51 protein-coding genes and 1 other annotated feature (2 of these 52 cut by a window edge) are annotated in these 57,671 nt (G+C 37.5%); of the genes, 5 read left to right on the top strand and 46 right to left on the bottom strand.

The window, feature by feature from the left end:
* Both ADH02_RS05170 and gndA read right to left on the bottom strand, forming a co-directional pair.
* On the bottom strand, positions 1–72 hold the beginning of the coding sequence (locus ADH02_RS05170; protein ID WP_048709748.1) for a response regulator transcription factor. 624 nt of this gene lie to the left of the window's left edge; 72 of the gene's 696 nt are visible here — the first part of the coding sequence; the start codon lies at positions 70–72; its stop codon lies beyond the left edge, outside the window.
* Positions 73–272: 200 nt separating this feature from the next.
* Positions 273–1,706, bottom strand: a complete 1,434-nt coding sequence (gndA, locus tag ADH02_RS05165; protein ID WP_048783103.1) for an NADP-dependent phosphogluconate dehydrogenase — start codon at positions 1,704–1,706, stop codon at positions 273–275.
* 208 nt (positions 1,707–1,914) lie between these two features.
* On the opposite strand from gndA, the gene ADH02_RS09525 reads away from it, so the two are divergent.
* Positions 1,915–2,043 carry a DUF4044 domain-containing protein gene (locus ADH02_RS09525; RefSeq protein ID WP_160312863.1) on the top strand — a complete coding sequence of 43 codons (129 nt, stop codon included), beginning with the start codon at positions 1,915–1,917 and terminating at the stop codon, positions 2,041–2,043.
* A 38-nt stretch (positions 2,044–2,081) separates the two neighbouring features.
* Here ADH02_RS09525 and ADH02_RS05155 read toward each other — a convergent pair whose 3' ends face one another.
* From ADH02_RS05155 to ADH02_RS05040, 24 genes are all read right to left on the bottom strand, one after another.
* Positions 2,082–3,509 carry a cytosine permease gene (locus ADH02_RS05155; protein ID WP_048783100.1) on the bottom strand — a complete coding sequence of 476 codons (1,428 nt, stop codon included), beginning with the start codon at positions 3,507–3,509 and terminating at the stop codon, positions 2,082–2,084.
* Positions 3,509–3,694 carry a hypothetical protein gene (locus tag ADH02_RS05150; RefSeq protein ID WP_048783098.1) on the bottom strand — a complete coding sequence of 62 codons (186 nt, stop codon included), beginning with the start codon at positions 3,692–3,694 and terminating at the stop codon, positions 3,509–3,511. Before ADH02_RS05150 ends, ADH02_RS05155 begins: the two co-directional genes overlap by 1 nt.
* Complete coding sequence (locus ADH02_RS05145) at positions 3,691–5,472, bottom strand: phosphotransferase (RefSeq protein WP_048783096.1); 1,782 nt, start codon at positions 5,470–5,472, stop codon at positions 3,691–3,693. The genes ADH02_RS05150 and ADH02_RS05145 overlap by 4 nt, the downstream gene beginning before the upstream one ends.
* Before the next feature lie 409 nt (positions 5,473–5,881).
* Positions 5,882–7,309: a cytosine permease gene (locus ADH02_RS05140; RefSeq protein WP_048783095.1), complete on the bottom strand. Its 1,428-nt coding sequence runs from the start codon at positions 7,307–7,309 to the stop codon at positions 5,882–5,884.
* Positions 7,309–7,494: a hypothetical protein gene (locus ADH02_RS05135; RefSeq protein ID WP_048783093.1), complete on the bottom strand. Its 186-nt coding sequence runs from the start codon at positions 7,492–7,494 to the stop codon at positions 7,309–7,311. Before ADH02_RS05135 ends, ADH02_RS05140 begins: the two co-directional genes overlap by 1 nt.
* Positions 7,495–9,270 carry a phosphotransferase gene (locus tag ADH02_RS05130; RefSeq protein ID WP_048783091.1) on the bottom strand — a complete coding sequence of 592 codons (1,776 nt, stop codon included), beginning with the start codon at positions 9,268–9,270 and terminating at the stop codon, positions 7,495–7,497.
* A 165-nt stretch (positions 9,271–9,435) separates the two neighbouring features.
* Positions 9,436–10,254: a LicD family protein gene (locus ADH02_RS05125; protein ID WP_048783089.1), complete on the bottom strand. Its 819-nt coding sequence runs from the start codon at positions 10,252–10,254 to the stop codon at positions 9,436–9,438.
* Entirely contained in the window at positions 10,251–11,735 is a 1,485-nt protein-coding gene (locus tag ADH02_RS05120) for an oligosaccharide flippase family protein (protein WP_048783087.1), read from the bottom strand. Before ADH02_RS05120 ends, ADH02_RS05125 begins: the two co-directional genes overlap by 4 nt.
* Positions 11,736–11,749: 14 nt before the next feature.
* A complete protein-coding gene (locus ADH02_RS05115; RefSeq protein ID WP_048783085.1) occupies positions 11,750–13,906 on the bottom strand; it encodes a LicD family protein in 2,157 nt (718 codons plus the stop codon).
* An 18-nt stretch (positions 13,907–13,924) separates the two neighbouring features.
* On the bottom strand, positions 13,925–14,896 hold the full coding sequence (locus ADH02_RS05110; RefSeq protein WP_048783145.1) for a glycosyltransferase family 2 protein: 972 nt from the start codon (positions 14,894–14,896) through the stop codon (positions 13,925–13,927).
* Positions 14,877–15,716, bottom strand: coding sequence for a LicD family protein (locus tag ADH02_RS05105; protein ID WP_414717660.1), 840 nt, complete (start codon positions 15,714–15,716; stop codon positions 14,877–14,879). Before ADH02_RS05105 ends, ADH02_RS05110 begins: the two co-directional genes overlap by 20 nt.
* A gap of 14 nt (positions 15,717–15,730) precedes the next feature.
* Positions 15,731–16,759, bottom strand: coding sequence for an alcohol dehydrogenase catalytic domain-containing protein (locus ADH02_RS05100; protein WP_048714027.1), 1,029 nt, complete (start codon positions 16,757–16,759; stop codon positions 15,731–15,733).
* Position 16,760: 1 nt separating this feature from the next.
* A complete protein-coding gene (locus ADH02_RS05095) occupies positions 16,761–17,468 on the bottom strand; it encodes an IspD/TarI family cytidylyltransferase (RefSeq protein WP_048783081.1) in 708 nt (235 codons plus the stop codon).
* Between the two features lie 23 nt (positions 17,469–17,491).
* Entirely contained in the window at positions 17,492–18,532 is a 1,041-nt protein-coding gene (locus ADH02_RS05090; RefSeq protein WP_048783079.1) for an LCP family protein, read from the bottom strand.
* A gap of 18 nt (positions 18,533–18,550) precedes the next feature.
* Entirely contained in the window at positions 18,551–19,891 is a 1,341-nt protein-coding gene (locus ADH02_RS05085) for an LCP family protein (RefSeq protein ID WP_048783078.1), read from the bottom strand.
* A 77-nt stretch (positions 19,892–19,968) separates the two neighbouring features.
* A complete protein-coding gene (locus ADH02_RS05080; protein WP_048783077.1) occupies positions 19,969–20,979 on the bottom strand; it encodes a glycosyltransferase family 2 protein in 1,011 nt (336 codons plus the stop codon).
* Between the two features lie 103 nt (positions 20,980–21,082).
* The gene (locus ADH02_RS05075; RefSeq protein ID WP_048783076.1) at positions 21,083–22,888 is read right to left on the bottom strand and encodes a polysaccharide biosynthesis protein; all 1,806 of its coding nucleotides are present in this window, start codon (positions 22,886–22,888) and stop codon (positions 21,083–21,085) included.
* Between the two features lie 18 nt (positions 22,889–22,906).
* Entirely contained in the window at positions 22,907–24,124 is a 1,218-nt protein-coding gene (locus tag ADH02_RS05070) for a DegT/DnrJ/EryC1/StrS family aminotransferase (protein ID WP_048783075.1), read from the bottom strand.
* Positions 24,125–24,139: 15 nt separating this feature from the next.
* Complete coding sequence (locus ADH02_RS05065; protein ID WP_048783074.1) at positions 24,140–24,832, bottom strand: sugar transferase; 693 nt, start codon at positions 24,830–24,832, stop codon at positions 24,140–24,142.
* A gap of 165 nt (positions 24,833–24,997) precedes the next feature.
* A complete protein-coding gene (gene coaBC / locus ADH02_RS05060) occupies positions 24,998–26,215 on the bottom strand; it encodes a bifunctional phosphopantothenoylcysteine decarboxylase/phosphopantothenate--cysteine ligase CoaBC (RefSeq protein WP_048783072.1) in 1,218 nt (405 codons plus the stop codon).
* Between the two features lie 3 nt (positions 26,216–26,218).
* On the bottom strand, positions 26,219–26,806 hold the full coding sequence (locus ADH02_RS05055) for an ECF transporter S component (RefSeq protein WP_048783069.1): 588 nt from the start codon (positions 26,804–26,806) through the stop codon (positions 26,219–26,221).
* Positions 26,807–27,028: 222 nt separating this feature from the next.
* A complete protein-coding gene (gene dltD, locus ADH02_RS05050; protein ID WP_048783066.1) occupies positions 27,029–28,201 on the bottom strand; it encodes a D-alanyl-lipoteichoic acid biosynthesis protein DltD in 1,173 nt (390 codons plus the stop codon).
* Positions 28,202–28,361: 160 nt separating this feature from the next.
* Complete coding sequence (gene ptsP, locus ADH02_RS05045) at positions 28,362–30,089, bottom strand: phosphoenolpyruvate--protein phosphotransferase (RefSeq protein WP_048783065.1); 1,728 nt, start codon at positions 30,087–30,089, stop codon at positions 28,362–28,364.
* Between the two features lies 1 nt (position 30,090).
* Positions 30,091–30,357: a phosphocarrier protein HPr gene (locus ADH02_RS05040; protein ID WP_039849104.1), complete on the bottom strand. Its 267-nt coding sequence runs from the start codon at positions 30,355–30,357 to the stop codon at positions 30,091–30,093.
* A gap of 296 nt (positions 30,358–30,653) precedes the next feature.
* Here ADH02_RS05040 and ADH02_RS05035 point away from each other — a divergent pair, with 296 nt between their 5' ends.
* The gene (locus ADH02_RS05035; RefSeq protein ID WP_048783063.1) at positions 30,654–30,953 is read left to right on the top strand and encodes a DUF1827 family protein; all 300 of its coding nucleotides are present in this window, start codon (positions 30,654–30,656) and stop codon (positions 30,951–30,953) included.
* 98 nt (positions 30,954–31,051) lie between these two features.
* Here ADH02_RS05035 and dgt read toward each other — a convergent pair whose 3' ends face one another.
* The 10 genes from dgt to ADH02_RS04975 all read right to left on the bottom strand — a co-directional run bounded on the left by dgt (position 31,052) and on the right by ADH02_RS04975 (position 42,765).
* Positions 31,052–32,434 carry a dGTP triphosphohydrolase gene (gene dgt / locus ADH02_RS05030; protein WP_048783061.1) on the bottom strand — a complete coding sequence of 461 codons (1,383 nt, stop codon included), beginning with the start codon at positions 32,432–32,434 and terminating at the stop codon, positions 31,052–31,054.
* A gap of 30 nt (positions 32,435–32,464) precedes the next feature.
* On the bottom strand, positions 32,465–33,844 hold the full coding sequence (locus ADH02_RS05025) for an MATE family efflux transporter (RefSeq protein ID WP_048783059.1): 1,380 nt from the start codon (positions 33,842–33,844) through the stop codon (positions 32,465–32,467).
* A 627-nt stretch (positions 33,845–34,471) separates the two neighbouring features.
* On the bottom strand, positions 34,472–36,415 hold the full coding sequence (thrS, locus tag ADH02_RS05010) for a threonine--tRNA ligase (protein ID WP_048783143.1): 1,944 nt from the start codon (positions 36,413–36,415) through the stop codon (positions 34,472–34,474).
* 72 nt (positions 36,416–36,487) lie between these two features.
* Positions 36,488–36,699 (bottom strand) — a binding site (T-box leader).
* Positions 36,700–36,756: 57 nt separating this feature from the next.
* Positions 36,757–37,680 carry a primosomal protein DnaI gene (gene dnaI, locus ADH02_RS05005; protein WP_048783053.1) on the bottom strand — a complete coding sequence of 308 codons (924 nt, stop codon included), beginning with the start codon at positions 37,678–37,680 and terminating at the stop codon, positions 36,757–36,759.
* A gap of 14 nt (positions 37,681–37,694) precedes the next feature.
* Positions 37,695–39,134 carry a replication initiation and membrane attachment family protein gene (locus ADH02_RS05000; protein ID WP_048783050.1) on the bottom strand — a complete coding sequence of 480 codons (1,440 nt, stop codon included), beginning with the start codon at positions 39,132–39,134 and terminating at the stop codon, positions 37,695–37,697.
* Between the two features lie 15 nt (positions 39,135–39,149).
* A complete protein-coding gene (gene nrdR / locus ADH02_RS04995) occupies positions 39,150–39,620 on the bottom strand; it encodes a transcriptional regulator NrdR (RefSeq protein ID WP_048711213.1) in 471 nt (156 codons plus the stop codon).
* 42 nt (positions 39,621–39,662) lie between these two features.
* Positions 39,663–40,262: a dephospho-CoA kinase gene (gene coaE, locus ADH02_RS04990; RefSeq protein ID WP_048783049.1), complete on the bottom strand. Its 600-nt coding sequence runs from the start codon at positions 40,260–40,262 to the stop codon at positions 39,663–39,665.
* 131 nt (positions 40,263–40,393) lie between these two features.
* Positions 40,394–41,740, bottom strand: a complete 1,347-nt coding sequence (locus tag ADH02_RS04985) for a glucose-6-phosphate isomerase (RefSeq protein ID WP_048783047.1) — start codon at positions 41,738–41,740, stop codon at positions 40,394–40,396.
* A gap of 36 nt (positions 41,741–41,776) precedes the next feature.
* Complete coding sequence (locus ADH02_RS04980) at positions 41,777–42,166, bottom strand: CvfD/Ygs/GSP13 family RNA-binding post-transcriptional regulator (protein WP_048711210.1); 390 nt, start codon at positions 42,164–42,166, stop codon at positions 41,777–41,779.
* An 8-nt stretch (positions 42,167–42,174) separates the two neighbouring features.
* Entirely contained in the window at positions 42,175–42,765 is a 591-nt protein-coding gene (locus ADH02_RS04975) for a peptidylprolyl isomerase (protein WP_048711209.1), read from the bottom strand.
* A gap of 199 nt (positions 42,766–42,964) precedes the next feature.
* Here ADH02_RS04975 and ADH02_RS04970 point away from each other — a divergent pair, with 199 nt between their 5' ends.
* The 3 genes from ADH02_RS04970 to ADH02_RS04960 all read left to right on the top strand — a co-directional run bounded on the left by ADH02_RS04970 (position 42,965) and on the right by ADH02_RS04960 (position 45,098).
* Positions 42,965–43,474 carry a divergent PAP2 family protein gene (locus ADH02_RS04970; RefSeq protein ID WP_048711208.1) on the top strand — a complete coding sequence of 170 codons (510 nt, stop codon included), beginning with the start codon at positions 42,965–42,967 and terminating at the stop codon, positions 43,472–43,474.
* A gap of 14 nt (positions 43,475–43,488) precedes the next feature.
* Positions 43,489–44,475, top strand: a complete 987-nt coding sequence (locus ADH02_RS04965; protein WP_048783040.1) for an NAD(P)/FAD-dependent oxidoreductase — start codon at positions 43,489–43,491, stop codon at positions 44,473–44,475.
* Between the two features lie 122 nt (positions 44,476–44,597).
* On the top strand, positions 44,598–45,098 hold the full coding sequence (locus tag ADH02_RS04960; RefSeq protein ID WP_048783038.1) for a phosphatidylglycerophosphatase A family protein: 501 nt from the start codon (positions 44,598–44,600) through the stop codon (positions 45,096–45,098).
* An 87-nt stretch (positions 45,099–45,185) separates the two neighbouring features.
* On the opposite strand, the gene ADH02_RS04955 is transcribed toward ADH02_RS04960, so the two are convergent.
* The 10 genes from ADH02_RS04955 to ADH02_RS04910 all read right to left on the bottom strand — a co-directional run.
* Positions 45,186–47,765, bottom strand: coding sequence for a YfhO family protein (locus tag ADH02_RS04955; protein WP_275043194.1), 2,580 nt, complete (start codon positions 47,763–47,765; stop codon positions 45,186–45,188).
* A 35-nt stretch (positions 47,766–47,800) separates the two neighbouring features.
* Positions 47,801–50,428: a YfhO family protein gene (locus ADH02_RS04950; protein ID WP_048783034.1), complete on the bottom strand. Its 2,628-nt coding sequence runs from the start codon at positions 50,426–50,428 to the stop codon at positions 47,801–47,803.
* Positions 50,418–51,368 (bottom strand): glycosyltransferase PgfS, encoded by a 951-nt coding sequence (pgfS, locus tag ADH02_RS04945; RefSeq protein WP_048783031.1) that lies wholly within the window; start codon positions 51,366–51,368, stop codon positions 50,418–50,420. Before pgfS ends, ADH02_RS04950 begins: the two co-directional genes overlap by 11 nt.
* Positions 51,369–51,510: 142 nt before the next feature.
* Positions 51,511–52,155, bottom strand: coding sequence for a TIGR01906 family membrane protein (locus ADH02_RS04940; RefSeq protein WP_048783029.1), 645 nt, complete (start codon positions 52,153–52,155; stop codon positions 51,511–51,513).
* Positions 52,143–52,925 carry a TIGR01457 family HAD-type hydrolase gene (locus ADH02_RS04935; RefSeq protein ID WP_048783027.1) on the bottom strand — a complete coding sequence of 261 codons (783 nt, stop codon included), beginning with the start codon at positions 52,923–52,925 and terminating at the stop codon, positions 52,143–52,145. Before ADH02_RS04935 ends, ADH02_RS04940 begins: the two co-directional genes overlap by 13 nt.
* Complete coding sequence (locus tag ADH02_RS04930) at positions 52,926–53,750, bottom strand: YutD family protein (protein ID WP_048783025.1); 825 nt, start codon at positions 53,748–53,750, stop codon at positions 52,926–52,928.
* Entirely contained in the window at positions 53,743–55,101 is a 1,359-nt protein-coding gene (locus ADH02_RS04925) for a bifunctional metallophosphatase/5'-nucleotidase (protein ID WP_048783024.1), read from the bottom strand. Before ADH02_RS04925 ends, ADH02_RS04930 begins: the two co-directional genes overlap by 8 nt.
* Positions 55,098–55,598: a Cys-tRNA(Pro) deacylase gene (gene ybaK, locus ADH02_RS04920; protein ID WP_048783022.1), complete on the bottom strand. Its 501-nt coding sequence runs from the start codon at positions 55,596–55,598 to the stop codon at positions 55,098–55,100. The genes ADH02_RS04925 and ybaK overlap by 4 nt, the downstream gene beginning before the upstream one ends.
* 122 nt (positions 55,599–55,720) lie before the next feature.
* Positions 55,721–56,989 (bottom strand): transcription termination factor Rho, encoded by a 1,269-nt coding sequence (rho, locus tag ADH02_RS04915; RefSeq protein ID WP_048783020.1) that lies wholly within the window; start codon positions 56,987–56,989, stop codon positions 55,721–55,723.
* Between the two features lie 11 nt (positions 56,990–57,000).
* On the bottom strand, positions 57,001–57,671 hold the 3' portion of the coding sequence (locus ADH02_RS04910) for a UDP-N-acetylglucosamine 1-carboxyvinyltransferase (RefSeq protein WP_048783018.1). The gene runs 589 nt beyond the window's last position; the window shows 671 of its 1,260 coding nt (coding positions 590–1,260); the start codon falls outside the window, past its right edge — the gene reads right to left on this strand; its stop codon occupies positions 57,001–57,003.

Genomic DNA, 57,671 nt, shown 5'->3' with positions numbered 1-57,671 from the left:
TAATTCTAATTCAACAAAGCGACTTAAATTCTTTTCATCTTCAATAATTAAAATACGTTGATTCGCTGGCATTTGGAAACTCCCTTCTCTATTCTTCCCTAACAGATTTATCATACCATATTCATAAGATTCTTAACAGAATTTAATGAAATTTTCTGTCAATTTCATTAAATTAGACAATCAAAATTAACATATATGTTAATTTTTGATTTGCTTCAATAGGAACAAACAAAAAAGTCCTAGCTAAATAGCTAGGACTTCATCATTTATCATTATTGTTCAATCTCTTTTTCTTGAGCCCATTCGAAGTGGAATGTTCCTGGTTTGTCTACACGGTTGTAAGTATGCGCCCCGAAGTAGTCACGTTGAGCTTGAATTAAGTTTGCAGGTAATGTTTCTGAACGGTATGAATCATAGTATGCTAATGCACTCGAGAATGTTGGTACTGGAATACCAGCACGAACAGCCGTTACAACAACATCACGAACTGCATCTTGGTAAGATTCTGTTACATATAAGAAGTACTTATCTAATAATAAGTTTTTCAATTGAGGATCACGTTCGAACGCATCTGTAATCTTCTGTAAGAATTGCGCACGGATGATACATCCAGCACGGAAGATTTTAGCGATTTCGCCGTAGTTTAAGTCCCAATTGAACTCTTCACTTGCTACACGCATTTGAGCAAACCCTTGCGCATAACTCATGATTTTAGAGAAGTATAATCCTTTACGAACTTGTTCGATTAAGGCTTGACGTTCTGAATTTGTTAATTCAGGAATTTTTGTTGCTGCTAATTCTTTACTTGCTGCAACACGTTCCTCTTTCAATGTTGAAACGAAACGAGCAAATACAGATTCAGTAATTAATGGAAGTGGCACACCTAAGTCTAATGCGCTTTGTGAAGCCCATTTACCAGTACCTTTGTTTCCAGCAGTATCCATGATTACGTCTACCATTGGACGACCTGTTTCAGGATCTTTCTTCGTTAAAATGTCCGCTGTGATTTCGATTAAGTAGCTATCTAATTCGCCTTGGTTCCATTCTTTGAACACTTCAGCGCATTCTTCTACAGATAATCCACCAACACGACGTAGGATATCGTAACTTTCAGCGATTAATTGCATGTCACCATATTCGATTCCGTTATGAACCATTTTTACGTAGTGACCTGCTCCGTTTGGTCCAATGTAAGTCACACATGGAGCTCCATCGTCTGCTTTAGCAGAGATTTCTTCTAAAATAGGTGCTACTAAATCGTATGCATCTTTTTGTCCACCCGGCATGATTGAAGGTCCTTTTAAGGCTCCTTCTTCCCCACCAGATACACCCGTACCGATGAAGTTGATTCCTGAGTTTGCAAGTTCTTCATTACGACGCATTGTATCACGGAAGAATGTATTTCCTCCATCGATTAAAATATCGCCTTTATCTAAATGTGGAAGTAAACTTTGAATTGTCTTATCTGTTGCTTCCCCAGCTTTAACCATTAATAAAATTCTTCTTGGTTTTTCTAGAGACTCTACAAATTCTTCAACAGAATATGTTGGAACTAATTTTTTATCTGGATGTAGAGCAATCACTTCGTCTGTTTTTGAAGTTGTACGGTTGTAAATTGAAACGCTATAGCCACGGCTTTCAATATTTAATGCCAAGTTGCGTCCCATAACAGCCATACCCACGACACCAATTTGTTGTTTTGACATGAAACTTCCTCCAATTTGTTTTATTTAACACATCTATGTTATCAAAAATTACACCTTTTTGAAAGGCATTTGAATGCTTTTCTTTTACTTATTCTATTTTTCATTTCAACCATTTTCACTCTTAGAAAACCTTTTAACATTTAACTCTAGTAATTCACACCGATTTACGGTAAACTATTACCGAGCAAAGAAAAAAGGAGCGATTTTGTTGGCAAAGAAAAAACGTAATCTTTCAACAGTTGAAAAAATTACACGTGTTGTAGCCGTACTAATGTTAATCGGTACACTAGGCGCTATCATCTTACAAGTAGCCTTAACTGCAATGAATTATAAATAAAAAGAATCCGACAGGAATTTCCTGTCGGATTTTATTTTTTAAATCGTAATTTCTTCTCGATCTCGAACCATATAGGCTTTTAATGGAGTAAGACTAGCAAGCCAGTATAATCCCCCACCTAGTAAGGCTGTAAACCCACTACCTGTTGTAATAAGGAACAATGGGCTTTGAATTTGCTTCGTCACTGGGTTATATACAAAGAGGACTGCAACAATTAATGAGATGAACACACAGCTCATTCCCACTATATTAAATCCTTTTGTATACTCGTACGCCTTATGTCCTTCTAAGAAATACGCTGAACGAAGAGACAATTTTTGCTTTCTGAGTAGGAAGAAGTCAACGACAATCATCCCAATAATTGGCCCTTGAAGATAAGCTGCTAGAGAAATAAATGAACCAAAATATTCATCTACACCTCCCCAAATAGTCAAAGCACTCACATATACAAAGGCTATCCAGACCATTAGCTTATAACTAAGTTTTGGCATTCCACTCTTTACAATCATACAGTTTACATATGAACCGGTTCCTTGAGTCCCAATATTAGCAAAAGCAACTAGCAATAGGCTTAAAAGTGAAAATGTAGGCGTACTTAAAGTAGCTAACATCGTTGTTGGGTCGCTTTCGTATACACCAGTTTTCACAAACATAGCAAGTGCCATAACGCCACCTGTGGCCGCAAAAAATGGTGCTATAACGCCATACGATAAAGAAGTTGCCCAATAGCCACTTCGCTCTGATTTTGCCAAACGCGGTAAAATGAATGCTTGAGTTGACCAAGAAAAGGCTACAGCAACATTACCTTCACCTGAAATCATGAATCGTTCCAATGGTGTTAAATCGTTTTGAACGGCAGGCTGTACATTCATAATTTCTGTAATCGGAACTGCAAAAAAACAAATTCCAGCTATAATCAAACCAACAAATAACAAAGCAACAACCATGTATCTATTAATTCCTTTTATAGTTTCAGGTCCACTAAGAGCAATTAAAGTTCCTAAAAAGACGCACATAGTACCGAGTATCGGAGCCCATATCGCCTTGTCTAGCACAAGCCCAAAGTTACTTGCTAAATGTATCATGGAATTCGCAAAAAGATTCGCAGTAACTGCATACCAACCAAAGTTTGCTAAACTTATTACTGTTGACAAAAGTGCAACTCCTTTTTGCCCAAGAACCGACCGAAGCCAAATCCACAAATCAATTCCGTAACGAACTGCAAAAAGTACTGGTAAACATTCTATAAAGACCCAAATAATATTAAAACTAAAAATATTAATGAGCATTTGATTAAAAGAAAGATACTGTGCAACATAAGCTCCTTGCGTATAACACCAAGTTGCAATGGCAAAGCCACTAGTAGAAAGGAATAAATCCCAAAACGAATACTGACGATCCCCATTCGTCATTGGAACAACACCCGTAATCGTTTCTTGTTGAATATAATCATTCATAGAAACCATTATTGAATCACCCCACACATTGCCAAAATAATGAGGATTAGGTTAACTCCTACACAAATTCCCGCCCAAAGGTAATCCATTTTTGAAAAACGTTCTGGAAAAATGTAATCTTTATCTTCCATTAAATCAAGCCTACGTTTTGTTTCTTCGGCAATTAGCTTTTCGATTGAAATTTCATTTTTCATCTAGTTTTTTCTCCCTGATACATTCTTAGAGCTTCAGTACAATACATTTTCGTATGGCGATACCATTTATAAAGATATTCGCCAATTCGTTTTCCATTGCTTTCTTGGAAAAGTGCCCACAAGAACCAATAGTACGAAACTAATCCTACCATTCCTAAGAAATGCTGTTGAGTACCTACGCTAGGATTCTTTTCAAAGTACTTATTAATAAACTCCTTGGCTTCATCTAAACTGTAGTCTGTACAACATAGGAAACAACCAATGTCGCTCGCAGCATCTCCCATTCCAGAATACTCCCAGTCAATCAAACTCATATTCCCTTCTTCATCTACCAAGAAGTTAGGACTATAACAGTCACCATGACAAAGAACAAATTCCACAGGATCCTTATGTAAATATTGAATGACTTGACGAACAAGCTCTTCTAATATTTCCTTATCTTCAAACTCAAAACGGTTGCGTTTTTGTAATTTCTCCTTAAATTCTTCTAAATCTTTTTCGAATCTCAGTTCATAAGGTGTTGTCTTACCAGAACGATGAAGTCGGCTAATGAAGTCAATCGCTTTGTCAACATCTTCCTCATTTTCATAATCTAATAGTCTTGCATTTTCTATAAATTTTGAAATTTTCCAGCCTTCATTTTCGTCCATTGCTACGAAAGTTGGATCTATCCCTAGTTCAGCAGCAACGCGCATTGAAGCTGCCTCACTGAGTCGGTTAATATATTCCTCAGTTCCTTTTCCAGGATGACGATAAACATAAGACTCACCCTTACACTCGAAACGGAAGGAAGTGTTTGTTAATCCGTCTTTTATCGGTTTAATATGAGTAATTTCCGCAGGTGTTACTGACAATATCTTACAAATGTTTAGTAATATTTTTGAATTTGTATGCATCAAATATTGTTCATCAAATTCACGAAGATCTGCTAAAGAATCAAATTCTTTAATTACATCCGCTGAATAATGACGCGCTTCTAATTTTAATTCATCTAAATGGCGATAATAATACTCTTCCCATAGCTGTTCCTTAAATGCTGCATGTTGGAATTCATTTTCTAAAATACGAACGAATTTTTTACTGAATTCACGGTCAAAATATACATGACCAAGCATGCACCATGTATTTTTTCCTCCGACAGTCACCTCTGAAATGAAACCATTTGTCTCTTTTTCTACACAATATTCATCAGTTTCTCCATTAGCGAAAACTGTAGCATAATAACCTCGATATACGTATTCTTCAAAAGGATTTTCAGTAAAATAATTATCTGAGGAACAAATATAAGTGTTTCCTAATTGTTCACGAACAAGCATAAGCGACGAACAATTATTATAACGATAATAATCTTCATTCACGACGATATCTACACCAAATTTATCTGCAAGATAAAACATCATTTCCTTCATGTAGCCAACAATAACTGTAATTTTATCAATTCCAGCTTCTCTTAATTGACATATCTGACGTTCAATCAAACGCTCTCCTTTAACAACAAGTAGACCTTTTGGTGATTCATACGAAAGCGGGGCAAAACGTGTACTCATTCCTGCCGCCATAATAATGGCATTTTGAACACGATATGGTTCTAATTCAGCGATTCCTTTTTCCGTAAGAGAATAGTTCGAATTAATCCAACCAAGTCGTTCCGCTTCTGTTACTAAATGATTCACTTTTCCAAGAGACAGATCAAGTCCCTTTGCGATTTCTCGCTGTGTCACTTTTGCTTCTTGATTTTTTAAAAATACTAATAAGTTAAATTGATGATTTGAAATCATTCTAATTCGCCTCCCTATGTTCAATATTATACATCTTTTTACGAAAAAGTGAACAAAATTCTCTATATTTTTTTAGTTAATGAAAATTTATCGTGAATCCTATTTTATGTATATAAAAAGCCAACAATCATTATGTTAAAAATTCCTAATCCTAATTAAAACGTATACTAAAGTTAAACAAAAAATATTACAATTGAGCTGCTTTTTTTATGAAATCACCTTATGAGGATTATACTGTTCACAACTTTTGAAGAAGGTCGGTATGCATTCGAAGAATCTTAGTTACGTGATTAAATTAATTAATGAGTTAAAGTAAAATTAAAAGGGTTAGTTCGGTATATTACAGAACTAACCCCTTTTATTATCTACTCTTTTTAGGATAGTACAAATTCCTGACGAGATTTGCCTTTTAAATTGTAATTTCTTCTCGATCTCGAACCATATAGGCTTTTAATGGAGTAAGACTAGCAAGCCAGTATAATCCCCCACCTAGTAAGGCTGTAAATCCACTACCTGTTGTAATAAGGAACAATGGGCTTTGAATTTGTTGCGTTACAGGATTATAAACAAACAATACTGCCACAATCAATGAGATGAACACACAACTCATCCCCACAATATTAAAGCCTTTAGTATATTGGTATGCATCATGTCCCTTTAAGAAATAAGCGGAACGAAGCGCCAACTTTTGTTTTCTGAGTAGGAAGAAGTCCACGACAATCATTCCAATAATCGGACCTTGGATATAAGCTGCTAGCGAAATAAATGAACCGAAATATTCCTCAACGCCACCCCAAATCGTTAGTGCACTAACGTAGAAGAAAGCAATCCATACCATCAGCTTGTAGCTGAGTTTTGGCATCCCACTTTTTACAATCATACAGTTTACATATGAACCAGTTCCTTGTGTACCGATGTTTGCAAAGGCTACAAGTAATAAACTCAATAGAGCAAATGCTGGTGTACTTAACGTTGCTAACATTGTTGTTGGGTCACTTTCATATGCCCCTGTTTTTACGAACATCGCAAGCGCCATAACCCCACCTGTTGCTACGAAGAATGGTGCGACAACTCCATAAGAAAGTGTTGTTGCCCAGTAGCCACTACGTTCTGTTTTCGCTAAACGTGGAAGAACTAATGCTTGTGTTGACCATGAGAATGCGAAGGCTACATTTCCTTCTGCTGACATCATAAAGCGTTCAATTGGAGTTAAGTCTCCTTCAACAGCTGGTTGAACATTCATAATATCGCTTAAAGGCACTGCTGCAAAACAAATTCCAACAATGATGACCCCTACCGCAAGTAACGCAATAACTAGGAAACGGTTCGTCCATTTAATGACTTCCGGTCCCCCTACTGCAATTAACGTACCTAATAAAACGCAAAGAGTTCCAAGGATTGGTCCCCAGATACCTTTATCGAGGACGAGGCCAAAGTTGCCAGCTAAGTGAATCATGGAGCTTGCGAACAAGTTCGCCGCTACAGCATACCATCCAAAGTTTGCTAAACTGATGACCGTTGATAGTAAAGCGACACCCTTTTGACCAAGAACCGCACGTAACCAAATCCATAAATCGATTCCGTAACGAACCGCAAAAATAATTGGTAAACATTCAATAAATACCCAAATGATATTAAAGCTAAAAATATTAATGAGCATTTGATTAAACGATAAATATTGTGCCACATATGCCCCTTGAGTATAACACCATGTTGCAATCGCAAATCCACTTGTTGATAGGAATAAATCCCAGAACGAATACTGACGGTCGCCATTCGTCATTGGAACAACACCAGTAATTGTTTCTTGTTGAATATAATCATTCATAGACGCCATTATTGAATCACCCCACTCATCGCTAAGATTACGAGGAGTAAATTCACTCCAACGCCAATGACTACCCATGTGTAGTCTGCTTTTGAAAATCTTTCAGGAAAAGGATAATCTTCTTTTTCCATCATGTTTAATCGATTTTCTGTTTCATCCGCAATTAATTGCTCAATTGAAATTTCTTCTTTCACTTATTTTTCCTCCTCATAAAGTCGAAGGGCTTCCGTACAATATTGTTTTGTGTAACGATACCACTTGTACAAGAACTCTCCTACTGGTTTCCCATTGCTTTCTTGGAATAAGGCCCATAAGAACCAATAATAAGATACAAGCCCAATAATTCCTAAGAAATGACGTTCGCTAGCAACACCAGGATTATGCTCTAAATAGATTCGAATAAATTCTTTTGCTTGTTCTAATGTATAGTCCGAGCAAGCCACAAAAGTTCCGATGTCACTGGTTGGATCTCCCATACCAGAATATTCCCAGTCAATCAGACTCATATTCCCTTCTTCATCTACTAAGAAGTTAGGACTATAACAGTCACCATGACAAATGGTATGTTTTACCTGATCTTGTTCAAGATAGCCGACTATTTTGCCGACCATCGCTTCTAATTCTTCTTTATCGTCGAATTCAAAACGATTTCTCTTGATTAATTTTTCTTTGAAATCTACTAATCCTTTTTCAAATTCAATCGCATATGGTGTCGATTTTCCAGAGCGATGTAATTTCGTCATTAATTGAACGGCTTTTTCGATATCCTCTTTATCATCATAATCTAACAAGCGAGCATTCTTGATGAATTTAGAGATTTTCCATCCTTCTTCTTCGTTCATCACCACGAAAGTTTTGTCAATCTCTAGTTCAGCTGCAATTCTCATCGATGCGGCTTCACTGAGTCGGTTAATATACTCTTGAGTACCTTTACCTGGATGACGATATACATACGTTTCTCCTTTACAATCGAAACAGAAAGAAGTATTCGTTAATCCATCCTTGATTGGCTTAATATTAATAATTTCTGCTGGAGTCACATTTAAAGTGTTGCAAATATTTAATAAGATTGTCGAATTCGTATGCATTAAATAGTGTTCATCAAAGGCACGCAATTCATCTAATGAATCGAACTCTTTAATGATTTCATCAGAGTAATGTCTAGCTTCTAATACCAACGTATCCACATGACGCGCATAATAGTCTTCCCACAACTGTAATTTATAAGCTTCATGTTTAAATTCTTTTTCTAAAATCGGTGCAAACTGTTCACTAAATGCACGGTCAAAATATACATGACCAAGCATATACCATTTATTCTCTCCGCCAATTGTGACTTCGCGGATCGTGCCGTCTGGTGACTCAACAACACAATATTCGTCTGTTTCCCCTTGGGCAAACACGGTTGAATAGTATCCACGATAAACATACTCTTCGAATGGATTTTCTACAAAATAATTATCCGATGAACAAATATACGTATTTCCTAGTTGCTCCCTAACAACCATTAAGGAAGAGCAATTATTGAAACGATAATAATCTTCGTTTACAACAATCTCTACTCCGAACTTGTCAGCTAAATAAAACATTTTTTCTTTCATATACCCAACAACGACGGTAATCTTTTTAATACCTGCTTCACTTAGTTGTTTAATTTCTCTTTCAATGAGACGTTCTCCCTTTACAACTAAAAGTCCCTTTGGTGCTTCATACGATAATGGTGCAAACCTTGTACTCATTCCTGCCGCCATAATGATCGCATTTTCTACATGATAAGGTTCTAACGCCTGAAGCCCCTGCTCAGTCAATTCATATTCAGAAGTAATCCATTTTTGCTGTTCAGCTTCTTGAATTAGTTTATTGACAGTTCCAAGTGAAAATCCGAGTTCTTCAGCAATTGCTCTTTGGTTCGTCTTTTCCGTTTTGTTTTTTAAATTCAATAACAATTGAAATTGATGCTTACTTAACATATAACTCCTCCTCTGTTCAAATTATACACTATTTTTCATAAATGTGAACAGATAGCAAAGAAAAAATATTAAATTTTTCTTTAAAAAAAGATGATCCAACATAAAATAGGAGCATCTTTCAAGAGTTATTATATTTCCGATAAACTCGGATTGGTTTTCTGTTTGTTATTCACTTATCCAATAGTTTTTAGCTTCTCCAGGTACTTGCTGTTCTACTGGAGGAGGTGTCATATAATCTTCCCCAAATTCGTATACAAGAATTTCATGATACATTCTTGGAACTTTTAGAACCGTATCTTCATAATCCATATCAATCGTATCATACAACCATTCTTTTTTGATTCCTTTTGGATAATAAGGATCAAATATTGAACAAGTAAAGTCTGTAGAATTTTCTTTATTATATTTTTTAGCTACAGCTTCTAATTTCAAATTCCACATTTGTGGTGATGTGAATCTAAAGATAGAAGAAGCAATATATCGTGGAATATTTTTTAATCCACCATTCGTAATTTCAATTCCCTTAAAATTTAAAGATGAGAGTCGTAAGAAATTTTTGTACTGTTTCATTTTTTTACGATCAGCTTCTTCTGTCACAACTCCATCATATGGGAAAATGTCCACACAAGTTCCTAACACTACACTTTTATCGATTAATTCAGCGTCACGACGAGTACGAATATCATAAACTCTCATATAGCTAAATGGATATCCTGTCGTTTCTCTAAATGAAATCAAACGATAATAAGGATGTTGCTCTTTTACAAGGACTTCATATAAACGTTCAAATTCATCACGTGCTAATGAAATATCTGTATCATCGTCCCATGGAATAAATCCACCATGACGAACAGCTCCTAATAGTGAACCAAAATCTATAAAATATTTAATATCATGTTTTTCGCAAAGTTCATGTAAATATTTTAGGATATTGAGTTCTACCTCTTTAATTTCATCTAAACTCATTACTCTTTCTTTTGTCATGATTTAGCTCCTATTTTTAATTTTGATAATACACCTTTTAAAATTGATTTAAATAAATCATCTTTTGCAATCGCTAATGCAATTAGATAATAAATCACTGAACTGATGACCGTCAATCCAATATTTAGTAATAATTGTTTATCCACGACTTGCCCATACGGCACAAAATGATTTACAACAAATGCAATTGGGACAAAACCTAATGATAAAACAATATATCTCTTAAGCATATGCAGTATTGGTTTTACATGTACCAATTCCATATTTCGAATAAATACATATTCTAACAGTAATAAAACAATCTCTGCTGCCATTGTTGTAATAATGTAATACTCTGGTGCAGTAACTCCCATAAAGAATAAAATGCTGTTTAACAACAAGTTAATTCCGCCGCCGACAAAGTATAGAACTGTTAATCTCTCTTCATAACCACTCACAAGAATCACTTGTGTTCCGAAAATAATTTCTAATGCCCATCCAATGGTACGTATCGCAAAAAGCACTGTACACATTCCAGCAAAGAAGTATTTTTCTCCACCATATAATAAGGTTACTGGTATTCCAACGGTCGCTAAACCAACACAGATAGGAACAAGGAAGAAGAAAAAGGCTTGACTTCCTTTATTTACCAGGTCTTGATAAGCTTTTCGGTCTCCTATTCCAAGATAGTAGCCAAGCCTTGGAACACTCACACTTACGGCTCCACTAACTACTCTAGCCAAAAGGGTTGCAATATTATATCCCGTAACATAGTAAGTAACATTTTCTACAATACCGATTTTAGATAAGAAAATTTGATCCAAATACGTATACAACATATTCGCATTTGCAATTAATAATACTGCAAATAATGGACTCATCATTTTCATCATATCTTTTACATGAACCCTAACAAATTTGACTTCTCGTTTGATCCATACAAAACTTGCAAGGAAATTTATTAATGTAATTACAGACATGACAATCGTATACGGAATGATGTCCTCTGCTTTCTTAACGAACATGAAGACCGCCACCAGCATTAGGATACGAATCACTAATGTCTTGTAGAAAATAAACTTATAGTTTTCAAAAGCTTCATTTAACCACTCAATATAAAATAATTGAGAGAATAATTGAACACCTAAAATGTAGTATAAATATCTCAAATCTGGCGTTTCAATCGTGAAACTAACATAAATATAATAAACGATTGTAGTCGCAATCGTACAGATTAGTGAAATATAAAAGAGCTGACTGAATACTTTATTAATCTTGTCTCGATCATTCTTAACTTTACTAATCTCACGCATTCCATAATTGTAAATCCCAAGTGTAGCGAACGGAATAAATAAATTTAATATTGTATTAGCAACGTTAAAGTTCCCAAAATCTTCCTTACTCAACACCCGCGAAATATACGGCCCTGTGATTAAAGGAAAGACAATATTCAGTATTCGCACAAGCATATTTGTGAATGCGTTCAGCTTAATATTTTTCATATAAACCTCTTTTGTTATTTTTCTTCCACTATTTTCCACAACCTAAAATCATGATGAGAAGCTTGCTGTTCAACTGGAGGTAATTGCATATAATTACCGTAGTCCGAAGTTAGAAGTTCATGGAAGTTTACAGGAATTAGAAAATCTCTTCCTTCAAAATTACCAACTGTCACATCTTTCAACCATTCGCGTTTCCAAACTGGCTTATTCATATCTTTGTAAATCAGATAATCAACTAGCTCATAATCTTCAACTTTTCTTGATTTAGCCAATTCGTCAATTTGCTTCACATATTTATTTGTATCAGTGAAATAAAATGCTATTACAGAAGCATATCGAATAAGGGAATTGATAAAGCTTTTCTTATTCGTAATTCCTTTGAATGTATAACAACTTAATTGACGCTTTTTAATAATCATTGTCATTTTATCTTTAAACGCTTGATCATCTTCATATCCATCCACTGGGAAGATATCAACATAAATCCCCATATTTGAATCAATACGTACATCTTCCTCAATTAAATAGGTTTGATTGTCCATCACTTTCATAAATGGATAAACATAATTACGATTGTTCTTATATGACATCACTTGATAACGTTCAGAAGGATTTGCAATTAAATAATCTTGGAGTTTTTCATAGTCATCTCTTAACATACAAATATCCATGTCATCATCCCATGGAATAAATCCTTGATGGCGAACTGCACCAATCAAACTTCCGTATGCTAAGAAGTACTTCACTCCGATTTTATCGCAAACTTCATGGATGTATTCCATAATGCCTAGTTCCATTTGTTGAATCTCACGAACATCTGTCACTTCTTTATAGCGAATTTTCTCATCTCGGTTACAAATCATCAATCCATAACCTGCAACAAACCAAAACATAATGTTAATGAAGTTTGTTGAATACATAATTTGGCTTTCGAACAATTGCCCTAACAACATTCCGAAGAATAGAATCATCACTAATTTATCTGAATTTTTCTTCGAAATAAATAGGTATCGTACGAAACGTTGAACGACATATCCTAATAGCATCATAAATGCAATTAATCCCACAATACCAGAACTTACGAATACGGTAATAAAGATATTATGAAAATTCCCACCGATTAAAGAATTTTGGATTTCGTATTTACTAAAGTACTCCGAATAGTAATCTGGAAAATTACGGACCCCATAACCAAAAATTGGTTTTTGGCTAGCCATTTTTAATGCATTTTGCCAAATATGAGTTCTTCCACTTGGCGTAGTTTCAATTAAGTGTAACTCTGCAGCTTTTTCATTTTCATTTCCGTCATCGACAGAATAATTTTTTGATTTTTCTAAATCATAAACTGTTACTTTTTGTCGAGCTATATATTTTGACCCGACATAACTAATTGCAACATTTGTCCCAAATACTAAGATTGCCACTGAAAGAAATGTTAATACTCTCTTAGAAATTTTACCTCTTGCAACAAAAGCAAAATACAAGCCAATCATCAAGAGCAACGATAATAATGCTCCTCGACTTTGCATCATAGCAAAATAGAGTACTTGAATAATATTATTAATTTTAAATAATACTGAATATTTATGTCCTTGATGGATTAAATAGAGTGCCAAAACGATGCTAATATATGTAAATATTGCACTCGCATTTGGATTCACAATTCCCCATAATCTCCCATTCATTACTCCATAAGAATAGGAACGATTCCCCACTTTAAACAGTATTAAAACTTTTGCAAGTAATAAACTTAGTGCAAACAGAGCTGATAAAAAGGATACTATTTGAACGGTTACAGCTGTTAAGTTAAAAACTTTTTTCAACTGAGATAAATTTAGCATTATGAACAATAGAACATATGTTACCATAAAAATTATTTCGGTAGTATTCCCAATAAGGTGACTTGAATGATTTACCAAAGCTGACAATAAATGACTTCCCGAAACAAATCCAAATAATATTAAAAATTTAACATCCATTTTGATTTTCTTAAAGCCACCTAATAGTGATACTACAATGAATACAAAAACTACAGCTGATAACCCTTTATAAATTGGATTTGCCACTTTATAAAAAAGTGAACTCATACTTAAAATAGAAACGAGGATAAATGAATAGGCTACCCCCACTTTATACTTTTCCAAGTAATCATTAATTTTTGAAAAACTCATTTTTAACTCCTTTATTTACTACTTTTTCAACTCAACAATTTTCTTATAAAGAATTGGCGAAATACTTAAGGATACAATAGCAATTTTTCTAAATTTCGTAAAATATTGATCTTTCATTATTTCTTTTTTATGCTTTAGAATCCATCTTCTGTATTCTTTTTCTTTCTCAGTAAACTGCTTATTATTCGCGAAAATCAACTTATCGTATACAGTAATATAAGACCAATATTCACGATTATTCAATTCCGGTTGCAATCTTGGAAATTCTTTCTTAACCATACGAATAATTTCCTGGTACACAGTAACTGTATCAAAAACATACTGATTGACTGATGTCGTTGCACTTCCCTCTCGATGATCATAAAAGTAAATAGGTTTATCAACAAAAACTGTGTTACATTTTGATTGAATTAATAATTCTGTTAAGAATAATGCATCTTCTGCAAGATGATATTTCGTATTAAATTGATGGTCTTGAATTAGACTCTTACGAAATAGTTTTGCGACAGGGAAAAATGATGTTTTTTCTGTCGTTAATAGCTCTTTAAGTGTCTGTTCTGTATTCCAAACATTTAATTCACTACTTGTTTCAGGTAATGCAGTCACAACTCCATTTTGGATATGATGTAATTTCCCAATAGAAAAACCGATTGTTTCATCTGTTTCAACGGGTTGTAGTAGAGTTTCTAAATAATCTTCCGTAACAAAATCATCACTATCGATAAACGAAATCCACTCACCTCTCGATGACTGGATTCCTAAATTTCTTGCATTAGAGACTCCTCCATTTGGAATATGAAGCACTCGAATACGAGTATCTTTACGTGATAACTCATCACATACTTGTCCACTGTTATCACTAGAACCATCATTAATAAGAATCAATTCAAAATTAGTCATTGTCTGTTTTAAAATTGATTCCACACAGCGTTCTAGATATTTTTCAACGTTGTATACCGGAACAATGATACTAATTTTTGGTTCCATAATACTCCCCTTTATACTTCTCGTATCCATTTTCAAGATCGACAAATAATGCATCATGATGTGCAACTTGTTTATCTGCTGGAGGTGGTGTCATATAATCACCAAATGCTGTTTTTAAGTAAGCATCATATCCAACTGGAATTGGCATTTCCGTTTGTTCAAATGGTACAAATAGCGCTGATTCAAAGCTTTCGATTGGATATTTATTCTTCATATATCCAGGACCTGCACAAAGTTCAGTGATTCCATCACTTTCTTCACGCGTATACTTTGTCATCTCACGTTGTGCTTTACTCCAAATCTTATAGCGTAATGAACGTGTTGGGACTAATCCTAATAAGAATAAGCTTCCCCATTTCATCAATCCACCATGTTTTTCAGGGATTGTTTGTGCACGGAACAATGAGTAAATCAATGCCCAGCGAACTTGTTTCTTACGTGCTGATTCTGATTTTGGATAATAATCTAGCGGAAGGATATCAATTGCTAAGCCATGCGGTACGTCTAAGTCCGCTTGATAAGGTTTCACGCAAGTCGTTTCTTTATCACGAATCGTCACAAACAAATTACGGTCTAAGTAATGTTCGTCACTGTTAGACATCACGTAACGCTCATCTGCTTCTTTTGGCCATAATTCGATGAGTTTTTCATAATCTTTTCGTGGCATAAAGAAATCTAAATCATCATCCCAAGGGATAAAGCCTTTATGGCGAAGTGCTCCAATGGCCCCACCACCGCATAAATAACATAATAATTCATGTTGCTTACAAAATGACACGAAGTATTCCGCCATCTCTAAGCATTTTTCTTGTAATGGTTCCATGTTTTCCCCACTTTCTAAATATCCCATTTAGCCACTGTTTTAAATGGCGTTAATTTATCTTCCTCGAAGAAATGATAAATATCTTTCATCTCTTGGATTGGATTAGATTCAAAAATAATTAAATTCAAACGTGCATGCACTTTTGGATCTGCCATGAATTGAACAGCCTCTTCAAAATCCTTGCGACCTGAACGAGAACTTCCGACCCATGTTAATCCTTTTTCAAGAATGTCACGTGTGTTTAACGGTACTTCAAACTCGCTTACTCCCATCATGACAACCGTTCCTTGTGGTTGAATATGACGGATAATTTCACGATAAGCATCTTGAGTGCCGCTGCCGCCAACACATTCAATAGCATGGTCGAATGTAAAGTCTTCTGGAAGATTGCTCACATCGTACACTTCATCTACAAATGAGAATAGACGTAACTTCTCAGGGTCTTTACCCACAATGATAATCGTTGAGTCTGGGAATTTTGCTTTCGCAATTGTTGCTACAACATAAGCTAAGCTTCCTGAACCCCATACGACGATACGATTACGACGGCTATGCGCTACTTTGTCAAAACGACGAAGCCCATGAACTCCAACTGATACGAATTCTGAAATCGCTGCGACTTTGTCTGGCACATCTTCGTATTTCACTACACGGTCGATTGGAATTGTCACAAATTCGCGCATGAATCCATCATGACCACTTGAACGGAAGTATGTTCCATTCACGTAGTTTTCGTAAAATTCAGTGTTATGGTCAAAGTCTCGTGGTGGTTGGTTTGGAATCATCACCACATGATCTCCTGGTTTATACGTTCCTGTTGGGTCCGCAACAACGATTCCACAACATTCATGAATCAATGCCATTGGTAATTTCTTCTGCAAAATTTTAGCAGGACGTGTTCCTTGGAAGTAACGTTGGTCAGCGTGACACAAAGCTAAGTAGTTTGGTCGAACTACCACAGTATCTTCTTCATAGAAAGACACATCTTCATATTTAATTGAGAAAAACGATGGACGAATGAGTTGATACACTCGATTAATCATTTTAAATCTCTCCTAACATCGCTTGCGCAATTTTCAAATCTGTTACAGTCGTAATTTTAATGTTTGAGTATTCACCTTCGACAAGAGCTACTTTCACATCGTTAACCACAAATACTTTACATGCATCTGTCAAGATTTCTTTGACATCATCTGTAAGACTATCATATAAGTCTGTAAATGCTTGAATCTTAAATGTTTGAGGTGTTTGCCCTTGATACATATGCGTTCTATTTGGAATCGAAGAAATCACTTTCCCATCCACTGACTCCACAATTGTATCGTTTGCCATTACAACAGTATCCGCAACATCATAATGTTTCATCGCTTCAATATTGTCGACAATCATACGATAAGAAACGAACGGGCGAACCGCATCATGCGTAATCAATACATCTTCAGGTGAAAATGAATCGTTATTTTTGATATCCGCAATAATACTTAAGATGCTATCATTACGATTTCCACCACCACTTACGACACGAATTTTTTCTTTGTTTGTCGAAATGTGTTTGTCTAATAAATCATTAAAGTAGCTTACCCAGTTTGGATGAACCGCTACATAAACAACATCTACATCAGGAACAAACAAGAATTTTTCAACTGTGTGAATAATAATTGGCTTATTTCCTAGTGGTAGAAATTGTTTTGGCATTTCTTGGATTCCCATACGAGTTCCGGTTCCACCGGCTAAAATCCCAGCATAAATCATTTTATACACCTCTTAATTTCCTATTACGGAGTTGTTAAATAATATAAATCTTCTCTTTGTTGAAGTAATGGGTATGTTTGAACAGTTGGTTGACCCATTAATTTACGGATTGAATTACTTACTCCTAGTAACACTTCATCCGTTGCATAAGAGTAATAGATTTGCTCCCCTGCATTGTTTGTTAATAATAATTGTCTTTCTTCAATAAATGTTTGTGTTAAATTGTTCCCTGTGATGGCAGGACCATACGTGTTTTTAAGTGCCATCACTTGGCCAATTGGCAAGTCTGTTTTTACGTTTTTACTTACTGCATTCATTAATTGGTCGAAGTTTGTAACAGAATTAAATGTCATCAATTTTTTAACGAGTTCCTCGATAACGATACGTTGACGTTTTTGACGTCCTGTATCTCCTTCTGGATCGTCATAACGCATACGAGCAAAACGTAAAGCACTCTCACCATCAAGAAGTTCAGTCTTTCCTTCAACGAAAGAACGCCCTTCATAAGTAAAGGTTAGTGGACTTGTCACTTCAATTCCACCGACAGCATCGACGAATTCCATTAAGCCTCCCATGTTAATTTGCACATAGAAGTCAATTGTTGTATCTAACATCTTCTCAACCGAATTAATAACCATCGGGGCCTTCCCATAAGCAAAGGCGTGGTTCAATTTATCATAGCCACCTGTTCCTACGATTTCTGTATAAGTATCACGAGGTAAGCTGAGTAATTGAGATTTTTTTGTTGTTGGGTTAACGGTTAATAACAACATCGTATCTGAACGTCCGTCTTCTTCCTCACGTCCATACGCCCCATTATCGATTCCTAATAATAGTATGTTAATCGGTTTTGCGTTTTTTATGATATCATCAACCTCTTTTTCAGTACGATTGCCTACATCATGTGTAATCATATTAATCGCGTGGTTAATCTTACTTCCGTAGTAAGTACCCGCTACCGCTATAATGGCTAGTAACAGAATTAAAATGAAACCAATACGTCCACGTTTCTTTTTCTTTTCTTGACGTCTCCCTTGTCGGGTCCATTCATTTGATTCGTTCATATTTACACTCCAATACTATTAAGGGTTTTGTTTTTGTGTAGGTTGAGTTGGTGCAACAGGCTCTTGCGTTGCAGGAGCAGTTTGCGTTGGTTGTACAGGCTGCGGTTGCTCTGGAGCAGCCGTCGCTTGTGATGCCTGTGTTGCCGGTGCTGTTGGTGTTACAGCACTACTTCCTCCACCATTATTAGATGGATTTGTCGGTGCAACATAGTCGTCATCATCATTACTGTTGTTATTGTAATTGTTATTATTATTGTAACTATTATTATAATTTGGCGTTACATTTGGTTCTACGTAAGTATCTCCTTGTTCTTGAACACCTGAATTATTTTGAGGAGCATTTTGCTCGATATTGACTGATGACTGCGTTTCTTTTGTCTCGATATGTTTTAATTCAGTAATTTCTTCTAAATCAAGAGATTTTCTGATGACATTTGAAACACGAATTTTTTCTGCTTCTGGAATGACAAAATAATAAACGCCATTAATCATTGCTCCATCCCCATTAATCGTATCTGATTCAAAATGTTGGAGAGCTTCTTTATGTGTTTGAGCAATTTGGAATAATCTTTCCACTGTAAAGTTAGTTCTTACAGAGTTCTCTATCGTTTTCAAAATCTGTTCGTATTTGGTTATTGAATCTAGACTCAATAATTTCTCAACTAATTTTTGAATGACATATTGTTGACGTTTTTGGCGACCTGTATCTCCTTCTGGATCATCATAACGCATACGCGCATAGCGAAGAGCTGCTTCTCCGTCTACATGACGTGTAACACCTTCAGTAAAAGACTCATTTTCATATGTAAATGTCAAAGCAGGTGTAATCTCTAATCCACCCACAGCATCTACTAGCCCCATTAACCCTTGCATATCTACGGTTACATAATAGTCAATTGGAACATTAAGCATATTTTGGACACTATTAATGGAGAATTGTTCTTTACCGAACGCATACGCATGGTTAATCTTGTCAAACGTACCATATCCAATAATTTCTGTGTAAGAATCACGAGGAATACTAATCATCGTTGTCTTCTTTTGTTTTGGATTTACTGTAACAAGAAGCATCGTATCAGAACGTCCTACTTCAGTATCACGTCCGTACGCTCCATTATCAATTCCTAAAAGAAGAACCGAAAAGCTACTATCGTCTGTTAATTCTTTATCACGTAATTGCACGGTCTCCACCTTTTGATGAATCGAATCTTCCGCTTGAGAAATTCTACTCCATGCATAAGCTGCGCCAGCAATAATCACCGCACCCACTGCCAGTAAGACCGTTAAAATAACTTTTCTTATATTTTTATTTTTTCTTTGTTTTCTTCTATTTGATAATTTTTCTTCATTTACTCTCATTCATTCCACTCCAATAACTATACAATCAGTTTATTATATCATAGATTTGCTTGAATTCATGAGTATTTATAGTAATTTTAAGATTTTTCTTCTTCACTAAAATATTCTTTTTTAAACTCAAATCCAAAGATCCATCCTTTAATCGTTCCAATACCATATGCAAAGTGAACAGCCATCATAATGAATGGGATTAATAGTAATGTCGGATTAAATTTTTGCTTTGAAATTTCAAGGATAGATAATCCTAACACTGCTAATAAATAGAGTCCAAACACTGTTAATAACGGCGCAAAACTAATTGGCGTCAACATCATTAACACAAGTAAAGTCGCGACAAATACCCCTGGTCCAAAGTGGAATAAAGATAAGCAATCACGGCAAATATGTGAAGTCAATCCAATCCAATACCCATTCGCAAATTTTTGTTTAATCATTTTTATGAAAGTTGGGCGAATATATTGGTACGACTCGATTTCAGGATTAAAAATAATATCATATCCCGATTTTCGCACTCTGTAATGAAACTCGTTATCTTCTGTTCGCAGCAATCTTTCATCTGCTAGCCCTACTTTTTCAAATACTTCCTTGCGATACATTCCATGGAAAATTGAGTTCACTTTTCTTTTCGTATTAGATTTTCTATAATTTGCAATACTGCTTCCTAGTGCAGACTCTTCTACGATATGTAACGTCTTTGAAAAATCATCATCGGAATCTACAACAGTTGGTCTATTCCCACCACAAACATATGCCCCTGCCATAATTTCATTCACATTTTTTTGGACAAAATCTGCTGGAATTCGAGAATGAGCATCGATTTTTAACACAACATCTCCAGTAGCATGTTTAACTCCTTCGTTAAATCCTGCAGCCTGGATTTGACGTTCGTTTGTAACGATTTGAACACTTAAACTCTCATTGTTCGTTTTAAATTCTTCCATTAATGTTCTAGTGTTATCTTTTGAATTGGAATCCATCAACACCACTTCAATATTTTGAAGTGGATATGTTTGGTTTAGTATATCTTTGAATAGCATTGGTAAGTATTTTTCTTCATTTCTTGCGGTAATTATGATACTAACTTTCATAAGTAATCTCCTATTTATTATTCTCAGTTCATTATAAAATAGTTTTTTTTATAAAAACAGAAATATCATCAAAAAAGGCCGATGAAATCATCGACCCATTTATCTATTTCTTTTTATTCGCAATATCAATCAATTCATCGTGCAATTGTTGATCCGTATAACTTTCAAAGTTCTCAATGAAGTCGTACACACGATTAATCTTAGAATTGTCCGCAATTCCGATATGAATCTTAGGAAAGACTTGTTTTGGATTTACTTCCCCTTCGTTCAGTAGCTCTTCATACATCTTCTCTCCTGGACGTAATCCTGTAAATTTAATCTCGATATCTCCTTCATCATATCCTGAAAGACGAATTAAGTTTTTCGCTAAGTCCACAATCTTCACTGGTTGTCCCATATCGAGAACGAAGATTTCTCCACCTCGAGCAAGTGAACCCGCTTGGATGACTAATTGTGCTGCTTCCGGAATCGTCATAAAGTAACGTACGATATCAGGGTGAGTTACCGTAATTGGTCCCCCTTCAGCAATTTGCTTCTTGAAGAGCGGAATTACTGAACCACGTGACCCTAATACATTCCCGAAACGAACCGCAACGAATTTTGTATACTCGCTACGTGTCGCCATGTCTTGCACAATCATTTCGCAAAGACGTTTTGTTGCACCCATAATATTTGGTGGGTTAACTGCTTTGTCTGTTGATACCATTACGAATGCTTTTACACGTGCATGGCTTGCTGCTTCAGCTACATTTCTTGTACCAAGAATATTGTTTTTCACCGCTTCACGAGGGTTCAATTCCATTAAAGGTACGTGTTTATGTGCTGCAGCATGGTAAACGACATCTGGTTTGTATTTATCCATCACTTCAAAGATACGTTTACGATCTTGCACATCGGCAATCACCGGTGTAATCGTGAAGTGTTGAGAATATTTACCAACTAATTCCATATTCAGTTGATAAATACTATTTTCACCATGCCCTAAAATTACGATTTCTTTTGGTTTGAATTTAGCCACTTGACGGCAAATTTCTGAACCGATTGAACCACCTGCACCCGTTACAAGAATCTTCTTGCCACGAAGTTGTTTTTCAATCATCGTTTGATCCAAATGAACTGGATCACGACCTAATAAGTCTTCAATTTCAACATTTCTTAATTGTTGTACGTGTAAGTTCCCACTCATGACATCATCAATATTTGGTAAAATTACACATTCGGCACCAGTCTTACGAGCCACATCATACACTTCATTTAATTTCTTAATTGGAAGTGATGGCATCGCAATAACGACTTTAGTGATTCCCATCGTATCTACAATATGTTCGATATCTTTGACAGCTCCTAAAATACGAACTCCATAAATATCTTTACGCAGTTTTTCTGGATCATCATCAACAAAGGCTATTGGATTCATACGCATTGCTGGATGCATAAGCATTTGACGAACTAATAATGTTCCGGCAGCTCCAGCACCAACGATTAATGTTGGTTTTGCATTTTCCATGACGGTGCTATCCGCAAAGAATTCACGGAAGACACGCATTGAAAGACGAACTCCACCGATTGAAATCACTAGTAATAACCAGCAAACAATTAGGAATTGCCATGTTACTTTCGTATCGAAGAAAGCAAGTCCTGAAATCGTTGAGACGATTACAGTTGCTGAGACACATTTTACGACAGTAATGACTTCGTACACACTAGCATATTCCCAATCTCTCCAATAAAGATTGAAGAAATAAGAGAATACATAATAGGCTACTAAAGACAAAATCGCTGTAATCGTTAACCCATGAATATTACGGATTAACCCTTCTGTTACTAATCGAAATCCTAAAAATACTGATCCAACAACAAGTAGTGAGTCAACGATGAATAATAATAAAATTCTTAATCGATTATTCATTTAAATATCCTCTCCTGACTATCCAAGTACTTCTTGAACCACTTCCAAATAATTTTGAACGATATAATCTACATCTTCATCACTAAGTAATCCATGTAATGGTAAAGTCACTTCATTTTCAAAGAAGTGGTAAGCATTTGGATAATCTTCCATACGGAATCCCATGTTTTGGTAAGCCGTTAATAATGGAAGTGGTTTGTAGTGAACGTTACATGAAACGCCACGTTCCGCCATTTTTGCAATGATTTCTCCACGTTGGTCATAATTTGCACCTAGAACACGAGTAATATATAAGTGACGTGAAGATTGATAATCTTTACCTTCGTGAGGCAACACTTGGATACGTTTATCCACAGATAACCCTTTATCAAGATGACGTACGATCTCTTTTCTGCGTTCCAATAATTGTGGGTAACGTTCTAATTGCGCTAAACCGATTGCAGCCATAATATCTGGCATATTGCATTTGAATCCTGGGATAACAATATCGTATTCCCAAGAACCCGGTTTGATTTTTGCTAAAGCGTCTTTTGTTTGTCCGTGTAATGAGTACACTTGGAACTCTTTATACATCGCTTCAGAATCCAATTCGTTTGCTGGATTCCATGTAATACATCCACCTTCTGCAGTTGTTAAATTCTTAACTGCATGGAATGAGAATGATGCAAAGTCTGCGATTTTTGCAACAGAAACTCCGTCACGAGTTGTTCCAATTGCATGTGCACAGTCAGAAACAACAATAATACGGTTAAAGTAACGTTGTAAGTTTGTAGATGGTTGGAATAACCCACGTTTTGATTCCACTACTTCGAAAATACGACGATAGTCACATGGAACCCCTGCTAATTCAACAGGAATAATCACTTTTGTTTTTTCAGTGATAGCTTCAGCTAACGCATCATAATTCATTTCGAAATGGTCTTCTTGAATATCAACCATTACTGGTGTTGCTCCAACGTGTTCAATCACACTACAAGAAGCTGTATATGTGTATGCAGGAACAATGACTTCGTCTCCAGGCCCAACGCCTAAAACACGCAATGCTAACTCTAACGCAGCAGTTGCTGAATTTAAGCAAACTACTTTTTCAGTGCCCATATATTCTGCTAATTGGCGTTCAAATTCTTTTGTTTTTGGTCCTGTTGTAATCCAACCAGATTGTAGCACTTCGACTACATTGTTGATTTCCTTTTCTGTAATATCTGGTGGTGAGAATGGAATATTTCTAACTTTCATGTTGGTTCCTCCAAGTTATTTTAATACTGCAATCACAGTTTTTACCATGACCGCAATATCATTTTTTAAACTACATTTTTTTAAATAATCAATATTGTATTGCATTTTTTCTGGCAAGATATGTTCGATATACGCCTCATCTACTGTTAAGCCTTGCTTTGTCCACTCTGCAATCTTTTCTGCTTCATGTCTAAATTCAATCGCTGCAATCGATGTTACTCCGGCAGGAAGTAATAAGGTTGTCTGCATTTCTGGTGTATATGCATCTACATATTTTTGCACTTCCGGTCTTGCGCCTACGAAAGACATATCTCCAATTAATACATTCAGTAGCTGGGCTACTTCATCCAGACGATAATTACGAACACGACGTCCAACTTTTGTAATTCGTGGGTCGTGATCTTGTGTCACAAGCGGCCCTACTTTATCCGCATTTAATACCATCGTTCTAAATTTAAATATTTTAAATTTGCGTCCATTTGTCGTCACGCGTTCCTGTCTATAAAATACAGGTCCACCATCTTCTAATTTAATTGCAATGGCAATCACTAAAAAGACGATTGATAACGGAACTAGAAGTAATAACGAAACGACGATATCAAAGATTCGCTTTGAAGTCAGATATCCTTTTCGCTGTCGAAGTTCCTTCTGTGTTTTAATTACGAGTTCGTTTCTCATAAATTCTGGCAATGAAATATTCTCGTTCATAAAATCTCCCTTCATGCCTAGATAACCTTCCCTATTATACCACATTTTCTTGAATTGCGGTAAATTTCTTTATAAATCATCCAATTATTTTAGTGTAGAAAGGGCAATAAAATAAACCAATCTAACAGAAGCGTTAAATTGGTTTATCGTATTCCTTATTATTGACTATCGAATCACATTTTCTGCAACTAGAGTTTTCCAAATTTCAAGAGCTAACGCGTCTTTTGAACACTCTGGAAGTGGAATTTGTTTGCCTTCTTTAGTAAGAATCGTTACTTGATGATTGTCTGCATTAAAGCCAATGTTTGAACTAGAAACATCATTTGCAATAATCGCATCTGCTTTTTTCTTTTCTAATTTAGCTGCCGCATATTCAAGAACTTTTTCAGTTTCTGCCGCAAAACCAATCACAACTTGACCCTCTTTTTTAGAATGTCCAAGCCCTTTTAGAATATCTGGATTTTCTGCTAATTCTAGTTTTAACCCTGATTTATTGTGCTGCTTTTTGATTTTCTGGTCCGAACGATTCGCTACATAGTAATCAGATACCGCCGCTACCATCACCGCTACATCTGTAGTTGGAAATTGTGCTGTAACCACTTCTTCCATTTCACGTGCGGATTCCACATACGTTACATTCACACCAAACGGAACTTTCAATTGTTTGGCCGTTGACACTAATTGAACTTCAGCTCCTAATACGGATGCAGCCTTTGCAAGTGCATATCCCATCTTTCCAGAAGAATCATTGGAAATATAGCGCACTGGATCAATACGTTCTTTCGTTCCTCCAGCAGCAATTAGTACAGATTTCCCTTTTAAAGGAGAACCGTATGCTCGTCTACTTTCAAAAAATGTCACTTGCTCGAAAATCTCTTCTGGTTCAGGAAGACGACCTTTCCCATTATAGCCTTCCGCTAAAAATCCAGTCGCTGGTTCGATAATCACTTTTCCATCTGCTTTAAGTTGTGCTACATTACGAATCGTTGCAGGATTTTCCCACATATGTTCGTTCATTGCAGAAGCCACAAAAATTGGAGCCGTAATTGCCAATAACGTACTTGTTACAAAATTATCTGCAATTCCATTGGCCATTTTCGCAATGGTATTAGCTGTTGCAGGTACGACTACAGCCACATCTGTCTTGTCTGCTAAATGGATATGTTGGACTTTACTCGCTTCGTCTTCATCAAACGTATCCGTGTGCACTTTATTTTTCGTCAACACTTGAAACGTTAGTGGCGTAATGAATTCACACGCGCTCTTTGTCATCGCTACTTCGACATTCGCTCCCGCTTTCACGAATAAACGAACGAGTGTAGCTACTTTAAATGCAGCAATGCCACCTGTAACAAAGACGGTTACGTTTTTACCTTTCCACATACATTATCCTCTTTTCTTAGAAATCGTTACTAAAATTGATGCAATGATTGGTGTCATCACAGTTGCAGCTAAGGCTTCAGCAATTCCGTTCGTCATGACAACTCCCATTAAGAAGAGTGGCAATTCTGCAACAGTTTTTCCTGTTAATTCTGCATATTGATTTCCCATGAGTAAATAAATTGAACTTAATACCAATACAGTATTCAAAATACTTCCAAGAAAACCAGACACTGCCATTCTAACGCGGTCAGACGTAATGAGTTTAGTTGCTTTATGATAAAACAGCGCAACGAGTCCACCCATCAACAAACGTGGCAATATAGAAATCAATGGATTTGTAAAAATCATCAAGCTAAGAACATTACCCGATGTGAAGGCACGTAGAAATGAACAAAAACCCCACGTAAACCCTAGAAGGAAACCTGCTTGTGGGCCTAACACAATTCCTCCAACAATAACCGTAATATGAATAATCGTAATATCTAAAATCACTAATGGTAAGTTCCCTAAAAACGGAACAAAACTTTGTAAAATAATCATCGCGATAAACATCGCACTTAATACCATTTGAAAAGTTCTTTGTCTTTTCATATCATCACCTCAAGTCTTAATGACTGTATTATACTAATCTTTGTCATTTCAATCAATGTAAAAAACTGAAAAAGCTAGGAAAGACGAACCTTCCTAGCTCATAAACTTGATTTTTAGAATGCATTATAGATAAATTCTGCTGCATTTGTGAAATCTGTAAATATACAATAAAGTAGAACACTAGTAATAAGTACATAAAATACGAGTGACCATACTAATACATTATCCATTTTCCTTAAAAAACTTGACCAATTCTTTTTCAACTAAAGGCCACCCCTTCCATCCAGGATGAGTTGCATCCCATATATAATAAGGATCGTAATCATGCGATGTCAAATCAACTTGCTTCACTCCAGCTCCCTTAACAATTTCATTGATTTTTGTTGAAAATGCATTTCGTTGTGAAGCATCAATTCCAATGTAATCATACCATGGTCCATTTACAGGGAAAGTGATTACCAGAACCTCCACCCCTAATTCCTTTGCAATTTGTAAAAACAATTTGAAGTCTTCGTACTCTGGAGAATCTGTATATTTGAAAGTTGAGGCAGAATTTTTTAGCGATTCTAATTTCCCTGCGATGTGCTTGTTATAGTACCAATCGTCAAAATGATACTCATTCGATTGAGTATCTTTTTTAGCTTGTTCTTCGTTCTTAGCCAACACTTCATCCCAGTTATATTCAGGCATTGTACTTCCTTTGGATGGGAAATTCTCTAATGAATGTTCATCATAAAAATCCTGTACAACATTCAAGGAAAATTTAGCCAATTCCATTTGAATCATAAACTGATCAATTTGGGAGCCTTTCCCTTCAACAAGTACACGTTTATACCTTTCAAACGTACTAGTTAATGAATCATTTTTCTCTGACAATTCTAAAACTCGATTAATAAATTTAAGTTTTGTCTCTTTTGAAAGTTTTGGATTCACCAAAGTGTAATATACATGTTCTTTTGAAATCCGACTTTCGAAAGCATCTTGTCGCATACCTTTTTGATCGAACCAGTTTAAACTCTCAACAATAGCAACTTTCTTCTGTGTCATAATCGGCTCTAACGAAGCCAATGTTGATGCTTGAATCACATTTTGGAAGAAGCCTCCCCCTACTTGCATTAGATGAAAATCATCATAATTAAACATTTGCGCTGGATGGAATTCTTTTTTATTAGCGACAGTAAGTTCAGAAGAACCTAATAACAGATGAGTGTTTTCATCATAGTTGGCTTTTAAAATCTCTCTACTTTTATGTTTGTTATAACTTGTATTATAACGAACGCTATTATCATTCACCTTATAATATTGATTAATTTTTTGAACTTGAATGGGTACAAAAATAACGACTGTTATAATCGCTAATACTAATCCTATAAAAAATCCTTTTAACTTTTTCAATACTTAAACCTCTCAAAATTATCTACCATCAGAGTATACCACAGTCCTTCCTATGTGAACATACTCTATCTAAGAATATTAGAATGTTTAATACTTTTTTAGAAAATTAGGCATCAAAAAACACCCAAGGTTTCCCTCGAGTGTTCAGACTATCTATCAATTAGATTTTAGATACAGCTTCTGCTACTAACGCTTCAACTTCTTCTACAGTTGCGCATTCGTTAATTGCTTTAGCTGCTAATGCTTGCATATCACTTAATGTTAATTTAGAAATTAAGCTACGTGTTTTTAGAACACTTGATGCAGACATTGAGAACTCGTCTAATCCAAGACCTACTAATAGAGGTACAGCTGTTTGGTCTCCAGCCATTTCCCCACACATTCCAGCCCATTTGCCTTCTTTGTGTGCTGAATCAATTACGTGTTTGATTAACGTTAAGATTGATGGGTTGTATGGTTGGTATAAGTATGAAACGCGTTCGTTCATACGGTCAGCAGCCATTGTGTATTGGATTAAGTCGTTTGTTCCGATACTGAAGAAGTCCACTTCTTTAGCGAATTGGTGAGCTAAAACTGCCGCTGCAGGGATTTCAATCATGATACCTACTTGGATATCGTCGCTGACTGCAACACCTTCTGCGATTAATTTAGCTTTTTCTTCTTCTAATAATGCTTTAGCGCCACGGAAATCATTTAATGTCGCAATCATTGGGAACATGATACGTAATTTACCGTATACAGAAGCACGTAATAACGCACGTAATTGTGTACGGAACATTTCAGGTTCGTGTAATGAAATACGAATTGCACGATATCCTAAGAATGGGTTCATTTCGTGTGGTAATGGTAAGTATGGTAACTCTTTATCCCCACCGATATCCATTGTACGAACGACAACAGGTTTTCCATTCATGCCTTCTAAAACAGCTTTGTAAGCTTCAAATTGATCTTCTTCTGTTGGCATTTCGTGAGAATCCATGTATAAGAATTCTGTACGGTATAAACCAACACCTTCTGCACCATTGTTTACAACACCTTCTAAATCTTTTGGTGTACCAATGTTTGCAGCCAATTCAACTTGATGGCCATCTTTAGTGTAAGTTTTTGAATCTTTTAATTTTTCCCATTCAGCTTGTTGAGCTGCAAATGCTTCTGCTTTAGCACGGTATTCAGCAACCACTTCTTCAGATGGGTTAAGGAATACTTCCCCTGATAAACCATCCACGATAATGATATCTCCGTCTTTAGCAATTGAAGTCACTTCTTTAGTACCAACGATTGCTGGAATTTCTAAAGAACGCGCCATAATAGCTGAGTGAGAAGTACGTCCACCAATATCAGTAACGAAAGCTTTAACGTATTGGCGATTTAATTGAGCTGTATCACTCGGTGTTAAATCGGCAGCAACGATAATCACTTCATCTTTAATAGTGGCTGGACTAGGAATTTTAACGCCTAATAGGTGTGCTAAGATACGTTTTGATACGTCACGAATGTCCGCAGCACGTTCTTGCATATAAGGGTTATCTTCCATTCCTGCAAAAATAGAAATAAACATGTCTGTTACTTCTTTTAATGCAGATTCCGCATTCACTTTATTTGATGTAATGCTATCTTTTACTTGTCCAATTAATTCTGGATCGCTTAAAACCATTAAGTGAGCATCGAAAACTTGTGCTTCTTCTTCACCTAAGTTTTTTAATGCAGTCTCTTTAATTAATTCGACATCTTTAATTGACGCTGCTAATGCATCATCCAAGCGTGAAACTTCTTTTTCTGAATCTTCAACAGTCACTTTTGTCACTGTTAAATCAGGTTCAGTCAAAGTATATACTTTGGCAATTGCGATGCCATCACTAGCAGCAATCCCTTGTAATGTTGGTTTCATATTATTCAGCTAATCCTTCTTTTTTCATTGTTTCGTCGATTCCTGCTAATGCTTCTGCTTCGTCAGCACCTTCAGCAGTGATCACTACGTCAGCACCTTGGCCAACACCTAATGACATAACGCCCATGATTGATTTTAAGTTAACAGATTTACCTTTGTATTCTAATTGGATATCTGAACTATATTTGCTTGCTGTTTGAACTAATAAAGTTGCTGGGCGAGCGTGGATCCCTGTTTCTGCGATTACATGATATTCTTTCTTTTCCATATTGAAAGTCTCCTTTGAAAGTAAATTTTTGTTAAGAAATGTACGTTCGAGAGCATGTAAGCCTCAAAAATACAACCCTTTCAATTAATAAGATTACCATTTTTTGAGAGATTTAACAACTATTTAAATACATTTTTTAAAAGCACTTTCATCACAATCCCTATCACACTTATAAAAAAATCTCTCGACTGAAAATTCTTTAAAATTTAATAACTTTTCTTAAATTTGTAGGTGAAAATGAAGCAAAAAAAATGTATAATGGTTTCAAGGGATTTTTTCAGAAGGAGGCTGTGTCTATGAAACTTATCGATATTACCAATTCTCACTCGCAACTTGTCAATGAACAGTTAGCAAATACAGATGCGTACTTCATCAAGGTATATTCACTTGGTCAAACAACTGTTTTCTATGCTGACGCTGCCACTCACCGTGATATTGTAATCTTAAACAGAAAAAGACGTATTAAAGATGTTGAAATTGAATTCGTCGTTCATCGCCTATTCCATATGAAACCAGAAGGTCTAGATATTATTCATGCTGATAACTTTGTTGAAATCAGTATTCCTGTTGAGAAGAAACGACCTACGTTCAATTAATATAGATAAATTGAAACCGCCAACGAATAAATTTCGTTGGCGGTCTTTTTAATTAAGAAAGTAGAAAATTATCATATATGATAATTTTCTACTTTGAATTAAATTCCTACCATATCTAAATAGAGTCGGTGCGAATAACTATCCGTCATCCCTGAAATGAAGTCTGTCGCTAATAGAAGGCGTAAGTATAATTTTTCAACTTCGCTCTTTCCTTCTGCAAAATAATGATAAGAACGTTTTTGACTTTCAGAAATAATACCAATCTTCTTCAACTCTACATAGTCTAACTGACGATTCGTATCATAAGACACGAGAGAAGGCACAAAGCTATCTAATAAATAAGTGAGCGTTGTGTACCCTGCAATCTCTAACCTCAAGATTCCCTTATTGTCATAAATGCGTTCCTCTGACAATTTACGAAGAATGACATATAGATCTTCCGCCCAAGAATTTTGGAATAAGTCTTGGTTGAATGTCCCTGCCATAATTTCATCGTAATGATTCACAAAATTATGACGTGCACCATCGATTAATTTATCACGTAAATCCACAAAGAAACGGTTAACACTGAAGACTTTCTCGTCGATGGTTGTTAACACCCCTCGTGTATGAACGGAATGCGGTGCACTATAGGCATCCGTACTCAAATTCTCTAGTAAGAACTCTCGCACATCTCTAAACGAAATCACGCCCTTTCCAATCGCATCTTCCATATCCGCCACTAAATACGCAATATCGTCTGCAGCTTCAAGAATGAACGTTAACGGGTGACGACTCGTTCCCGCCCCTGTAATCTCCGTCACCGTTTTAAAGGCTTCTTCTTCGGCAAAAAAATACCCTACTTTTTTAGAGGTAATCTCTTCTGTTTTCTTATGAGAAGATGGGTACGTATATTTTAGAATCGTATTGAGCGTTGCGGCAGTTAAATCTAGCCCATCAAATTCACCTTTGAAGTCATGCAACTTCGATACAATACGAAGCGATTGCGCATTCCCTTCAAACCGATAGAAATCATACACATATGGACTCGCTAAAAACTCTTCAGCTACATCGCTTTTTTCTTTTAGGATACTTGGCAAGTTTTTCTTAAACCATTGGCGAATGATATCTTCCCCAAAATGCCCATATGGAGGGTTTCCAAGGTCATGCACGAGACTCGCACATTCAACAATTTTCAATACATCTTCTTGATGGTCAATCATCTCTTGTTTACTGCTGTCCGGGTTCTTCTGTACTTCCTCTTGCAATAAAATGACAATCTCTTTTGCCAGAGAACGAGCCACCATCGCTACTTCTAGCGAGTGTGTTAGTCGCGTATGAATAAAATCCAAGCGTTCTAGCGGAAATACTTGTGTCTTATCTTGTAATCTTCGAAAAGAAGGACTTGTTACAATTCGTTTATAATCATCGTCAAACTCGTTGCGATGTGTTGCTTCTTTACCAGAAAGACGTTTTGTTGATAGTAATTTAGACCATTCCATAAATCATACCCCTTCCATTGCTTCCAATCATTATACCAGAAGTTCGTCCACCTTTGGAATCTTGCGCATTTGATGCATATAAACTGTGATGCAAATCGTGAATGAAATGAAGTCTGATACTGGACCTGAGAAAATTAGTCCCTCCACTCCAAATAGTGTTGAAAGAAGAAGCATCACTGGAAGCAGTACAAATAATTGGCGTGTTAGTGATAGAATCGCTCCTAATTTCGCCTTTCCAATTGCTGGGAAGAACGTTGTTACAATAATGGTTGCTCCATTAATGAAGGTGAAGAATAAGAAGGCACGCGCATATCGAACTCCAAATTCATAGTAGAGCTCTTCCCCGCTCCCAAACATTTGAATGAGTTGTAACGGAAAAGCTTCGAATAGAACCCATAAAATGGTTGATAAAATTAAGGTTACTTTTAAGAGTAAGTTCATCGTTTCGTGAACACGTGAATATTTCTTCGCACCGTAGTTAAATCCTAAAATCGGCTGCGCACCTTGGTTTAATCCGATCACAACTGCAATGAATATAACGAAGATTTTGCTCACGACTCCCCCAACCGCAATCGGAATATCACTACCATAGACCGATTGTGCCCCGTATGTACGAAGCAAGTTGTTCGATGTAATTTGCACGATTGTCGCAGAAATTTGGAAAATGAACGATGTCAATCCAAGAGATGCGATGACTTTCACATCCTCAAACGATAATTTGAAGTCACTGCGTTCAAAATGAACCGATCTAAACTTTGGAATATACGCGAGTAACACAAGCGCCGACACCACTTGACTGATGACTGTGGCCCAAGCAGCCCCTGCAATCCCCATATTGAATCCAAAGATGAACAACGGATCTAACACGGTATTCAGCAACGCCCCGACAATAATCGCCATCATCGAATATGTTGCTCTACCATCTGCACGGACTAGTGGATTGAAACCAATCGAAATCATAAAGAACGGAATCCCTAACGCCGTAATCCCAGCATATTCACTGGCATATCCTAGAATTTGATCTGTTGCTCCAAATAAATTCAACAATGGCTGTAAGAACAAGAGCACCACGCTCATGATAATTAAACCAGCTGTTACCAATAGTACTACTGCCGTTCCAGCAACCTCACGCGCATGTTTGTCTTCTTTTCGACCTAGCGCCAAGTTAAAGTTCGATGCAGCACCCACTCCAACCATTAAACCAATCGCCATGCAGAGTGTTGTAATTGGAAAGGCAATATTCGTTGCCGCATTCCCTAAATAACCTACCCCTTGCCCAATAAAAATTTGGTCAACGATATTATAAAGAGCGTTCACCACATTCGCGACAATGGCAGGAATCGCCATTTTTCGAATCAGTGTACTAATTTTTTCGTATCCCAACGGATTTTGTTTTTCTTCAACTACCATTAAAACTCTCCTTCTCAATTAATGTATATACGCATAAAAAAAGTCCCTCCACACGCGGAGAGATCTACCAATACATTTATCTTAACTTTGCAACCTGATTTTGTCAAACATCCGCTCCCCACTATTTCAACTTCAGAAGCACCAGCGCGCACTCCAAAAAAAGCACTCACGGACGCTCCAATTTTAGCGATAACTAATTTCTCGCAAGACTCGTCTTTTTTATCCGTATTTTGATTTATGGCGATATAAGAAAGATAGCTCATCTTATAAAAGATACGAATAGATTTTTAATACTTCGTTCTGGAGAATCATGCGGATTCTATAAAAGCAGTAATGGGGAATCATATCAAAACGAATTAACGGGAGTTAGGAATCTATTCCTTACTCCCGTTTTTGAGGCTTTGAAGGTGAGAGACCCTAGGCTCGAGCCGGTATCCCATTACAGCTTTTATGAAGACATCCGCAATGATTCGAAAGAACGAAATCTCCATTAATTGCACTCTTACTCTTATCCTTTTATAAGAATCATCCTCATCCTTCTTAAACCACCCCAGCCATAAATCAAAACCTTCGGTTTTATATTTAAAGCACAAAAAAAGACTCGTATTGCTACGAGCCTTTGAAAAATTAGTCTTCAAGCGGACGAGAGAAGTTTGCAATCTCGCGTTGTACGTATTCTAAGTACGCTTCAACAGTCATTGATTTAGTTTCTTTAGAACCATAACGACGAACAGTTACAGTACCTTCTTCAACCTCTTTATCCCCAATTACTAATTGATAAGGGATTTTTTGAGTTTGAGATGCACGAATCTTGTAACCCATTTTTTCATTACGGTCATCAAGTTCTACACGCATTCCTAAGCGAGCCATTTTTTCTTTCAACTCACGTGCAGCATCATAATGATGTTCCACACTTACAGGAATGATTGTTGCTTGAACTGGAGCTAACCAAGTTGGGAATGCTCCTTTGTATTCTTCGATTAAATATGCTACGAAACGTTCGGCAGTAGATACAACCCCACGGTGGATAACCACTGGACGGTGAGTGTTATCTCCATCTTCACCAACGTATGTTAAATCGAAACGTTCTGGTAATAAGAAGTCTAATTGGATTGTAGACATTGTTTCTTCTAATCCCATTGCCGTACGGAATTGAATATCTAATTTAGGACCGTAGAATGCTGCTTCACCGATAGCTTCGAAGTATTCTAATCCCATTTCATCCATTGCTTCTTTTAACATTGATTCTGCTTTGTTCCACATTTCATCGTCATCGAAGTATTTATGTTTATCTTCAGGATCACGATAGCTTAAACGGAAACGATAATCTTTTACATTGAAGTCGCTATATACTTCACGGATTAGGTCTAAGATACGTTTGAATTCGTCTTTAATTTGGTCTGGACGAACGAATGTATGTCCATCGTTAAGAGTCATTTCACGCACACGTTGTAAACCAGATAACGCACCTGATTTTTCATAACGGTGCATCATTCCTAATTCAGCAATACGAATTGGTAATTCACGGTAGCTGTGGATGTGGTTTTTATAAACCATCATATGGTGAGGACAGTTCATTGGACGTAATACAAGCATTTCGCCATCGCCCATGTCCATTGGTGGGAACATATCTTCTTGATAGTGAGCCCAGTGACCTGAAGTTTTGTAAAGACCTACATCAGCCATAACTGGAGTGTACACGTGTTGATATCCAAGGCTGATTTCTTTATCTACGATGTAACGTTCGATTGTACGACGGATTGTAGCCCCTTTTGGTAACCAGAATGGTAATCCTGAACCTACTTCTTGGCTAATCATGAATAAGTCTAATTCTTTACCTAATTTACGGTGATCACGTTCTTTTGCTTCTTCACGCATCTTCAAGAATTCTTTTAAGTCTGCTTTATCGAAGAATGCTGTACCGTAAACACGTTGCATCATCTTATTGTTAGAGTCACCTCTCCAGTAAGCTCCAGCAAGTGATAATAATTTGAAGACTTGGATACGTCCTGTTGAAGGAACGTGGATACCACGACATAAGTCTACGAAGTCTTCTTGTTGGTATACAGTAATTGTTTCGTCTTCAGGTAAACCATTAATTAATTCTACTTTATAAGGGTCGTTTGCGAAGATTTCTAATGCTTCTTTACGGCTTACTTCACGACGAACGATTGGGTAGTTTTCTTTAACGATTTTCATCATTTCTGCTTCCACTTCTGGAAGTGCATCTTCTGTTAATTGATTTGGCATATCAGTATCGTAGTAGAATCCTGTTTCGATTGCTGGTCCTACGCCAAAGTGAATTCCTGGGTATAAACGAGTTAACGCATGTGCTAATAAGTGTGCTGTTGAGTGACGTAAGATTCCTAATGCATCTTCGTGATCTGGTGTAACGATTTCGATAGAAGCATCTTCTTCGATTGGACGATCGAAGTCTACTAATTCTCCGTTCACTTTACCTGCTAATGCTTTTTTCGCTAGGCTTTTGCTAATGCTTTCTGCAACTTCTTTTACTGTAATTCCTTTTGGAAACTCCTTAACGGCACCATCTGGAAAAGTAATTTTAATCATTGACATTTTCTTCCTTCTTTCTTTTTGAAATTTCTGAAATAAACAAAAAATCCCATAGTCTGCTCCTGCAAACTATGGGACGTCATATTCTACGTGGTTCCACCCAAATTTGTTCATCAAAAAAGATGAACCTCAACGGAATAACGCTCCGATGCGCCTTGCTCTACTGAATTCAAGCAAAGATTCAAAAGTGGTAAAACTATTCCGGATGAAGTGTTGCACCAACCCACTTCTCGCTGAAATGTAACCAAGAGATAGTTTCTTGTCTTTTTCATCATTTTCAAAATATTTAGTTCATTAGTATTTAACCACTAATCTTTCATATTTTCAAGCATTTTCATCTAGGATGGATTTCTGTGATTTTGTCCATCGACAAAATACTCTTTAGCTAAGAAACGAATACGTTCAATCAGACGTTTTGCTTTCAGAAGCTCTTGGTCTCCTTTATTTGAATGAGCAAAATGCGCTTCTAACTGATCAATCGTGAAGTTCGATGTGAAGAACGTTGGTAATTCTTGCAACATACGGTGTTGTAAGATGACCATCAACACTTCGTCTCTAAACCATGCGCTATTCATTTCCGCACCGATATCATCCAACACTAAGATTGGTGTGTTTTTAATCGATACTAATTTCGCTTCAACGGTATTTGTCGCAATGGCTTGCTTAATTTCTGCACTATACGTTGGAACATTGACAAGCGTCGTTTCAACGCCGTTTTCAGAAAGCTCGTTTGCTAAAGCGCCCATCATATATGTTTTCCCAACACCAAAAGGCCCTGCTAAATACAATCCTTTTTGGTATTCAGTACTATTTGGTTTGTAACTATTGATGAATTTCAATAATTCTCCAATGACATCTTGTCGCTCTGGCGTAAGAGCCGTATCTGAGAAACGAGCCTCCGCGATATTTTTTGGCATATTGATGGAATGAATCAGGCGTTTACGTTTACGTTCTCTTTCCTGGCGAATCGCTTCTTCGGTACGTTTGTAATTCACTAAAATAAATCCGTTATGCACTTCTAAACATGGTTCGAGACCTGGAGCTTTCACTTCCTTGTTGTTCTTTCTAGCATCTCTTTCCATTCGAAACTCCAATAACGCAGACATTCCTTTACGAATAGCTTCCGGAGTCAATTCTTCTTTATGTTGTTCAAGAAAAGCTTTTACATCTTTATCTTCAAAGATTTCTTTTTCGATGTTTTGCATGTTCGACATGCCTTGTGTTGCTCCTCTTTGATCTAAAAATCCTTTTAATCCTTCCAATTCGTTCACCTCCGTTATTGTTGTTCTCTTTGATTACTTGTTTTTAATTTTGCGATTTGTTCTGCTAAATCACTTGAAACTTGTGTGGATTGGCTTTCAGTAGGTGCAGGCGTTTGTTTTTCCTTTGCCTGAGAATCTTTCGCCCAATCTGGCAATTGCTCTTGATAGCCACCCTGTCTTCTGTAGTTATTCTTACCTGCATTATGCAGTTGTTGTTTTCGTTTCACTTCGCGTTGCAAGTCGCGATTACGTACAGCTTCCATTGCCTCTTGAGCGGTCTTGATTTCTTTTGTAGCCCAGTCGTTGGCAATGGCATCAATAAAGTTTCGAGCCAGTGTCGCGTTATCGAGCTGTACCAAAGCATAGTGGAATAAAATATTTAACACTTCGTTTGGTAAACCGCTAACAGATACTAAATCAAAAATCAATTGACGTTCTGCTTTTGAGACATAGCCTTTCTTTTGCGTCTTGATGCTTGAAACAAAGTCAATTGGCGCCATTGCTTTAGCAGCTTGAATCAATTGCTGGATGGCTAACTCTTCTTCAGAGGCACCTTCCACCACTTGCACTTCAGTCGGTTCGGTCACAGGTGCTTCAACCACTTCTTCGCTTCGAAGTTGTGTCACTTTATCTTGAGCAGCCTCTTGCCCTAATTTCAACAAGAACTCTTCATCAATGACTTTCGTTGTTAAATCAGACGCAATCACTAAGAATTGTGCGATTTCTTGTTCTGTAAAACCATACGCGCGGTATAAGGCATCGACGATTTTGCGAACTCCCTTAGTGATGGAATTTAAATCGACGAATTCTGTTTTTAACAGCCCTTCGATTAAATCCCAATCCACATCCGATGCAAACTCGAATTCAGGTTGTTGCTTGCTATCTAAGACCATGCGGTTTTCTTGCGCATGGTTTCTTGTATAAGATTCCATGTTATAAGGAAGTCGATACGCTTCTTCAAACTGCGCACTGTCGTTCTCTCCTAAGTCGCCTGGTTTTGACAATAAGAATCGTTGTTTTAATTTTTCAAAACGATGATTCCCAATTTGGTTTAACAGTAACGTCGAAAGCAAGGCATCTTTGAAAAAGAGACGCGGAGACGTTGGCGCTTGTAATTCCATCGTGTACGTTTGAGGGCGTGAAGCAGTTGGCTCCTTACGATACGTTTTGAGTAACCCAATCCCTTCCAAACGTGTTTTTGCTAAGTAAAAGTCCGGCATTCCTAAATTCGTCATCGACAACAATTCAGAAATAGAGAAGACTTCGCTTTCGTATTCCGATGGAGATAACTCACCGTACAAAGTCGCATACAAAAGAGTCGCTTCTTTCCCAATGAACGGAGCGTATAATTGCATTAAAAATTGGATTTCTCTTTCGGTAATCCACACAGGTTGTACCACGAGGATACCGTCTTTAGGCTTATACTGTGCCCACGGAAACTCTTTTGAGTGCATTCTTGTAATTCCTTCCTATTTTTCTTGGCTATCCATAATCATAGACATTCTTTCTAATTCTTTTAAGAACATTTTGCGGTCTGTAAATTGACGATACACACTTGCAAAACGGATATACGCGATATCATCAATTTTAGCTAAGTGATCCATCACCATTTCCCCAATAAGAGTGCTTGACACTTCATTTTCTCCCTCTTGGTTGATGGAACGTTCGATTTCATTCACGATATTTTCTAGTTGTCCGAGTGATACTGGACGTTTTTCTGCTGAACGAACTAGTCCGTTTAATAATTTTTCACGGCTAAATTCTTCACGATTCCCGTTACGTTTGATGACAAGCAATGGCGCCTTTTCTAAGCGCTCGAATGTTGTAAAACGGTAGCCACATTCTTCGCATTCTCTTCTTCTACGAATAGAACGACCATCATCGGCTGGACGACTATCAACTACGCGAGAACCATTGTTTTTACATTTTGGACATTGCATTGCAAACACCTCTCCTTTTTTGTGCTTATTCGATTTATTATATCATTTTTTAAGGAAATTTTCGAGTAGCCACTGATGGACTTTTTGCTCTAAGTCTTGAAGGGTTCCTTCGTTTGACCAGACGATCGTTGCTCTCTTTACTTTTTCTTCTAAAGGCATCTGTGATTGGATTCGCTCTAACGCTTCTTGTCTAGTATATCCGTTCCGCTTTTCCATACGAGCAATTTGCGTCTCCACAGAAACTGCCACCACGATTATGTCATCACATAAGCTCTCATAGTTCATTTCAAATAAGAGTGGAATATCTAAGACGATAAGCGGTTTTCCTTGCTCTTGGTAGTCTGTCATCTTTCCTGTAATCTCTTGACGAATGAGTGGTTGAAGAATGTCATTTACTTCCTTTCGACCCCCATCATCACTGAACATTTTCCGCCCAAGTTCAGTTCGATTTAACGTTCCATCTGTATTCAAAATAGCCTCTCCAAAGCGATTCACGAGCGCTGTTAATCCATCTGTCCCTTTTTCGACGACTTGTCTAGCTACAAGGTCGGCGTCGATTACCGGTACTCCAGAGATTTTAAATAAATTCGAAACGGTTGATTTCCCGCTGGCGATACCGCCTGTTAATCCAATGACTCTCATCTTTTTCCTCCAACACTTCTTGTAAGACCTATGTTAGTTCAAAATGCCCTTTGTCGCAAGTTCTTTTCCCGATTCGAGCCCATATTGACACAAAAATACCGCACCCTCTTATTGAGAATGCGGCATGTCCATTATATACGTTCGTTTAATTCTTTTGCTAAGTCTTCGAATCCTGGTTTCTCAAGTAAAGCAAACATGTTTTTCTTGTATGCTTCTACCCCTGGTTGGTCAAATGGGTTAACGCCATTTAAGTAACCAGAAAGGCCTACTGCGATTTCGAAGAAGTAGATTAAGTGTCCTAATGTGTAAGCTGACATATCAGGAATGTTCACTACAAAGTTTGGAACTTGACCATCTGTATGAGCAAGTAATGTTCCTTGGAAAGCTTTTGTATTTACAAAGTCCATTGTTTTACCTTGTAAGTATCCTAATCCATCTAAATCTTCTTCTGTTTCAGGAATTGTTACTTCTTCATTTGGTTTACCCACTTTGATAACTGTTTCGAAGATGTTACGACGACCTTCTTGGATGTATTGTCCTAGTGAGTGTAAGTCAGTTGAGAAGTTTGCACTTGAAGGATAAATTCCTTTGAAGTCTTTTCCTTCTGATTCACCAAATAATTGTTTCCACCATTCAGAGAAGTATTGTAATGTTGGTTCGTAGTTAATTAATAACTCTGTCACTTTTCCTTTACGGTATAACACATTACGTGCTACAGCGTATTGGTAAGCTTCGTTTTCTTTTAAGTTTGATGAGCTGTATGCCACACGTGCATCTTCAGCCCCTTGCATTAATGCATCTACATCTGCACCAGTTACTGCAATTGGAAGTAATCCTACAGCTGTTAATACTGTGAAACGTCCACCAACATCATCTGGAATTACAAATGTTTGGTATCCTTCCACATCTGCTTCTGATTTTAATGCTCCACGAGTGCGGTCAGTTGTAGCGTAAATACGATTTACAGCTTCTTCTTTACCATATTTTTTAATTAATAAATCTTTGAATACACGGAAAGCAATCGCTGGTTCTGTTGTTGTACCAGATTTAGAAATTACGTTTACAGAGAAATCACGATCTCCGATTAAGTCGATTAACCCTTGTAAGTAAGTTGAGCTAATGCTGTTTCCTGCAAATAATACTTGTGGAGTTTTACGTTTGTCGCTTGGTAAGTAGTTATAGAAAGCGTGGTTTAAGAAATCAATCGCTGCACGAGCTCCTAAATAAGAACCTCCGATACCGATAACCACTAATACTTCAGATTCTTCTTGAATCTTTTTAGCTGCTGCTTTAATACGAGCGAATTCTTCTTTGTCATAGTCGCGTGGTAAGTTAATCCAACCTGTGAAGTCGTTCCCTGCTCCTAATCCTTCGCGTAAGTCTTTATCTAACGCTGTTACTGTTGATTGTAAATTGTCAATTTCTTCTTGACTGAAGAAATCTAATGCTTTTGAATAATCAAATGAAATATGTCCCATTTGAATGCCTCCTTCGTATTCAATACCGATGTTTGATTAATTTTTGTTTTTATCTTTTACAAATTTTTCTTGTGCTTCTTCGATCCATTCTGGTAATTTCTTCGCTAAGCTTGAAAAACCAATGGAAGGAACATAGCGCTTGCGATTTTTCTTAATGCGTTGCGGAACATCTGGCACATCGAGTTTTTCCAGTGCTCGAATCGATAAACTAATCTTATTGGAAAATTCATCGACGTCAATCACTTTGGCCGTCACTTCCTGCCCCACTTTTACAAAATCATGCACATTATCCATATATCCATGTTTACATTCAGAAATATGAATCAAACCTTGTGTATCTTCATCTAGCTCCAAGAAAACTCCGTAATTTTGTACACCTGTTACTTTAGCCGTAACGATGTCGCCAATTCTAAAAGTTTTGCTCATAGAACCTCCTACGCTTTTACGTCCATCGATTCAATGACAACATCTTCTAGCGGACGGTCTTGCGCATTACGTTCTACGCCTTCAATCTTAAGAACAACGTCCATACCTTCTACGACGCGTCCGAATACTGTATGACGGTGGTCTAACCAAGGTGTTCCACCCACTTTAGCGTATTCTTCAACGATTTCTTCAGGCCAGCCGCCATCTTTTAATTGTTTCAACATTTGTGCTGGTACCTGTTTTGCTGTAACGATGAAGAATTGCGATCCGTTTGTGTTTGGACCTGCATTCGCCATTGATAATGTACCGTACAAGTTGAATGCTTCTCTTGAAAACTCATCTTCGAAAGTGCGTCCGTAAATAGACTCGCCACCCATACCAGTTCCAGTTGGGTCGCCACCTTGAATCATGAAGTCTTCAATCACACGGTGGAAGATAACTCCGTTGTAGTATCCATTTTTCGCATGTGTTACGAAATTCTCCACAGTTTTAGGTGCTACTTCAGGGAATAATTCCAATGTGAAATCGCCCAAGTTCGTATGCACAGTCACGAGTGGATTCTTTTCATTCACTTCATTCAATTGTGGAAATTGACTCATTTTTCCATCTCCTTTTAATTCTTACTGATGATTGCTCATCTAACCTCTTCTATTAAACCACAAAAGCTAAACAGGTGCAATTTAGCGTTCTTATCCACCTTAATAAAAAAATAAAGAATATCTATAAATTTTCCTTAGTGATTTTCACGGTTTCGTGGTATAGTATTTGAGTATAGAAAAAAGAAAGAGTGAAAGTTTAATGACAATATTTCAAAATTATCCATTAATCGCTTCAATTTGCTCGATTCTATTTGCACAATTTGTTAAATTCCCGATTGCGCTCTTCTCAAAGAAAGATGGCGCACACGTTTCGTTAGTAACTAGTACAGGTGGAATGCCAAGTTCTCACTCTGCTGCGGTTAGCTCGCTGATTACAGCGCTTATTATTGAATACGGATTTGCTTCTCCACTCGTTGCAATCGCAACAACGTTCGGTTTAATCGTCATGTTCGATGCCATGGCCGTTCGTCGTCAAAGTGGTGAACAAGGAATTCTCCTACAAAAATTATACGAAGAACAAGTACGCGAAGAATCCAGCGCATTAAAGCATGTTGAAATTGAATCAGAAGATGATCCAATCAATCTCTTCGATACCGAAGAAAATAAAAAATTAATTATCAAGAAATATTTAGGTCACAAACCCGTTGAGGTATTTGCCGGTGTATTGACTGGTATCGCAATGGCCTTTATTTTAAGAATGTTCTATTAATTCGGAGGTAAAAAGTGACTCAAGAAATTGTTGATATTATTATTATCGGCGGTGGGCCTGTTGGGCTTTTCACCGCCTTTTACGCGGGCTTACGTCAAGCGTCTGTTAAAATTATTGAAACTTTGCCCCAATTAGGTGGGCAACCAGGGATGCTTTATCCTGAAAAAATGGTTTATGATATCCCTGCCTTTCCTGAAATTACGGCTGGGGATTTAATCGAGAACTTAAAAAAACAGCTCGAACGTTTCCCTGAAACTCAGTTTTGCTTAGAAGAAGAAGCCCTCGAATTAAACAAGACAGACTTCGGATATGAGCTTGTGACTTCTAAACAAACGCACTACGCGAAAACAGTGATTATCGCTTGTGGAAACGGCGCATTCCGTCCACGTAAACTCGATGTCGAAAATGCAGAAGCTTATGAAAATAGCAACCTGCACTACTTCGTTACAAACTTAGAGCGATTCCGCGATCGTACTGTAGCTATCTGCGGTGGTGGCGACTCTGCGGTAGACTGGGCACTGGCCTTAGAACCAATCGCAAAGAAAGTCACTATTGTTCACCGCCGCCCACAGTTCCGTGCACAAGAACATAGCGTGAAACAACTAGAAGAATCAAGCGTTGAAATTTTAACGCCTTATCTTCCAGACCAAATTATCGGAGATGGTGAAACTATTCAATCTGTTGTATTAAAACATGCGAAAGGCGAAGATCAAATCGAACTTCCGGTTGACGACTTTATCGTGAACTATGGTTTCTCTTCTTCAATTGGAGGAATGAAGAACTGGGGATTCGAAGTGGCTCGCAACACCATCGTGACAAATAGCCAAATGGAAACGACTCTACCTGGCGTCTTTGCCGTTGGAGATATCGCAACATACGATGGTAAAGTAAAAATCATTGCTACTGGATTTGGTGAAGCGCCTGTCGCAATTAATGCTGCAATGACTTACGTGAATCCAAATAGCCGTCCGAGCACGATTCATAGCTCATCAATGTTCTAACCGTTTACAAAATTTCAAAAAGAACGCTCAATTCATTTGGGCGTTCTTTGTATTTTGTGTTAAAATAAAAAGCTACTCTTTTTAAAAGGGTTTCATAATTTGTTAAAAGGAGGATTTTTCAGATGAAAAGCCCAAAAGAATTACACGAACGCTGTTTAGAATTATTATCTGAACGCGATGTAGAATTAGAACAAATTGCTGAATTAGTTTATTTCTTACAGGAAAGATATGTACCAGGATTAACGAAAGAAGAATGCTTATTAAACGTTAATAGCGTATTGAAGAAACGCGAAGTTCAAAACGCCGTTATCACTGGTATCGAAATGGATAAATTAGCAGAAGAAAAGAAATTACATCCATTATTAAACGATATCTTATCTGAAGACGAACCTTTATATGGTGTCGATGAAATCTTAGCATTATCGATTGTGAACGTATATGGTTCTATCGGATTTACAAACTACGGTTATATCGATAAAGTAAAACCAGGAATTCTAAAAACATTAGATGACAAATCAACTGGTAAAGTAAACATCTTCTTAGACGACTTAGTAGGTGCTATCGCAGCCGCTGCCGCAAGCCGTCTAGCACACAGCATTCCAGCAAAAGAAGAATTAGACTAATCACGCAAAAAGGATGAAGCAAAACGCTTCATCCTTTTCTAAATTTATAGAGTGATACCGTATACGGTATCACTCTGTTTTTACTACTTAATCTTTATGCTTTTTCCATAGGAAAACTAGTAAAAGCAGAGACGAAATAGAAATGAGCATTCCAAGATGTAATCCTGGAGGTGTATAACTCCAAACAATCTCATGTTCTCCTTCTGTCAGCGAAACGCCCATAAAGAAGCCGAGCGCTTTTTTCACTTCTTGTTTCTTACCGTCCACTGTCACACTCCAACCCGAATGGTATGGAATCGTAAAGGTCGCAAAAGACTGCTCGCTATTTGTAACAGTAACATGCGCCTTCACCATCGCATTGGAATAAGCATCAATCGTAATATCATTGGCTTTTTTATACTGCGTTAATGCGTTTGTGAGTGTGGTGATATCAATCGAATAGAACTTAAAGTCTCGTAGATCCCACTCTTTGACTTTTGCATTCTCAATCGCAAAGGAAATCATCTGGTCTAAGTTTCCATTTCCAATCATCCATAATTGGTTTTCTTTGAAACGGTTTTCATATGGATAGCTCATGCTATTTAGCAACACTTTTGATTTGTTGACGGAACCTGCTTGTCGTTCTGGAATTTGGACAAAATACAGTTTGTTTGGTTGTAGATTGAACTTCCATTCAATTTTTGCTGGATCTGCCTCATTGGTAAGCGTGTATTTATCCTGCCCCTTCGTTAAATTCGTCGTTACAGGTTCTCCCACGCCCACTTCAGTCAACGCATTCGTTCCAGAGAGTCCAATCACTTGCAAGAGCTGGTTGAGATTGGCTACTGGTTGATTTTTCTCGAAAGCGATATTAGTTGCCGTATTCTCATTCGTTAAATAGCCAAGAGAAAACGCATATGGATTGCGATAAACTGTAAAATTCTTCATCGTTCCTTCTTTGGCATACATACCTCTCACATCGGCGTAGACGCGTTTTTCATCGCCGTCCATCATAAAACGTGATACGCCGAAGAGAGAATCCAAAATCACATTACGGTCGGTATAGTTTACTACAGATTGCGAAGATGGCAAGCCAAGATGGCTCATCTCTTCAATCAGAGCATGCTCTAAACTTGATGTAAAGTGCGAAGCTCCATTATAGCCAAATGCAAGCGGGAAGTTCGCGTGCGACAATCCCTTATGCATTTCGATTCGCGTAAATGCATTCTTATCACTATAACCTTCTCCGTCAAATGCAATCGCGTATTCCATCTGTTCCTTTAAGCTTGAATTACTGATAAAATAAGGAGTTCTTCTAAAACCGACAAATAAATTCACTATCACCTCGACTATTACAACTCCGGCCGTCAATTGAAGCCTACGAACTCTTTCAGCTCTTCTAAAGAAGAAGGCTAATAAAATAATCGTCCAAATAATAAATGCAAGTATTTTCTGTGAGTTCTCAACATATTGCAGACTTCTTAAGGTCGACAGAATCAGAATAGATCCAAAACCAAAGATAGCTACTAGAAACTCGTACAAGCGGAACTCATCTTTCCATTTCATTAAGCTTTCTGACGCTAACACCAGCATAAAGGTATTGGCAACCCACGAATTTCTGAAATAGAAGCCAACCGGACGCTGTCCCATATGCCAAATTTGATCGAAGCCTTGAATCGAAAACGAAAGCAGTAAGACAAGCAATACGACTGTCGCTGCTAATTTCTTACGAATTGTAATCTCTCTTTTGGCAAAGAAGGTACATAATCCGAAGAGCCCTAAACCACCAATAAAGAGTTGCGGTAATGCTTTAGAATCTCCCCACTCTTTTTCACCAAAGGATCCTAAGATGAACTTTTGTGGCATGGCTACTAAATCATTCACAGGGTCCCATGACCAAGCAAAGGTACTTCCCGCACTTGCTTTACTCTCTAACAAAGCACTAAAAACCGGTAATAGCCAAAATGCTGCAAGGCCAACTCCAATCAGTGCAAATAACGCGACTTTCCCTAACTTTAAGATTGCTTCTTTCAAAGGAATATCCTTTGAGAAGACCACATAAAATGTATAGAGCGCCACAAAGAGGCACATCATATACCCTGTATAAAAATTCGTTATTAAACTAATGGCAAGAAACAGCGGTAATTTCACCGAACGCTTTCCACTTGCCACCTCTTCAATCCCCAAGAGAATAAACGGAATATAGACCAGATTATCTAAGAAATTCGGATTATACTGTTGCGATACGACAAATCCGCTAAGCGCATATGACGAAGCTAATCCTAACGATAACCAGTAATGTTTCGATACGCCTTGGAATTTCTTTTCTAAGAAGTAACCAAAGACGACTCCCATGACCCCAGCTCGTAAAAGCGGAATTATATAACTAAGTATATGAAAACTTGAAATTGGAAATATCACATATAAAAATGTAAATGGACTTAAACTATTAAAGCCCCAAACACTTGGCATGGCTCCTCCAAGTGATTTCTCGAAGGACCAAAATAGTCCGCTAAAATCTCCACTCCAAAATAGTTTATGCAATCCGATATAAAGCGGAAAATATTGAGAAAGAAAATCTCCACTATGAATCGAATTTAGCGATAAAGGGCTCAGTCCTAAAAATAGGAAGACCCCCAACATCGCCACGAACGGAACAAAAAATAGCGAACTATACTTTAATTTCATTTTGGAAATTGTCATTATAGCTTACTCCTATTCAATTAAATCCATTTTTTATAAATAGCTAAAACATAAATACATATTGATAAGATTGAAATCAACAGCCCCGCCATAAATCCTTCTGGAATGTATGTTATCTCAACCGTATGTTCACCAGGTGTTACCGCAAATGCAAGTAAGCTATCCCAAACTTTAATAGTTTTAACGATTTGTCCATCAACTCTAACTGTCCAGCCCTTTTCATAAGGTATACTTGTCATCATCCATGTACTATCGTCTGTAATACTTACAGTTCCTTGAATATGTCTGTCATCCCAATGTGTAACTTTCAATCCTTGAAGTTGACGTTCCTCGATTATTCGGTTTACTAAAGTACTGTTTGATCGTGCCAATCGTAATCCAGACAAGTTATATTCATCATCCGTATCGATTTCAATCGTTAATTCTATAGATTTCCCAACAGAGTTATGAGCAATTTGAATGAATTGCGTTTGTTGGAATTTATCTTGGAACTCATAATTATTACCATTTAATAAGATTCGAACCTTATTTTTATTTGTATGAGACAGCTTTTGCGGAATAGATACCCAATAATCTTCTGCGGATTGAGGAATCAAATGATACGTAATAGTTCCTGGCTTAGTAGAATCAATTCTCTTATATGTTTCTGGTTTAGAAGAATCTACAACTTCCATATTATCTAGTTTCATTTCATTTGCTGCTAATACCGCTAAATAATTATCACTTGTCGCTCCCATAGCTTGTACAATTTTATTTTGGTTTTGAATTGGTTGATGATTTTCCAGTTTTACATTCACTGTCGCATCATTCACACCATAAGCGATTGGTAAGATTAATCCTGTTTCATACGTCTTCGTTCTTGTTGCTTCGTACACTGGTTCTTTCGACGTAATATCTTTACGCGTTACCATATTTCCGAATACATACATTTTCGAAGTATCAGGATATTCTTTTGTATACACCGGTTTTGGCGCCACTAAGTATTTCACTGAGAAGAGCGCGTCTTGCAGCGGTGTTCCTTGATAGTACGTTGTCGCGTTAATCCCGTTATTTCCTAAGCGGTCAAATAAATCACGCGTACTATTTTCCAAGTTCGAACTAAATACTGATAAACCTGGGTAATCGGCCATAAACGGATCGTTTTTACTTAAGTTAAATGTCTTATTGATACGATAGAAATCAGTATCATCAGGACGAATTGGGTTGATGGCGTCTTTCAATTGAAGCACCGCATCATGATACTTATAAGCATCCGTATATCCGACACGAGATTGCACAATCGCTGCGTTGGCTGTCAATTCGACTGCCGTCAACACCGCAATCACTACCCACGGCTTCTTCGCCTTTGTCCAGAATAAGACAAGAAGCATAATCATGAAAATACCAAGAGTCGCGATTCTTTGCCAAATTGTTAAGAATGAATGTTCTTGGAATTGAACGATTCCAAAAATAATCGCCATTCCCACAAATAGGATACTTGCTTCTTTTGCGGTAAATCGTTCGACTTCGCGTAAGCTTAAGTAAGCTAGGTACACTAAGAAGAACGCGATAATCCATGAGAAGCGGTAGAAGAATCCAGCTGGGTTTTGTCCCATATGCCATAATTTACTTGTAAATTCATGCGCACATGAGATTAGGAAAATAACTAATACAAATCCTGCAGCGACCTTACCCCATTTTGTAATTTTCTTAGAGATAAAGTAGTAAATCGTACCTAAGATTCCGAAACTCGCCACATAAATATTTGGTAAGTTTGGACCTGCTGGCCATGAAGTGTTATCGAATGATCCTAAAAATAATTTTGCCAAAATTTCAAAAGGATTGATTTGTAACTTCCACTGGAAGTGCAATGTACTATCCAAACCTCCTTTTGTAGAAACTAAACTAATAATGATTGGCAAAAGAACCGCTGCAACCATACCTACCGCGACAATCGAAGCACAGGCCAATCTAAACATACGTTCAAAAACCACTTTGATATTTGTAAATTCTTTTGAACGGATGACATAGAACAATGCGTAGATGACTACGAAAATACATGTCATATAACCCATATAGAAGTGAACAAATAGCGCTAGCGCAAGCATTCCGATATAGCCTCGTGGAGACTCATTATCGAGCACTTGTTCTACACCAATCAGTACAAGTGGCAACATAATCATGCCATCGTAAAAAATTGGGTTCATTTGGTAGCTGACGTTAAATCCGTTTAAGGCATAAATCGTCGCTACAATTGGAAGTAAGTAGGCTTTTTTCTTTAGGCCGTCATAACGCTTCACAAGGAAATGCGTCATCGTAAGTCCCATCGTTCCGTAACGTAATGCGATGACGATAGGCACAACCCATTGGAAGTTTTCTTCTGAGAAGAAGAGGAATAAGAAGTTAAATGGACTTAGTAAGTTAAAGCCCCAAATTCCTAGCATTCCCCCACCAATCGATTTCGAGAAGGAATAGAAGAAGCTATTCCAATCCCAGTTTAAAAATAGATGTTTGAAATAGGCATAGAGCCCGATGTACTGTGCGTTAAAGTCAACCGCCATCAGCGATTTTGCACCAAACGGGAAGAAGCCATCAATCGCCCACACGATAAACATGATGACCATCGGCGCAAGGAAACTTGCTAAATAGACCTTTTTCTTAGTCGTCATGTTGCTCTCCTTTCACCGTCATATTCGTTTCATCTACTAAGTAATGTGGACGTTTCTTCACTTCGTAGTAAATCTTACCGACATACTCTCCTAATACCCCAATTGAAATCAATTGAATTCCACCAAAGAGCACGACAGAGAAAATCGTTGTGAAGTATCCACTCACGAGTGAATCTGGCGCCACGAAGTATTGAACGAATGTCCAAAGAACGTAAGCTAATGAAATTAATAAACAGAATAAACCAAAGTTAATGCACATACGAAGTGGCTTATCATTGAATGATAAAATCCCCTGAACCGCATAGTTTAACGAGAACTTCAATGAGTATTTCGTTTCACCAACCGTACGGACTTGGTTTTCATATTCGATGACTTTTTCTTTAAATCCAATCCAAGAGAAAATCCCTTTAGAGAATCGGTTGTATTCTTGTAATGAAAGGATGGCACGAACCGCTTTACGGCTGAAGAGACGGAATTCAGACACCCCATCCATCAATTCGATATCCATCATTTTGTTTGCAAGACGATAAAAATGTTTTGCTAAGAATGTACGATGAGGTTTTTCACCTGTACGTGTACGACGAGCACTCACGACGTCGTATCCTTGTTCATACGCTTCAATCATTTGCGGAAGAAGTGCAGGTGGATGTTGTAAGTCCCCATCCATTAAAATCACAGCTTCTCCTGTTGCGTATTCAAGCCCTGCAATCGTTCCAGCTTCTTTCCCAAAGTTTCTGCTGAAACTAATATATTTTACGCGAGGATCGCCATCTGCGATCGCAAGCATTTTTTCGAAAGTACGGTCTTTACTACCATCATTAATAAAAATAATTTCAAATTCCGCTTTAGTAATTTTATTAACTTCTGCTACTAAGGCATCATACATTTTCTGAATCATATTTTCCTCGTTATAGAACGGGATGACAATTGATAATTTCATTATTCCACTCCTCAATCCTTTAATTTGTTTAGTTTGTTATATAATAACATTTTTTTGTATAAATTTCTGCTCATATGGCATACTTCAAGTACAGTTATAAGAAAAATTCACTTTTAAAACAATTTCTTTATTTCTTAATGTTTTAAATTTCTTTTAATCGCTTAATCGCAACGTTTGTCCCTAAAAGCCCCACCAATAAAAAGGTGAATACTACGGCAAAGCATAGCATAAAGAATTCCTCTGGCAATGCCAAAATAATCGGGTCGTTTTTCGGATCGAACATCCACGCATCATTGTTAAAGAACACTTGATGGAACTTTACAAAGAGCGTATCAAAAAATGCTGCAATCGCAAAGCAAACGACAACTGGAATTAAAACGAGCCATCTGATTGGTCTACGCAATTGCCATGTTTGTCTTCTTTGTCGTAAATATCTCACGCCAAAGAAACTGATAAGCCCTGAAGCGAGCAATACCGCAAAGTTTACGAAGAAAAGACGTTTCACTTCGAAGAAATGGAACAATCCTTGCTGCGAACTTGGAAAATCAGTCATCTTCAATGTATCAATCAATGGGTTCGTTAAGTACCCGATAAGTTCATGGTAGTTCATCTTAAGCGTATCTGCACTGTAACCAGTGAGCTTTTCCACTCCAAACCAACCAATCGACCAGTGATACATCGGCTCAAAGAAAATCACAAACGTAATTCCTAAACTTAAAAAGAAGAGGAATAGCGCGATGGAAGTAATCCACTTAGGCACACGGTAAGTTCTTGTTAAATAGTCCATTCACTCAAATCCTCTACCAAGTGCGTTGGTTGTTCTTCCACTTTTTCTAAGTCTTCGCGAGTTGAAAATCCTGTTAATACCATCAGCGTATCCATGCCGTATTGAATGCCCGCTTGAATATCCGTTTGGTAATTATCTCCCACCATTGCGATGTCTTCTTTTGTAAAATGACGATCTGGGAATTTAGCGTTTAAATAATCCAATGCAGACTCCATAATCACGATGCTTGGTTTACCGATAATAATTGGCTCCACTTGTGTCGCCACTTTTAAGAAACCAGTGATAGCACCTGACCCTGGAATTGGGCCTTTTTCGCTTGGTAAGTTCGAGTCGATATTGGTTACGATATAAGTTGCCCCATTACGAATCGCAAGCGTTGCTGTTTCTAAGTCTTTATACGTCACATTACGGTCAAGGGACTGCAACACGACTTCTGGGTCTTCAGAAACAAGCGTGTATCCAGCTGCTTCGACTTGATTTTTAATCGCTTCTTCCCCGATGACCATGACACGGTTCACGTTGAAATGAGACTTCAAGTAATCCACTGCCGCAACACCGCTTGTATACACTTCGTCTGCAGAAACTTCAGTACCATAGTTCACACGTAAGTTTTCAGCCACTTGTGCAGGTGTTTTTGTAGCGTTGTTCGTTACAAATAGGAATGGAATTTTGGCCTCTTGCAATCTCTTGATGAACGCTTCGGCCGTTGGAATACGGGCTTTTCCGCGATACATTGTTCCATCTAAATCAATAAAATATGCTTTATACATTTAGTTACCTCTTTGTTGGTTTTCTCGAATATGGAATCCTTTCTTCTGAGTGGATTTCATAGGGCTCTTCTTCACCTTGCTGCTTGTTGGTTTCTCCACTTCTTTCATTGAGAAATGCTGCGAAGATTTCTTTTGTTTTGGTTTGAAGTTATTGCCTTCATATTCTTTTTCTTTCATCGTTTCTTTTGGAATAAATTCTTTCAAATTAAACGATTGATCTTTTTTCGTCTTTTGATTTGTCTCATTATTGCGTTTCTTCTGACGGTTTTGAGACTTCTCTTTAAATTTACGCTTGTTATTTGTACGGACTGGACCATCTAAATCCGCCGGACTAAATACATGTTCTCTGCGCTGATTGTTTTGACGTTTGCGTTGATTATTGCGTTCACGTCTTGGACGTTGTTGTAGTTTTTCTTCTTCCACAACTGGCTTATGTTGCGCCTCTGGGTCTCTTTCTAATACGAAATATTGGCACCCAAAATTGCAATATTCTAATAAATATTCTTGTAAATAATCGATATCGCGGTCTGGAGTCGCCAATTTATGCGAATGTTTGAAGAAACCTTTCAAACGTAATTTTTCATGGCCCCAGTCGCCAACGATATAATCATAGCGCTCAAAAATATCATTATAGCGCTCGTTTAACGCTTCAATATTAAATCCGTCACGGTAATCTTCGACGATTTCATAATGCACATCGTCAATCATCACGGTTGTATCGCCAACCATTACCGCACGCTTCACTTCTTCTTCAGGCGTTGTCACAATCTCTTCTAAGACTTGACTTAATTCCTGTGAAAGTGTTTCTGCTTTCTGTTCAGTCATGATTCTTCCTTTCTTTGAATACTAATTCTTTTTCAATAATCGTTCTTAATAAATCTGGATAAATAATTTCGTTGTCCCCTTTTTCTTCAATCATCGGAAAAAATGGAACGAATCGCATATGGTCAGGGCAAACAAATGTAATGAACTCATCATCATCCAACGTTCTTCCATCCACAACGATTTCGCCACTAACGAACTGGAATCCTGTATAAAGGATCTCTCCAAACAGTTTACCACGAAAACCATATCCACGAATAGCTTTTTCTAGTAATTCCGGCTGTTCTTCTTCAAAAATGCGCAATAGTTGTTTGAAATCCGAAACCTTAAAGCGACTCTTGTTCAAATGAATCGGATGGGGCATACATTCATGCAAATCAAACTTTGTAAGTGGACCTTCTTTAAACGGTACTACGAAAAGTCCAGTATAAGTAAATGCTACCGAAACTCCAGTTTGTCTCGTCATCGCTTCTAGCGAGAGAAGAGCTAGTTCCTTCACAGAATATGCAGGAATATGTGGGAGTACTACTTCTTCTTTCAAGAGAGCGACTCCTTCTTGGCGAAGGGCTTCTCCTTCATCAATAGTCGAATCCTCTTTTAAATCCTCTACTGCAATCATTTTGTCCGAAAGAGGAATCAAGCGACTCCCTTCTGTCTTCAAATGAAGCTCACCAATAAAAGCCCCATACTTAAATCCACCTGTTAACAGCGTCTGATTTACCCATTTTCCTTCTTCAAAGAGATGATGCGTATGTGCCCCAAGAATCACTTGGATTTCTGGATAAGTTTCAGCAATCAGATGATCCATTTCAATTCCCAAATGAGACAGCAAGATAATCTGATGACCACCTGAAGCAAGCGTCGGTACAAGGCGCTTCAACGCATCCATCGGCTCTTCAATCAAATAGCCATTTGGCCCATAGCTTTCTGGATACGATGCCGTTAGTCCAATGAAGGCGATACTGCAGTCGTCCACTGTTTCGAAGTGAACTTCCTTTGCAAACGGAGGCACTTCTCCAGTTGTTGCCCATTTGACATTCGAAATGATGACTTCGAACTGGCGACCTTCATACGCCGCCTCTAATTCAAGCGGTGTATACGCCGTTCCTTCGTTATTTCCAAGGGTCGCAAAATCGATTTGCTGCTCGTTCAACACTCTTGCAGCAATCTTTCCATCTTCTGCTTCAACCAATGGATGAACACGGTCAATGAGGTCTCCGAGATCAATCCCAAATACCTTCTGCCCTTCTTTTTCAAGCTGGGCTCTGCGCTCCTTCATAAAGCGCGTTTGTGTCTTTATGGAATGAAAATTCGAGTGCATATCATTGATGTGAAGAATCGTTACTTCACTCATGCTTCCACCTCATCCGGATGATTTTCGAATACTGTTGCTTGTGTTAACTGTTGTAAATCCTGTGGTGCAATTTCTAATTGTAGTCCACGTTTTCCCGCAGAGATACGAATTGTTTTTTGCTCCATCGCATGATGCTCGATGAAGGTTGGGAATTTCTTCTTCATTCCAATCGGAGAACATCCTCCGCGTACATATCCTGTTAATGGTTCCAGTTTATCTAGTGATAATAATTCTACGCGTTTATTTCCTGAAACTTTCGCAATCGTCTTTAAATCTAATTCTCGGTGAGCCGCAATACAAGCGACTAAATGTCCAGTCTTATCGCCTGTTAATACGATGGTTTTGTAGACTTCCTCAACGGGAATCCCCATCCCCTGCGCTGCATGAATTGCATCAAGGTGTGCTGTATCTACATCATATTCATGAATGGCATATGGAATTTTCGCCTGTTCGACCATTCGAACTGCATTTGTTTTGATTACTTTTTTCTTTTTCACGTAAAATCACTCCTTTTTCCATTTTACCACAAGGAGCAATCTATTTGAAATCTCCTTTCATCTTCCCTACAACCTTTTGCAAAAAGTAAAAATCCCTAAGAAAACTCTTAGGGATTTAAGTTCTAATCTAATAAACTAAGTCGACGAATGAAATCAGCATTCGATTTCGTTTCTCTTAATTGCTTCACAAGTTGCTCACTCGTTTCAAGCCCGTCTCCTTTAATAGCATGACGCACTTTCCAAATGGCTTCCAGCGTTTCTTGTGAAAGGAGCATGTCCTCTTTACGAGTACCTGAACGTTTTACATCAATCGCAGGAAATACTCGTCTTTCAGCAAGTTCTCTTGAAAGATGGATTTCTGAATTTCCCGTTCCTTTGAACTCTTCATAAATCACATCATCCATGCGGCTACCTGTTTCCACTAACGCTGTGGCAAGAATCGTTAAGCTTCCGCCCTCTTCAATATTTCTGGCAGACCCAAAAAATTTCTTTGGACGATACAAGGCAGCAGGGTCAATCCCACCACTCAATGTTCTTCCTGAAGGTGGAATCGTTAAGTTATACGCACGGGCAAGACGCGTGAGACTATCCATCAAGATAATCACGTCACGTCCATCTTCTACAAGACGTAGCGCACGTTCCAGCACTAATTCACTAATCTTAATGTGGTTTTCTGGAAGCTGATCGAAAGTTGAATACACCACTTCCGCATCTACCGTTCTCTCGATGTCCGTTACCTCTTCAGGTCGTTCATCAATGAGTAAAATAATCAATTCGGCTTCTGGATAATTCGTTGTAATTCCATTAGCGATTTCTTTTAGCAAGCTTGTCTTTCCTGCTTTTGGCGGAGCTACAATAAGTCCACGCTGCCCAAAACCAATCGGACAAATTAAATCCAACATACGAGAAGCGATACGACCACGTGTGGTTTCTAGCACCATTTGCTTTTCAGGATACAATGGTGTAAGTCCTGGAAAATGGTCCCGTTCTTTAGCTTCTTCAGGATCCTTGCCATTCACAACTCCAACTTGCATCAATCCATTAAACTTCTCACCTGGACGTGGAGGACGTGCTGTCCCACTCACAAGGTCTCCATTTCGAAGATCGAAACGGCGAATTTGCGAAGAAGAAATATAAATATCTTCCTGACTGCTTGAATAGTTAATCGGTCTAAGGAATCCGAACCCTTCTGCGCGGTTAATGTCTAAGACACCTTCCACTTGGAAAAATCCAGTCGCTTCTTCTTGAGCACGAAGAATCGCAAGCGCCAATTCCTTTTTATTCATTTGACCGTAATAAGGAATCTTATAATGTTTGGCAAAGCCGTACATCTCTTTTAAAGTTTTTTCTTGTAAGCTTTGTAGCGTTACAGTTTCCACTTGTTCTGACATAATGCCCCTTCTTACTCTTCAATCATCGTAATATCGGCACCTAATGCTTGTAGTTTTTCAACGATATTTGAATAACCACGTAGGATATGTCCGATATTTGAAATCTTCGTTGTTCCTTCAGCCATTAAACCAGCTACCACAAGTCCAGCCCCCGCACGTAGATCGCTGGCTGCAACTTCGGCACCGACTAATAGTGTCGGCCCTTCAAATGTAATGATGTCTTCAATGACTTTTCCACGAGCGCCCATACGATTCAATTCTGCTACGTGACCAACACGTTTTGGATAAATTGTATCGACAACCATGGCTGTTCCTGTTGCTTTACTAAAGAGCGGTGTAATGGTTTGTTGCAAGTCTGTTGCAAAACCTGGATAAGGCATTGTTTTGATGTTCACAGCTTTTAACTCATTTGTCGGGAAAACATAAATATCGTCTTCGCCAACTTCCATCTTTACGCCCATTTCGTTCATCTTCGCAATGAGACTTTCTAAGTGTTCGAAGATCACGTTTTTCACACGAATACCTTCACCAACCGCTGCTGCAATTGATAAATACGTTCCTGCTTCAATACGGTCCGGAATAATCGTATGCGTACATCCATGTAATTGGTCAACACCTTCCACACGGATTACGCTTGTTCCAGCACCTTTAATATTAGCTCCCATTTTATTTAATAAAGTCA

It is taken from the genome of Streptococcus sp. 263_SSPC (assembly GCF_001071995.1).
GTDB lineage: Bacteria > Bacillota > Bacilli > Lactobacillales > Aerococcaceae > Granulicatella.
This window is presented reverse-complemented; position numbering and strand designations above follow the sequence as displayed.

What these genes read in the sequence shown, in the direction of transcription:
- ptsP (WP_048783065.1), bottom strand. Translation starts at nt 30,089, where the DNA reads ATGAAACCAACATTACAAGGGATTGCTGCTAGTGATGGCATCGCAATT.
- pgfS (WP_048783031.1), bottom strand. Translation starts at nt 51,368, where the DNA reads ATGAAATTATCAATTGTCATCCCGTTCTATAACGAGGAAAATATGATT.
- ADH02_RS05105 (WP_414717660.1), bottom strand. Translation starts at nt 15,716, where the DNA reads ATGGAACCATTACAAGAAAAATGCTTAGAGATGGCGGAATACTTCGTG.
- ADH02_RS05100 (WP_048714027.1), bottom strand. Translation starts at nt 16,759, where the DNA reads ATGATTAATCGAGTGTATCAACTCATTCGTCCATCGTTTTTCTCAATT.
- ADH02_RS05035 (WP_048783063.1), top strand. Translation starts at nt 30,654, where the DNA reads ATGAAACTTATCGATATTACCAATTCTCACTCGCAACTTGTCAATGAA.
- ADH02_RS05090 (WP_048783079.1), bottom strand. Translation starts at nt 18,532, where the DNA reads ATGAACGAATCAAATGAATGGACCCGACAAGGGAGACGTCAAGAAAAG.
- ADH02_RS05025 (WP_048783059.1), bottom strand. Translation starts at nt 33,844, where the DNA reads ATGGTAGTTGAAGAAAAACAAAATCCGTTGGGATACGAAAAAATTAGT.
- ADH02_RS05055 (WP_048783069.1), bottom strand. Translation starts at nt 26,806, where the DNA reads ATGAAAAGACAAAGAACTTTTCAAATGGTATTAAGTGCGATGTTTATC.
- ADH02_RS05085 (WP_048783078.1), bottom strand. Translation starts at nt 19,891, where the DNA reads ATGAGAGTAAATGAAGAAAAATTATCAAATAGAAGAAAACAAAGAAAA.
- ADH02_RS04940 (WP_048783029.1), bottom strand. Translation starts at nt 52,155, where the DNA reads ATGGACTATTTAACAAGAACTTACCGTGTGCCTAAGTGGATTACTTCC.
- dgt (WP_048783061.1), bottom strand. Translation starts at nt 32,434, where the DNA reads ATGGAATGGTCTAAATTACTATCAACAAAACGTCTTTCTGGTAAAGAA.
- ADH02_RS05125 (WP_048783089.1), bottom strand. Translation starts at nt 10,254, where the DNA reads ATGACAAAAGAAAGAGTAATGAGTTTAGATGAAATTAAAGAGGTAGAA.
- ADH02_RS05080 (WP_048783077.1), bottom strand. Translation starts at nt 20,979, where the DNA reads ATGAAAGTTAGTATCATAATTACCGCAAGAAATGAAGAAAAATACTTA.
- ADH02_RS05075 (WP_048783076.1), bottom strand. Translation starts at nt 22,888, where the DNA reads ATGAATAATCGATTAAGAATTTTATTATTATTCATCGTTGACTCACTA.
- coaE (WP_048783049.1), bottom strand. Translation starts at nt 40,262, where the DNA reads ATGAGAGTCATTGGATTAACAGGCGGTATCGCCAGCGGGAAATCAACC.
- ADH02_RS05150 (WP_048783098.1), bottom strand. Translation starts at nt 3,694, where the DNA reads ATGAAAAATGAAATTTCAATCGAAAAGCTAATTGCCGAAGAAACAAAA.
- ADH02_RS04960 (WP_048783038.1), top strand. Translation starts at nt 44,598, where the DNA reads ATGAAAAGCCCAAAAGAATTACACGAACGCTGTTTAGAATTATTATCT.
- coaBC (WP_048783072.1), bottom strand. Translation starts at nt 26,215, where the DNA reads ATGTGGAAAGGTAAAAACGTAACCGTCTTTGTTACAGGTGGCATTGCT.
- ADH02_RS05040 (WP_039849104.1), bottom strand. Translation starts at nt 30,357, where the DNA reads ATGGAAAAGAAAGAATATCATGTAATCGCAGAAACAGGGATCCACGCT.
- ADH02_RS05000 (WP_048783050.1), bottom strand. Translation starts at nt 39,134, where the DNA reads ATGCACTCAAAAGAGTTTCCGTGGGCACAGTATAAGCCTAAAGACGGT.
- ADH02_RS05095 (WP_048783081.1), bottom strand. Translation starts at nt 17,468, where the DNA reads ATGATTTATGCTGGGATTTTAGCCGGTGGAACCGGAACTCGTATGGGA.
- gndA (WP_048783103.1), bottom strand. Translation starts at nt 1,706, where the DNA reads ATGTCAAAACAACAAATTGGTGTCGTGGGTATGGCTGTTATGGGACGC.
- ADH02_RS04970 (WP_048711208.1), top strand. Translation starts at nt 42,965, where the DNA reads ATGACAATATTTCAAAATTATCCATTAATCGCTTCAATTTGCTCGATT.
- ADH02_RS04975 (WP_048711209.1), bottom strand. Translation starts at nt 42,765, where the DNA reads ATGAGTCAATTTCCACAATTGAATGAAGTGAATGAAAAGAATCCACTC.
- ADH02_RS05155 (WP_048783100.1), bottom strand. Translation starts at nt 3,509, where the DNA reads ATGGTTTCTATGAATGATTATATTCAACAAGAAACGATTACGGGTGTT.
- ADH02_RS04985 (WP_048783047.1), bottom strand. Translation starts at nt 41,740, where the DNA reads ATGGGACATATTTCATTTGATTATTCAAAAGCATTAGATTTCTTCAGT.
- ADH02_RS04950 (WP_048783034.1), bottom strand. Translation starts at nt 50,428, where the DNA reads ATGACGACTAAGAAAAAGGTCTATTTAGCAAGTTTCCTTGCGCCGATG.
- thrS (WP_048783143.1), bottom strand. Translation starts at nt 36,415, where the DNA reads ATGATTAAAATTACTTTTCCAGATGGTGCCGTTAAGGAGTTTCCAAAA.
- ADH02_RS05070 (WP_048783075.1), bottom strand. Translation starts at nt 24,124, where the DNA reads ATGAAAGTTAGAAATATTCCATTCTCACCACCAGATATTACAGAAAAG.
- ADH02_RS05130 (WP_048783091.1), bottom strand. Translation starts at nt 9,270, where the DNA reads ATGTTAAGTAAGCATCAATTTCAATTGTTATTGAATTTAAAAAACAAA.
- ADH02_RS05140 (WP_048783095.1), bottom strand. Translation starts at nt 7,309, where the DNA reads ATGGCGTCTATGAATGATTATATTCAACAAGAAACAATTACTGGTGTT.
- ADH02_RS05145 (WP_048783096.1), bottom strand. Translation starts at nt 5,472, where the DNA reads ATGATTTCAAATCATCAATTTAACTTATTAGTATTTTTAAAAAATCAA.
- ADH02_RS05065 (WP_048783074.1), bottom strand. Translation starts at nt 24,832, where the DNA reads ATGAACGAGAATATTTCATTGCCAGAATTTATGAGAAACGAACTCGTA.
- rho (WP_048783020.1), bottom strand. Translation starts at nt 56,989, where the DNA reads ATGTCAGAACAAGTGGAAACTGTAACGCTACAAAGCTTACAAGAAAAA.
- ADH02_RS04980 (WP_048711210.1), bottom strand. Translation starts at nt 42,166, where the DNA reads ATGAGCAAAACTTTTAGAATTGGCGACATCGTTACGGCTAAAGTAACA.
- ADH02_RS04925 (WP_048783024.1), bottom strand. Translation starts at nt 55,101, where the DNA reads ATGAGTGAAGTAACGATTCTTCACATCAATGATATGCACTCGAATTTT.
- ADH02_RS04955 (WP_275043194.1), bottom strand. Translation starts at nt 47,765, where the DNA reads ATGAAATTAAAGTATAGTTCGCTATTTTTTGTTCCGTTCGTGGCGATG.
- nrdR (WP_048711213.1), bottom strand. Translation starts at nt 39,620, where the DNA reads ATGCAATGTCCAAAATGTAAAAACAATGGTTCTCGCGTAGTTGATAGT.
- ADH02_RS05120 (WP_048783087.1), bottom strand. Translation starts at nt 11,735, where the DNA reads ATGAAAAATATTAAGCTGAACGCATTCACAAATATGCTTGTGCGAATA.
- ADH02_RS04930 (WP_048783025.1), bottom strand. Translation starts at nt 53,750, where the DNA reads ATGACTGAACAGAAAGCAGAAACACTTTCACAGGAATTAAGTCAAGTC.
- ADH02_RS05115 (WP_048783085.1), bottom strand. Translation starts at nt 13,906, where the DNA reads ATGAGTTTTTCAAAAATTAATGATTACTTGGAAAAGTATAAAGTGGGG.
- ADH02_RS04935 (WP_048783027.1), bottom strand. Translation starts at nt 52,925, where the DNA reads ATGTATAAAGCATATTTTATTGATTTAGATGGAACAATGTATCGCGGA.